The sequence below is a fragment of the Nisaea nitritireducens genome (assembly GCF_014904795.1).
GTDB classification, from domain to species: domain Bacteria; phylum Pseudomonadota; class Alphaproteobacteria; order Thalassobaculales; family Thalassobaculaceae; genus Nisaea; species Nisaea nitritireducens.
On record NZ_JACZFS010000017.1, the window covers coordinates 1 to 57,671 of the forward strand.

The following is a 57,671-nucleotide window of genomic DNA, read 5'->3' on the forward strand; positions in this document are numbered from 1 at the left end:
GGTCGGCGACGACAGCACCAACAGCCGGACCATCACCCTCGGCGGTGCAGGCACCAGCATCACCGCCAATTCGGCCACAGACGCCGTCACCTTCAATGCCGGCGGTCTTACCCTGACCGGTACGCTGACCGGCGAAGGCACCGTGAACGACACGCTGCAGCTCGCAACGGGCGCCAACATCTCGGGCGGTACCATATCCGCGGTCGAGAACCTGACACTCGGCTCCGGCGCCTCCGTCACCATGACCCTGTCGCAGCTGAACGGCTTCAGCGGCACGGTCACCGCCGCCGGCAGCGAGACCGTGACGCTTTCGGGCAACGGCAATTTCAGCACCCAGAGTGCCATCGAGAGCTATGTCGTCGGCGACGACACCACCAACGCCCGCACCGTTACCATCACAAATGCCGGCCACAGCGTCAGCGCTACCTCCACAACCGATGCCGTCACCTTCGACGGCGGCGCCCTGACCCTGACCGGAACCATCACTGGCGAGGGCACGGTCAACGACACACTCCTGATCGGCAACGGCGCAAACATCTCCGGCGGCACCATCTCCGCAGTCGAAAACCTCACCCTGTCGGGCTCTGGCGCCTCCGTCACCATGACGGCAGCCCAGCTGAATGGCTTCAGCGGCACCGTCACCGCCGCCGGCAGCAACACCGTCACCCTGACCAGCACCGGGAACGTCTCCAGCGCCAGCCTCGACGCTATCGAGACCGTCGCCACCGCAGCCGACGCAGGCGCCCAGACCATCACCCTCACCAGCGCCCAGGCCTCTGGCAAGACGCTCACCGCCGGAGATGCGGCGAGCGATCACTTTGTCATCACCGGCTCGGCCGGGAACCAGACAATCACCGGCAGCGCGGGCGGCGACACGATCGACGGCGGCGCCGGGGACGATTCCCTGTACGGTATCGACGGCTCAGACTTGATTTCGGGCGGTGATGGAGCGGATCTTCTGGTTGGCGGCGCCGGTGCGGACACTCTTGTGGGTGGCGCGGGTGCTGATACGTTCTCGGGCTCAGCGGGCGAGCTGAACGGCGACACGATCTCGGATTTCGCGGTCGGCGACAGTATCGTTGTCACCGGCGCGGATCTGTCGGCTCTGAACAGCACAGCCGCCAGTGCCACAATCGCAACCGGGTCCGGTAACCTCGCCCTGACGGGGATCAGTGGCACGAGCGGGACATTCAACGCGGTTTTTGCCGGCGGCAATACGACGATCACATTGGTCGCCCCCGTTGTTCCGTCCACGTCGACACCCACCAATCCGATTGTCGTGACGCCAACAGCCCCGTCAACGACAGGGGGAACGGGCACAACGACGTCCAACAAGATTACCAACACCGGTACGGCATCCGGCAGTGCCGCGTTGGTTGAGAACTCAGGCAACAACGGGAACGTTGTCACTGCAACACTGCCGGGCGGAACGTCGATTGCTTCAGAGGGTCCCAGTACGGCGCAGTCCGGAACAGACGCGGTAACGTCATTGGTGGCTGCGGTTGAATCACGCAGTTCAGCCTCCAACACCCAGTTAGTTGGCGGGGCTCAGGCCTTCCTGAAAAATTTGGCATCTACAACCACTTTGGACGTTCGAACTATCGTCCCTACCTCGACGAGCACATTGCTGAGTGAACCCATCAAGATCTCGGGCACAACCGGGACTGGCGGCTCAACTCAATCGGAAGCGTTCGTGATCGACATTCGGACCTTGCCTGCCGGCTCGACGATTCAGCTCGATAATATTGAGTTCGCCTCGATCCTTGGCTCAGTGACGGTCAACGGTGGCGCAGGGTCAAACTATGCCGTGGGCGATGAGGCAAGCCAGTTCATCTCCCTTGGTGAAGGCCCAGACACGCTATTCGGCGGTGGCGGTGACGATACGATTGGCTCCGCCGGTGGGGACGACGATCTCTATGGCGATGACGGCAACGACTATGTCTTTGGCGGGACGGGCAACGATACGGTCAACGGTGGCGCTGGCGATGATCGCCTCGCGGGCAACGAGGGCGATGACATGCTGTTCGGAGAGAGTGGTCGAGACTACGCAAGCTTCGATCTCGACTACTCCGAAGACGCTGCAGGTATCTCGCGGAACGACGGGACGATAGCCGTCGAGGGAACCGACACGATCAACGGTGTGGAGATCCTGGTCTTCACCGATCGTAAGACCGTCATCACCACAGATACGACTTCGGATGCTGCGAGCTTCAACGAGGCCCGATATCTGGCTCAAAATGCCGATGTTGCCGAAGCTGTTGCCGCTGGAACGTTCAGCTCAGGATTGCAGCACTATCAGCTTGCAGGACAGTCGGAGGGTCGTGCGGGTGCGAGCAGTTACACGGTCGATGAAGCGTTCTATCTAGCGCAGAATGCTGATGTAGCAGCAGCGGTTACAAGCGGAGGCTTCACCTCCGGTATGCAACACTTCCTGCAATTCGGACAGTCTGAAGGCCGAGACGGCAACGCATTCTTCGACAGTACTTACTATCTGGCTCAAAACACGGATGTGGCCGAGGCTGTGAACTCTGGAAGCATCCAGTCCGCGTACGAGCATTATATTTCGAACGGAGCAACCGAGGGCCGGGCTGCGTCAAAGTTCTTTGACACCACAAAGTACCTCGAGGCCAATGCGGATGTGGCGGAGGCTGGTGTGAATGCGCTTGAACATTATCTGACCCTTGGCCTCTACGAAGGTCGTACGGGGTTCTTGGTCGATGACTTCAGCCTGTGAGGATTGGGATCAGGTTGTAGCGCTACCTGCCCGAAGTTCGTCGGGGAACAGTCAGCCGACAGGAAATCGGCCCGTTCACGCTCTGGCAACCCGAGCTTGCAACATTTGACTGGCGCGTAGCGGTACTGGCCGCTCCGAGCGGTCTGATGTTGCTGCGATGGCACTTGGGCATCGGCCGGGTCGACAGTTTCAGGCCCGCGGACATGGCTGGGACGCCGACCTCAGGGCCCTACGCGCCGGCAGAAACCCATCCTTAGCTCAGCAACAGACAGGCGTTGTGTCCGAGGCCTGTTCGATCACCCGCCGGAGCAAGGCTCGGATCCGTCCGACCGCGCTGCCGAGAAGTCGCTTCTTCATGCCGTTGCCCTCCTGTTGTTTTCCGCGCTGTCGCGGGCGCGCTGACGGCGGACCGCAACCAGCTCCGCCATGATGGAAAGCGCGATCTCCTCCGGCTCGATGGCGTTGATATCGAGTCCCGCCGGAGCCTTGAGCGCTTCCAATCGTGCCTCCGGCAGTCCGCGCTCCGCCAAGTGTGTGCGCATTACGTTCGCCTTGCGACGGCTGCCGACGAAGGAAACGAAACCGGCACCGCTGTCGAGCGCCCCCGCGAGTGCTTCGCGGTCGCGCTTGCCCTGCGTCGCGACAACGACGAAGTCGCGCGCTGCCAGATCCAGCGCTTCGAACTCGAACCCCTCGTGTCGCACCACATCGACGGTGAATCCGGCGAGATCTTCCGCCAGCGCCGATGCCGTCACCCGGTAGCCGAGGGTAACGGCGAGCCGCGCGAGCACGGTCGCGACCGAAGAGCCGCCGCAGATCACCAGCCGCGGCGCCTGTCGCATCGGTTCGATGAAGATGTCGACGGTACCGCCGCTCGGACAGCCGCTCTTGTGCAGCTCGACACCGTCGCGGTCGAGCCGCTCGACCACTTCGTCGCCGGGCTTCACCCGGATCAGGCGGGGCTCCCCCGCGTCGAGCACCGCTTCCGCGGAGCGGCGCACGGCGCCCTGCACGCAGCCGCCGCCGAGAAATCCCTTGATCGTCCCGTCCGCGAGCACCACCGCCTTCGCGCCGGCCTTTGCGCTGGTTGCATTCTCGGTCCGCACCACGGTCGCGACGCAGAACTCCGCCTCCGCCTCCATCAGGGCCGCGATCGTGGTGAAAACGTCATCGTGCTGCCGTTCCATTCCTCCGTCTCCCTATAAGGCCGCCAGCTCGGGCTCGAGCGCCGCCAGCGCCTGCAGGCTGTTCGCAGCGGAAAAATGATCGATATGGGGCAGCGCCGCCGCCATGCCCCGCGCCACAGGTTCGTAGTCCTTCCAGCCGAGCAGCGGATTGAGCCAGACGATACGACGCGCCCGGGTCCGGAGCCGCTTGAGCTCCCGTGCCAGATGTTCCGGCGCTTCGGTGTCGTAGCCGTCGCTCAGGATCACCACGACCGTCCGGCTGTCGATCGCCTGCTTGGCGTAGCGCGTGTTGAAATCCTCGAGCGCGCCGGCGATCCGGGTTCCCCCGCCGAAGCCCTCTATCATCAGAGAGAGCTTCGCCAGCGCCCGGAACGGGTCCTTGTCGGTGAGCGCATCCGTCACGCGAACGAGACGGGTATGGAAAAGGTAGGCGTCTGCCCGCATCCAGCGGCAGAGCAGGCCCCGTACGAAAAGCAGGAAATACCGGCTGTAGAGCTTCATCGAGCCGGAGACGTCGAGCAGCACCACGATGCGCACGGGACGGTCCGGCCGCGTCCGCTTCAGCAGATCCACCGGCTCGCCTCCATGGGCGATGTTGCGCCGGATGGTGCGCCGGAGGTCGAGGCTGCGCCCCCGTGCAGAGGGCTTGCGGCGGCGGCTAAGACGGTACCGCATCGCGCGCGCTAAACTCTCCGCCACCCGTTCCGCCTCGGCGATATCCTCTTTCGCCGAGATCTCGCGCAGATCGGTCTTGAACAGGCTGTCGCGCCGGTCGGCGGCAATCCGGTGCGGCGCGGAGGGAGCTTCCGCATCCTCCTCGCCGTCGCTGGCGTTTGTCGCCTGCGCCGCCCCGCCGATCGGACGCCCTGCCCGATCTTCCGGCGGCAGCACCTTGTCCCAGAGCGCCGGGCGTGCCCGCTTCGGCGTGCTGGTATTCTCCCCCCGCAGGATATTCGCGCGCCTCACACCCTCGCCGAACCAATAGGCCCGGAACAGCGTGTCGAACCGGTCCCAGTCCTCCCGGTTGCCGCAAAGCGCGACCTTGAGCGCCGCCTGTACGCCGTCCGGTGTCGGCCTGTCGAGGCGCCTGACGATGTCGAGCGACAGGGCCGTCTCAGACGGACCGAGAGTGAAGCCGTTCAGCCGGAGATGGGCGATGAAGCCCCGCATCCGCTCCCGCGGTCCCGGGGGCTCCGGGGGCTCCGGCAGGACGCCGTTCTCGCCGGGCTCCGCCATCGTCACGCGACCTTTCCCATCAGGCGCTGGGTAACTTCCGGTGCGATCGCGCGCTGGTCCGCCTCTGTCTTCAGCAAGCAGATGAGGCTCGCCTGCAGCAGATCGAGATTGTCCTCAAGCTTCTCCACCTTGAGACCGACAAGCGCCATCGCCCAGTCCAGCGTCTCGGCAATGCCTGGCACCTTCTCCAGCTCCTCGCGGCGGAGTTGCTGCACGAAGCCGACGATCCGCCGTGCGAGTTCGTCGTCGATCTCCGGCATCCGCGCGGCAAGGATCGCCCGCTCCTTCTCCGCGTCCGGATAATCGACCCAGGAATAGAGGCAGCGCCGGCGGAGCGCGTCAGAGAGCGCGCGGGTCCCGTTCGATGTCAGGACCACATGCGGGATCGAGACCGCTTCGATGGTACCGAGTTCCGGAATCGTCACCTGATAGTCGGCCAGCAGTTCCAGCAGAAAGGCCTCGAACTCCTCGTCCGCGCGGTCGATCTCGTCGATCAGCAGGACCGGCGGCTCGAGCTGGCTGATCGCTTCCAGCAGCGGTCGCCGCAGGAGGTATTCCTCGGAGAAAATATGGTTCTCCAAGGTCTCTGCAGAGTCCGCCCCTTCGGTTGCCTCCCGTGCCCGGATGGACAACAGCTGACGCTGATAATTCCACTCGTAGAGCGTCGCGTTCGCATCCAGCCCTTCGTAGCACTGCAACCGGATCAGCCGGGTGCCGAGCAGCTTCGCCAGCGCCCGCGCGATGTCGGTCTTGCCGACGCCCGCCTCGCCCTCTAGCAGCAGCGGGCGGTGGATCTCCGTCGCCAGCGTCAGCGCCATCGCGAGGCTTTCCTCCGCGATGTAACCGGCTTTTGCGAGTTTTGCCTGTAGCTCTTTGTAATCTCTCATGGATTGAAAACCCGGACCGGACGACGCATGGGTTGCCGCCCGGCCCGGAGGTGGGTTTCTAGGCCGTGATGCCGAGCCGCTCGGCCGTCTTCCACACCCGCCAGTGATCATGCGGCATTTGCGTGTGGGTTAGACCGAGATGGGCGAAGGCATCGTTGACGGCGTTGGAGAAAGCCGAGACGCCGCCGACATTCGGCGACTCCCCGACACCCTTCGCACCGATCGGGTGGTGCGGCGACGGCGTGACGGTGAAATCGGTCTCCCAGACCGGCGTTTCCACCGCCGTCGGCAGGAAGAAGTCCATCAGGCTCGCGCCCTTCACGTTCCCCATTTCGTCGTAGGAGATCTCCTGGCCCATGGCGATGGCAAGGGCTTCCGTCAGTCCACCATGCACCTGTCCCTCGATGATCATCGGGTTGATCCGGGTACCGCAATCGTCCAGCGCGTAGAAACGGCGGATGTCGGTCACACCGGTATCGACGTCGATGTCGACGACGCAGACATAGGCCCCGAAGGGATAGGTCATGTTCGGCGGATCGTAGTAGCTGACGGCCTCCAGACCCGGCTCCAGACCCGGCGGGACGTTGTTGTAGGCGGCGAAAGCGACTTCGGCCATGGTCTTGAAACGTTCCGGCGCGCCCTTGACCACGAACCGGTCGACGTCGAACTCGACATCGTCGTCATGCACCTCGAGCAGCCAGGCGGCGATCATCTGCGCCTTGGCCTTGATCTTCCGACCCGCCATCGCCGTCGCGGCACCGGCGACCGGCGTCGAGCGGGAACCGTAGGTCCCGAGGCCATAAGGCGCGGTGTCCGTATCGCCTTCCTCGACCGTGATCTGGTCCGCAGGGATGCCGATCTCGGAGGCCAGGATCTGGGCGAAGGTCGTAGCATGACCCTGCCCCTGGCTTATGGTCCCGAGCCGGGCAATCGCGCTGCCGGTCGGATGCACCCGGATCTCGCAGCTGTCGAACATCCCGAGCCCGAGAATGTCGCAGTTCTTGATCGGGCCGGCCCCGACGATCTCGGTGAAGAACCCGACGCCGACCCCCATCAGGGAGCGGGTCTCGCCGCGCGCGAAGGCCTCGCGGTTGGCTTTCTGCTCGTCCCGGAGCGCCTTGTACTTGACCGTCTCCAGCGCCTTTTCCATCGCGGTATGGTAGTCGCCGCTGTCGTACTCCCAGCCGAGCGCCGAGGTGTATGGGAACTGCTCTTTCTTGATGAAGTTCTTTATCCTGAGCTCCGCCGGATCCATCTCCAGCTTGCGGGCGAGCACATCCATCATCCGCTCGATGAAATAGGATGCCTCCGTCACCCGGAAGGAACACCTGTACGCGACGCCGCCCGGCGCCTTGTTGGTATAAACGCCGTCGACCGATACGTGGGCGACGGGGATATCGTATGAGCCGGTGCAGATGTTGAAGAAACCGGCCGGGAACTTGGTCGGGTCCGCGCAGGCGTCGAAGCCGCCATGGTCGGCGAGCACGTGGCACTTGAGCCCGGTGATCCGCCCATCCCTGGTCGCTGAGATTTCCCCCGTCATGTGGTAGTCGCGGGCAAAGGCCGTCGATTGCAGGTTCTCGATCCGGTCCTCGATCCACTTCACCGGGACGCCGAGCACGATCGAGGCGACGACGGAGCAGATATAGCCGGGATAGACGCCGACCTTGTTGCCGAAGCCGCCGCCGATATCCGGCGAGATCACGCGGATCTTGTGCTCCGGAATTGTGGAGATCAGCGAGGCCACGGTACGCACCGCATGCGGCGCCTGGAAGGTACCCCAGAGGGTGAGATGGCCGTTTACCTTGTCCATGCTAGCGACGCAGCCAGCGGTCTCCAGCGGGCAAGGATGGACACGCTGGTAGGTGATCTTCTCCTTGGCCACGATTTCGGCATCGGCCAGTGCCCTTTCGGTGCCGTCCTGATCGCCGACTTCCCAGGTGAAGATATGGTTGTGGTGACGGCGGGGCCCATGCGCCCCTTCGGTCTTGCCTTCGAGATCCTCGCGCAGGACCGGCGCATCCGGGTCCATCGCCTTGAACGGATCGACCAGGACCGGCAGTTCCTCGTACTCGACTTCGACCAGCTCGGCCGCGTCAGATGCCGCATAACGGTCGTCGGCGACGACGAAGGCCACTTCCTGGCCCTGGAACAGGACCTTGCCGTCGGCGAGCACCATCTGCACGTCACCGGCGAGCGTCGGCATCCATGCGAGATTGACCGGCTTCAGGTCATCCGCGGTGAGCACCGCCTTGACCCCCGGCACGGCCAGCGCCGCTTCCTTGTTCACCGATTTGATACGGGCATGGGCATATGGCGAGCGGACGAAATCGCCGAACAGCATGCCCGGCAACTTGATGTCGTCGACATAGTTGCCCTTGCCTTGCACGAAGCGGGCATCCTCGACCCTGCGGCGGGCGGTGCCCATGCCTTTCAGGTTCTGTTTGCGTTCCTCGACACTGGCGACTTCGGCGTTCATTGGGCAGCCTCCCTGGTCGCGTTCAACTCGTCCGCCGCGGCCCGGATGGCCTTGACGATGTTCTGATACCCCGTGCAACGGCAGAGATTTCCGGAGATCCCGTAGCGAATCTCCTCCTCGCTCGGGTTCGGGTTTTCCTGCAGCAGCCTGTAGGCCCTCGTGATCATGCCCGGGGTGCAGAAACCGCATTGCAGGCCGTGATGCTCGCGGAAGGCTTCCTGCAGCGCGTGCAGGGTGCCGTCGGCATTCGCAATACCCTCGATCGTGGTCACCTCCGCGCCGTTCGACTGGGCGACGAAGACGGTGCAGGATTTCACCGACTTGCCATTCAGATCGACGGTGCAGGCGCCGCAATGGCTGGTCTCGCAGCCGATATGCGGGCCGGTAAGGCTTAGCTGCTCGCGCAGGAAATGGATCAGCAGGGTGCGCGGCTCGGCGAGGCCTTCGACCTCGGCGCCGTTGACGTTCATTTTGACATGCATCTTTGACATCAGTCGGCTCTCCCTCAACCGGCGTTCTTCTGGGCGCGGGCGATAGCCCGGCGCACCATGATACCGGCGACATGGGTCCGGAAATCGGCCGGCCCTCGTCCGTCGCTCGTGGGTTCAGTGATCTCCTCGGCGAGGCGCACCGCCGTGTCGACTGCGTCCGCCCCTAGATCAGTTCCAACGAGCGCGCCTGCCGCCGCTTCCGCATAGAGCGGCGTCGACGCTACATTGGTGAGCGCGATCGATGCCGAGGTACAGCGCCCGCTTTCCACGGTCAGGATAACGGCGGCCGCGGCAGTCGCGTAGTCACCGATCTTGCGCTTCTGTTTCTCGTAGGCGGCGCCGTGCCCGGCGGCCGGGGTCGGGATCCGGATCTGAGTCAGAACCTCGTTTTCCTCGAGTTCGGTGAAGTAGGCGGCTTCGTAATAGTCCCGGGCGGCGATGTCCCGGCTGCCGTTCGGGCCAACCGCGCGGAACCGCGCGCCGAGCGCCTGCATGATCGCCGGCATGTCGTTGCCGGGATCGCCGTTCGCGACATTGCCCCCGATCGTGCCGCAATAGCGCACCTGGGGATCGGCGATCAGCGCCGCCGCTTCCGGGATGATCGGACATTTGCGGGCGAGCAGGTCGGAGATCAACACCTCGTGCTGGGTTGTCAGCGCGCCGATGACGAGCTCGCCGCCGTCTTCCGAGATGCCATGCAGACTATCGATGGCCTGCAGATCGACGATGTGCGACGGCACCGCCATGCGCAATTTCATCATCGGTATCAGACTGTGACCGCCCGCGAGCAGGCGCGCCTCGTCACCATGCTCGTTCAGCAAGGCGATGGCACCGTCGACGGATTCCGGGCGATGATATTCGAATGATCCTGGGATCATTGTGGCTACCCTCCCTCAAGGACTGCGGCTCTAATGGCCTCGTTGCCGGTTTGCCGGCACTTGAGGGACAGGATGAATACACGGCGGCGGATGCACAGATGGCTATGCGCCCCGGGCGCCTCACTTGCACGAATGGCGAAATAGCTGCACGAACTGCAGCGGCCACTGACGGCGGGGTTACAGTCCCAGCGCCTTGCGCACGTCGCCCATATGGGACCGGCTGACCGGTATCGCCTCGCGGCTCTGCCCGGCGACCAGCACGAAGGCCTTGTCCTTCTGCCGCTCGAAACCCGCCGCATGCTCCATATTGAGCAGGAAGCTCCGGTGCGTGCGCAGGAAGGCGGTGCCTTTCAGCACCCCTTCCAGCTTGGATAGTGACCACGGGCAGAAGACATGCGCCGCGCCGTCATAGATCTCGGTGTAGTGACCGTCGGCCCTGATGGACCGGATGTTGTCCGGAGTCAGGAAGTAGGTCGTGTTGTTGCGTTCATAAGGAATACGGATCCGGCCGAGCGGTCCGGTCGGCATCGGGCGGGCCTGTTGCGCCGCGACCTCGTCGGATGCAGACACGCCGGCAAGAGCGGAAGCGTCTTCTCTCGTCTCGTCCGCTTCCGGCGCCGTCGTGCCGCGGACCGGGAGAGGGCCGTCCATCGGAAGCGCGGAAAGCAGGAACAAACCGCAGACGACAAAGGCGGCGACCGCGACCACCAAGGCCAGATAGGTATCGGGCAGCATCGGGCCCTCCACCAGTATGGTGGTCGCGGTACGGCTGAAGGCGGTAGATGCCATGGCCGAATAGTGCATGCTGGATATCGTGACCCCCAGCACCAGCGCTCCGAGACTGAGCTGCATCAGGGTGCGCTTCTTGTAAGCGAGCGCCAGGGCACAGGTCGAGGACAGGACCGCAATCATGGTCGGCAGCACGAAGCCGAACGGGCTATAGCTGACGATGCAGCTCCCCGTCAGGGCCTCCATGCCCACATAATGCATCGCCACGATGCCGCATCCGATGAGAGTTCCCGCCGCAACGGTCTTGGAAAGAGAACGGGTGCCCAGATGCATCAAGGCAAGGCCTGCGCCCGTGATCAGGATCGCGATCAGGACGGAGCCGAGCGTGTATAGCAGGTCGTAGGCTACCGGGACCGGCAGGCGCAGGGCCAGCATGCCGACGAAATGCATCGACCAGATCCCGCCGCCGATCGCCATCGCCGCTTTCGCAAGCTGTGCCTTGCGGGTCGCACTGTCTACATGGCGCAATCCGATCAGCAGCCGCAGCCCGGTAAAGGACGCCATCGCCGCGACCGCCACCGACGCCACAACCAGAAGCGGATCATATGAGACGATCATTTCGCCACCACCCGCAAGTTCCTCCCTAAATCGAGCCGGTTTGCCGACTTCTTCGTTCCCTTATTCAGTGTAACAAACATCGACTCGTTTAAGGAAGGCAAGCGGCACTCACCAGCCCTGGCCGAGGGGATTGCGGACATGAATCTGTGGGCGCATCGATCGTAGCTGGTGTGAATGCGGGTGAGATGATGGATGGCCTTGGTTTGGCTGAGACCACCCCCGGACCGCTCACCCTGGTAACCGAGTTTGTCGGTTTCCTCGCTGCCTATCGGGATGGCGGCATCATGCTTGGGATTGCCGGGGCGGCCCTGACGCTTTGGCAACCCGAGTTTGCAACATTTGACTGGCGCATAGCGGCACTGGCTGCGCTCAGCGGTCTGATGTTGCTGCGATGGCACTGAGGCATCGGCCGGGTACTGCCGATCTGCGCAGGACTCGCTTGGCTGATGGTCGACGGCCCTTAACACACCAGACTTAACCGGACCCGGGTGCTCACGCGCCCGGGTTCATGCCAACACAGAGCCAGCAACAGAACGAATTAGATCAGTCATGCTCCATAAACATCATCAATTACCCTTCTATCCCATGATTCACCGGCCGCCTTTCGCCGAAACGGTCCCAGAAGCCTTCATATAAACTGCCTAAACAGTCCTCAATCGATGCATCATCAAGCGCTGTAAGTTGGGCCTGCAACGTTATTTCTGACATGAAGCATGGGCCGGACCAGTTGTGATCGCCGAGAGGAAAGCGAAATCCTTCTGACGGCGCCATACCGAACTCGATGGAAATTGGCAGGGGCGTGTTGAAGTGCTCAACCATAGCTCGGGCCGTAATCGTCAACGTTCGACGGGTCTGGTGCTCCAACGCACCAATTGGTACGTAGGGCCAGCCTGGACCTCGACCAGCCTCTTCACGAAGAAGGTATGCTTCAACTGCCCAAACCTCGCCAGTTTCAAAGAGCTGCGTGGCGGACGAAACCTCGAAAGGGGCGTCACCGTTTCCACCGGCACGCTTGATCAGAACAACCCCATTTCGATTACGGCATAGGTTGAACCCGCCGTCGAAAGTTGTGAAATGCCTAGCATAGTCATGTAAATCCGCTGCGGCGATTCTTGGTACTTCATGAGGCGGCATCAGGCGCAAATATATTAACGGTCCTGACGGGCTCATGAGATTAGAACCGTCACGACGCAGCTGGCCAAGTACCTCGTCAGGTTCCCACCAACGCGCCGAGTCTGTCGTGCTGTCGGCGCAATCAAATGGGCCCAACGCTTCAGCTGCGGCAGCTGCAGCCGGTTCCTCTACATATGGCCGCAGTGCCTCAACAAGAAGTGACGTGAACTTCTTCGCCTCTGCCTTGATCTCAGTGCTTACGGCGCCATCCGGCAAGTTGTATGAAAGAATCCCTGTCTTGTGCCGAAGATCGAAGGCCAACTCTTCGTGGCGACCAAATTCGAGGTTAAGGACCATCAACACGGACGCGTCGCCGAGTGTTCCTTGAGCATACCCAAGTTCGATCGCCACGTTCGGGTTTGTTAATTTTTTGGTCCGGCCGTCGACGCTGACAAGCTCAATTACGGGAGTCACATCGCAGATTACGACAGCAACTTCTCTGATCTTTGCGTATATGGTGTCTGCTAGCCCCGGCGAGCCTTTCACGCCCTTGCGATCCTGATCCAATTCAATTTCATCGCGCGCAGCCGGCTCGAGTTGAGACGTTTCATTTCGCTCGTCATTGAGCCTTTCGATTGCTGCCAACAAGCAGTCACGCACGAAATAGCGCCCTGTTTTGCCAGACCTATCTGACTGCCAAGACCAGAATACCTTCATGCCCGCATCCATAAACGAATCATTGATGGTCTGTATCCACGCAAACGCTTCACAGCACGAGGCTACAATCTAGAGCACTATTGCAATATTAGCGTGCACTAGTCTTGGCAATTTTGTCCGGCGCCAAACAGGTTGGAAAAAATTAAGTGGGAGAAGAATTTGGTGGAGCCGAGGAGGATCGAACTCCCGACCTTCGCATTGCGAACGCGACGCTCTCCCAGCTGAGCTACGGCCCCACCTGAGCCGGGAGATCGTGTCTCCCGGCGCGATGCAGACAGATAATCGAAGCAACTATGCGATGCAAGGGCAAAGCGCCTCTTATCCAGGGCTTTGCATATCGCTCTACCCGTCCCATATAAGCAGGGTTAAAATGAGCAGCGCCAAGCGCTTGCCGAGCGCGCGACCGGACGGTACGGTCCGTTGCGTCGAACATCCCTGAAGGACGGAAACTCGCACATGCTGTCGTTGCTGAATCTCGTTAGTACAGTCATCCAGCTCTATATTTACGCGCTTTTCATCTTCATCATCCTGGGATGGCTTGTGCAGTTCAATGTGATCAATTCGCAGAATCGCTTCGTCTATCTGGTGATGGATTTCCTCTATCGCGTGACCGAGCCGCTGCTGCGCCCGATCCGGAATGTGCTGCCGAACCTCGGCGGCCTCGATATCTCGCCGATTGTCCTGGTCCTGGGCCTGAGTTTTCTCCGCAGCCTGATGTGGGAATATCTCGGCTAAAACGCCGCACCGAATGACCTCCCTGCCCTTTGAGACAGTCCCGGAAGGCTTGCGCCTGCGGGTCCGCCTGACGCCCAATGCATCGCGTGATGCCATCGGCGGTGTCGCGATGGATGCGGAACAGGTCGCATGGCTGACAGCCACGGTCACCTCCGTTCCGGAGAATGGCCGCGCCAACAAGGCCCTGATCAAGATGCTGGCGAAAAGCTGGAAGTTTCCAAAAAGCAGCATTGATATCCGGTCCGGCACGACGCAGCGGCGCAAAACCCTGCTGATCGCAGGGAACGGGGTGGCTCTGGCGGCACAACTGGAACACTGGCTCACGCAACACGCACCCGGGTAATAGAAAGCACGGGCAATAAAGGGAAACACCCCATGGGCAAAGCCGCACTGATCGACGGAAAGGCCTTCGCGGCCGGGCTGCGGGACCGCATCGGCACCGCCATCACGGAACTGAAAGCCAGGCATGGCGCTGTTCCCGGCCTTGCCGTCGTGCTGGTCGGCGAAGACCCGGCGAGCCAGGTCTACGTCCGCAACAAGGGCAAGCAGACAATCGAGAGCGGCATGGCCTCGTTCGAGCACAAACTCGACGCCTCGACCAGTCAGGATACTCTACTGAAACTGATCGCCGATCTGAATGCCGACCCGGCGGTCGACGGTATTCTGGTGCAGCTTCCCCTGCCCGATCATATCGACGCCCAGGCCGTACTCGACACTATCACGCCGGAAAAAGACGTCGACGGCTTCCATGTCGTCAATGCCGGCCGTCTGGCGACCGGCGGCGATGCATTAGTCCCCTGCACCCCGCTCGGCTGCCTGCTGTTGCTGCGCGATCAGTTGGGCGACCTGACCGGCAAGCATGCCGTCATCGTCGGCCGCTCCAACATCGTCGGCAAACCGATGGCTGCCCTGCTGCTGCGCGAAAGCTGCACGGTGACTGTCACCCACTCCCGGACCAAGGATCTGCCAGCGGAATGCCGCCGGGCCGATATCCTAGTCGCCGCCGTCGGACGACCGGAAATGGTCAAGGGAGACTGGGTGAAGCCGGGAGCGACCGTGATCGACGTCGGGATCAACAGGATCGACGCACCTGAGAAAGGCGAAGGCAAGACCCGGCTGGTCGGCGATGTCGATTTCGCCGGCGCCTCCGAAGTCGCAGGCGCCATTACTCCGGTGCCGGGAGGCGTCGGCCCGATGACCATCGCCTGCCTGCTGCGAAACACGGTCGAAGCCGCCTGCCGCCGCCGCGGCTGGGATATGCCGGACCTATAACCGAAAAAAAAAACATTCGAAATCACAACCTTTGATATACAAATCCTTATCTTAATGCCTCCTGAGGAGCTGGGGATTGGACCAAGAACGGACAAGGCAGACTGCAAGAGCTTTGGCGGTTTCCGGCTTTGTCTCGACCGTGCTCGCCGCATGCGGCATCGCACAGCACAACGCCGATACTTTCACTGCGGCCGGCGTTCTCTCAGGAAGCCGGATTGACCGGACAGAGTGCCCCGACGACATGTCACATGTCTGGGTAGAGGTCGATAACCGCGGTGAGTGTCTACGCTACTTCAGTGCCGGGCTGGATGAAGCTAATCCTGTCGTCCACGTCTGGTTCCATGGAGACCGAATGGGACAGAGCGAGGAAGGAGAGGCCTGGATTTCCAAGTCCTATGAAGAACATGCCAACAGAGAAACTCTTCAGGGATTTGCCGACCGCGCTCTCTCGGATTACGGCTTGCCGTATATACGCTTTTCCCGGCCAGGAGTTTATGGCTCCTCTGGCGAGCACAAGACTCGGCGCCGTCCTCGTGAATCGGCAATCATCAATGCCGCCCTCGATCAGCTCAAGGAGCGATATCAGGTCGGTCGATTTTCCCTTACGGGACAGTCGGGGGGCGGCCACGTTGTCGCAGCCCTCCTGCCGAAGCGGACAGACATTGATTGTGCGGTGATGACATCCGGCGTTCTCTCAGTCCGGGAACGCGCCCGCGCCCACGGGTGGAAAACGGATATTACGGGTTACTGGGACTATTGGGACCCGATGGACCATATCGACCTGATCGTTAGAGATCCCAAACGCCGCATTTTTATCGTCGGTGACCCATTGGATAGAAACACCCCTCTAGAGACGCAGCTTTCGTACCTTGACGCCGTCTCTAAGGCAGATCATTCAATTACCTTCCTACGCGCCAAGGGCAAGGGCCGGTCGCACCATTCTTTGAACTTAGTCGGCTTTCAGGTGGCCAAATGGTGCCTCGATGGCCTATCAGCGACGGAAATGCAATCACGCTTGCCGTACCCGGCTTCAAAAGGCTGAAAAGGCCGGTTGCGGGAACGGATCTATCTTTTTGTCAGCAGCAACACCCTATTTGGGAACGTTAGACGTCCCGGCAGCGTAGCGGATCACGCCCTTCGCCTCGGCCAGCGGGACAGGCTTACCTTTCCGCAGTGCCACCAGCACCCCCTCGGCCTCCAGCACCACGGCGACCCGCTCAATTTGCCGCAACAGCGCCCGCCAGGCCGGTTTCGACCCACCTGGATCGCCGCCCGCCGCCGCGCCAATCTGGTTCGGGGAGAGCCGACCGTCTCCCCCGGCAGAGCCGAGCATCTCCCGAATCAGTTTTTTCAGGCTTTCGTCATCCATCTTTGCTTCCCGACCGGCTACACTTATATGGCCTGTGATGACCTGAAACCGGCTACCCGTCCACCTCAAGAGTCGGGCGCCGCGGAGAACAACTGCTTTGGGGAGCGGTATGACTGGAAGCCTGGACGCACTCTTCGCCGCCGTCGTGGCCTTTGTCGGCGGGCATTTCCTGCTCGGCTGGCCGAGCATCCGCGCGGCCCTGATCGAACAGATCGGCACCAACCGGTTCCGCGGCCTGTTCTCCCTCGCCGCCGGCGTTGCCATGGTCTGGATGGTTCTCGCCTACGGCGATGCGCCCTATGTCACGGTCTGGGAGCCGCCGCACTGGACCCGCTGGATCCCGAATGTCGTGATGCCGCTCGCCGCAATCCTGCTGGTCAGCGGCTACAATCCGTTCAGCCCGACAGCCATGATGGCAGAAGAGGATTTCGACGATCCCCATCTGGTGCGCGGCATCCTGACGGTGACCCGCCACCCGGTCATGATGGCCATCGGCCTCTGGGCGCTGGCGCACCTGACCGTGCGCAGCGATGCCGCCTCAATGCTGCTGTTCGGAGGCATGGCTGTGCTGGCTTTCGGCGGCATGGTGAAGATCGATGCCAAAAAGCGGGCCGAGTTCGGCGCCAAATGGGCCCCGTTCGAGCTCTCCACCTCCGTCCTGCCCTTCCGCGCCATCCTTGAAGGCCGGACAAAGCTCGACTGGAAAGGCATCGGCTGGCTCCGCCTCGGTGCCGGGCTGGCGCTGTGGGCCGTGCTGCACGGCGCCCACCCCTATGTTTTCGGAGTCAGCGCAGTGCCGATGTGACGATGGCCTCCAGCCAGATCAGCCGACCTCGTAGCGGCCCCGCGTCAACAGGATCAGCAGGACGAACATCACCGGCACCGCACACAGCGCCGGGATAATGATCCCCGGATAGCCAAACAAGACTGCGGACAATATCCAGAGCAGCCCGCAATTCACGAGAAAAAATGTGAAAGCCGACTCGCCGCCGGTTTGCAGGTCACGAAGGCACCATCCGATGATCGGGATCGCGTGGAGCAATTTCAGCACAGGAATTACCTCTGGATTTGTTTTGGCAAAGGGTCTGAACGCGCATCAAAGCCAACACGACAGCAGGTGACGCACTTGATCCCACTTGGTCGGTGTCGCAACAGCCGGTCCCGCCGGTCGCACCGCTTTTTGGCAAAAATTGTGCAGCGCAACAATGTGCGATTTTGACGCAGATCAGGTTTAGGGTTATGCGCGCCCTGGCTAAGCGCTCCTGGACAGGGCAACCGCGATCCCGGCCCCCAGACGCGCATTCGCACGAACCAGCTCAATATTGGCCGTGAGACTCGCGCCGCCGGTCGCCGTACGGATCTGCGCCAGAAGGTAAGGCGTCACCTGTTTGCCTGAGGCGCCGGTGCGTTTCACCTCAAACAAGGCGTCATCGATGATCCGCTCCATCGTCGCGCGATCCAGTGCATGTTCCTCCGGCACCGGGTTGGCGATCAGCATGCCGGTATCGAGGCCCAGATCCCGTCCGGCACGCCAAGCGGCGGCAATCTCTTCGGGGCTGTCGAGGCGCAGCGGCACACGCAACCCGCTGGCGCGGCAGAAGAAGGCCGGGAATTCGTCTGTGCCATAGCCGATCACCGGCACGCCTTTCGTTTCCAGGACCTCCAGTGTCTTCGGCAGATCGAGGATGGATTTCGCCCCCGCCGAGATCACCATCACCGGTGTTCGGGCCAGCTCATCCAGATCGGCGGAGATGTCGAAATCCAATTCGGCGCCGCGGTGCACACCACCAATCCCGCCGGTCGCGAAGACCTCGATGCCGGCTTTCGCGGCCAGGATCATGGTGGCGGCAACCGTGGTCCCGCCAGTCCAGCCCTTCGAAAGCGCAACGCCGAGATCGCGGCGAGAGAGCTTCACCGCATCTTCCATGGCGCAGAGCCGGACGAGATCCGGCGCCGAAAGCCCGATGCGAGGCGTTCCATCCAGCACCGCGATGGTCGCAGGCACCGCTCCCGCGTCGCGGATTTCAGCCTCGATCTCCCGGCCAATATGGAGATTCTCAGGCTGCGGCAGGCCGTGAGTGAGAATGGTGCTTTCGAGTGCGACAACGGGACGGCCGTCGGACAAGGCCGTTTCAACCTCTTCAGAGAAGATCAGTCCGGTCACACTCTCTCCCTTCGTCATCCCGGACCCGATCCGGGATCCACGGATCATAGAGCGACGAACGCTATCCGTGGATCCCGATTTTCATCGGGATGACGACAGGGGGCAAGATGCCCCCAGGAGAGTGCTTACCCCTGCAGCATCTTGTTCAGGCGCAAACGCAGCGCGTTCAGCTTGATGAAGCCGGCGGCATCCTTGTGATCGTAGGTGCCGGAGCCTTCCTCGAAGGTCACGATATCCTCGGAATAGAGGCTGCGATCCGCCTTCCGGCCGGTGCAGGTGACGTTGCCCTTGTAGAGCTTCATCCGCACGGTCCCTGTGACGTTGCGCTGGCTGTGATCAATCGCGGCCTGCATCATCTCGCGCTCCGGCGAGAACCAGAAGCCGTTATAGATCAGCTCCGCATAGCGCGGCATCATCTCGTCCTTCAGGTGCGCCATGCCGCGGTCCAGCGTCAGGCTTTCCATCGCCCGGTGGGCATGGTGCATGATGGTGCCGCCCGGGGTCTCGTAGACACCACGGTTCTTCATGCCGACGAACCGGTTCTCCACGAGATCAAGCCTGCCGATGCCGTTGGCCCCGCCATATTCGTTGAGCGCGGTCAGCAGGGTCGCAGGCGACATCCGCTCACCGTTGATCGCAACCGGGTCACCATGCTCGAAATCGATCTCAATGTCGGTCGCCTTGTCCGGCGCATTTTCCGGCGAGACGGTGCGCTGGAAGACGTACTCTTCCGGAGCGTCCCACGGATTCTCCAGCACCTTGCCCTCGGAGGAGGAGTGCAGCAGGTTCGCATCGACGGAGAATGGCGCCTCGCCGCGCTTGTCCTTGGCGATCGGAATCTGGTGCTTCTCGGCGAACTCGATCAGCCTGGTGCGGGATGTGAGATCCCATTCCCGCCACGGGGCGATGATCTTGATGTCCGGCTCCAGCGCGTAATAGCTGAGCTCGAAACGGACCTGGTCGTTGCCTTTGCCAGTCGCGCCGTGGGAGACGGTATCGGCGCCGACTTCCTGGGCGATTTCGATCTGACGCTTGGAGATCAACGGCCGGGCGATCGAGGTGCCCAGCAGATAGGTGCCTTCATAGAGAGCGTTGGCGCGGAACATCGGGAAAACATAGTCGCGCACGAATTCCTCGCGCAGATCCTCGACGTAGATTTCCTTGATGCCCATCATCCGGGCCTTCTCGCGCGCCGGCTCGACATCCTCGCCCTGCCCGAGATCGGCAGTAAAGGTCACCACCTCGCAATTATAGGTGTCCTGCAGCCAGCGCAGAATGACGGAGGTATCGAGGCCGCCGGAATAGGCCAGCACAACTTTTTTGACGCTCTCGGACATGGGTTCGCCTTGACGGTAGAGGGCCCGGCGGGGCCCGTGAAACAAAAGCGGGGCGCGGCAAAGAGGCCGCTGCACCACCAACGGCGCGGGAGTATAGGCAAACTGTCATGATCGGCAAGGAAAAGGCCGCCCGACAAGCGCGGCATTGTGACCTGAAACGCGGAAATTTTGCCCTATATCAGGGAATGAGCCATGCTGTGAGCAAAGGGAGCTGATTTATGAGCACGGAACGAGAAACTGCCCTCCTCGCCGGAGGTTGCTTTTGGGGCATGCAGGATCTGATCCGCAGGCTTCCGGGGATCATCGGGACCCGCGTCGGCTATACCGGCGGCACGGTCCCCAACCCGACCTACGAGGACCTGAAGACCGGCAAGAGCGGCCATGCGGAATCCATCCAGATCCAGTTCGATCCGGCAGAGACGAGCTATCGGGCGATCCTGGAGCTGTTCTTCCAGATCCACGATCCGACCACGGCAGACCGCCAGGGCAACGACCGCGGCCCGCAATACCGCTCCGCGATATTCTATCTCAGCGAAGACCAGAAGAAGGTCGCCGAAGACACCATCGCCGATGTCGAGGCATCCGGTCTCTGGCCCGGCAAGGTGGTGACCGAGGTTACGCACGCAGGCGATTTCTGGGAGGCCGAGCCGGCACACCAGGATTACCTGCTGCGCATCCCGCACGGCTACACCTGCCACTTCCCGCGCCCGAACTGGGTCCTGCCAAAGCGGTCAGCGAGCATGGCGGCGGGGGAATAATTAGATCGACGCTTCCGCTCTCTTCTAAGAACACCCCACAACAGAAAGACCGCTCCTCGGAGCGGTCTTTTTCGTTAGCGTTTCCCGACCGTCTTCCCAGGCCATTTTTTCGGAGCGCTGACGCACTTTTCGATCACACGCGCACAGTCTCATGACAACTTCATCATTCTTCATCGAAATACGTCATAAGCCTTGACCTTTTTTTTATATTGCATCGCACCATAAAAGATCAGAAGCGCTTGATTTTATAGCTTTTTAATTAAATGGCGGAGACCAACTAAAATGCTGCGTCTACGAGTTGGAGGGCGGATTACCGCCGGGTTCTTCATTGTCTTACTCGCTCTGTTTGCAGTCGGGGGACTGGCATTCTGGTCGTCCCAACAGCTGTTCGGAATGACGGAAAAATTACACAGAAACTCCCTCGCCGTGACCAATGCCGCACTCGCAGCGAACGGCCATATCCTCGACATGCGGCGGAACATGTCTGCGATCCTGGAAATTCGCCGGGACGCTGATCGGCTGGCGGCACTTTCCGAAGAAGTCAGTGCACGTGCAGCGGATGTCGAAAATGCTTTTGCCATCGTCGAAGACCGCTTTGTCGGCGACAAGACGCTGGTCGAAGCAGCCCACTCGGCATTTACCGACTGGGGACCGGTGCGGGATGAGGTTATCGCCCTTGTCGGCCAGAAAAAGCGTCTCGCGGCCGATGCGCTGACGAAGGAAAAGGGCCTGCCACTTATCCAGGAGATCGACGATGATATGCATCAGTTGATCCGCATCACCAATGAGCAGGCCGACGCGTACATGGCGAACGCGACCACGGTCTTCGAGAACGTCGTGATCTGGATCGGCGCCGCAACAGGCGGAGCGTTTCTGCTCAGCCTGATTGCCGCCGCTCTCGCCATGCGCAGCGTCACCCGCCCCCTGCTCAAGCTCACCGATGCCATGCGCGGCCTCGCCGACGGCGACAATGATGTGGAGATTCCCGGGACAACTTCCGCCGATGAGATCGGTGAGATGGCGCAGACCGTCGAGGTCTTCAAGACCAACGCCATCGAGAATGCCCGTCTCCGCGAGGAGCAGCGCGCAATGGAACGGCAGGCGGAAGAGAACCAGAAGCTAACCATGCGCAGGCTTGCGGACGAAATCGACAGCCTGATCTCCTCGGTCGCCGAAAAGGTCGCGCACTCCGCCGATGCCTTGCGCAACCAGGCGGGTGAGCTGACCCGGAGCGCGGGAGCCGCAAAATCCGTCTCGCATGACGCCACCGGTAACGCGCACCAGATGCATACCGACATCGAAACCGTCTCGAATGCCGTCTCCGAGCTGTCGAATTCCTTCAGGGAAGTCAGCGATCAGGTTGCCCAGTGCGCGGAAATGTCCGTCTCCGCTGTTCAAACCGCAGATCAGACCGCCGGCACGGTCCAAAATCTGAATAAAGCTGTCGACCAGATTGGCGAGATCATCACGCTGATCCAGGAGATCGCCGAACAGACCAACCTTCTCGCGCTCAATGCGACAATTGAGGCCGCACGCGCCGGCGATGCAGGAAAGGGCTTTGCCGTCGTCGCGAGCGAAGTGAAGAACCTGGCCACCCAGACGGCAAAGGCCACCGTGGATATCTCCGAGCAGATCACGCAGGTTCAGACAGTGACGCGGTCTGCCTCGGACTCCATGACCCAGATCCGCGACACGATCTCCGAGATCAGCGAACGCGTGGCCGTCCTCTCTACCGCAGCTGAAAAGCAATCGACCACGACGGCCGATATCAGCCATACGGTGCGGAGCAGCGTCGAGCGGACCGATGCCGTCCGGCAAGGCCTGGACACCGTGGGCTCGGCCATCGACCAGGCGGAGGCGATCTCCGGAGGCGTGTCGGAGCAGGCCGATGCCTTCGCCGCCGACGCTTCCGGGCTACGTCAGGCCGTTTCCGGTTTCCTGGAGAAACTGCGGATGGCCTGACACCCTCGCCCAGCAAGTAAATCGAGAATCAAAAAAGGCCGCTCCGAAGAGCGGCCTTTTCCGTAACTGTTGATCCCGGTTTAGCGGGAATAGAATTCGACCACCAGGTTCGGTTCCATGTGAACCGGGTACGGGACGTCTTCCAGCTTCGGGATCCGGGTGAAGGTGCCGCGCTTCTTGTCGAGGTCGACATCCATGTAGTCCGGAATGTCGCGCTCATTCGACTGAGCAGCTTCGATCACCATCGGCATCTCGCGGGACTTTTCCTTGAGCTCGATGACATCACCTTCCTTGACCATGTAGGACGGGATGTTGACGCGCTTGCCATTTACCTTGACGTGGTTGTGGCTGACGGCCTGACGCGCGGCGAACACGGTCGGCACGAATTTCATGCGGTAGACAACGGCGTCCAGGCGGCACTCCAGAATACCGACGAGGTTTTCGCCGGTATCACCGCGGCGCCGGACCGCTTCTGCAAAATACTTGCGGAACTGCTTCTCGCCGATATTGCCGTAGTAGCCTTTCAGCTTCTGCTTCGCCATGAGCTGAATGCCGAAATCGGACGGCTTGCGGCGGCGCTGGCCGTGCTGGCCAGGAGCATATTCACGATCGTTGAACGGGGACTTCGCACGGCCCCAGAGATTGACGCCAAGGCGCCGGTCAATTTTATGCTTCGAGTTAAGGCGCTTGCCCATAACCCATCTCCTTTAGTTTTCTTCACTTTGTCCCGATAGTGCCCCGGACCTTTGAGAGCCTTGGGCCGGGGACCGACGGCTTATCCGCCTGCCCCACGTTCTCGGGAATTGAGGCGCGCACTATACGTATCGCCGCCTTCAAGTCAAGCATCGGAGCGGCGGACGCAACGAAGCAGTGCACTGCAGCACGGAACCGGATAGAACGCAGCTCGTTATAGCCTTGATCGAGCAACGCAGCCAAAGAAGGATATCAGCCCATGGAGTGGATTCTGGACCCGGCAATCTGGGCAAGCCTCGCCACCCTGACGGCGCTCGAAATCATTCTCGGCATCGACAACATCATCTTCGTCTCGATCGTCGCCGAGACTTTGCCTGAATCCCAACGGCCGATGGCGCGGCGGATCGGTCTCGGGTTGGCGCTGATCCTGCGACTGGTGATGCTCTCGGCACTGGCATGGATCGTCGGCCTGACGGCTCCTCTGGCGGAAATCCAGGGCTTCACGCTCTCCTGGCGCGATCTCATCCTGCTGCTCGGTGGCCTGTTCCTGCTCTACAAGGGCACACACGAGATTCACAATTCAGTCGAGGGAGACAATGGCGGTACGAAGGCAAAGGTCGGCGCCGGGCTCGCGGGCGTGATCGGGCAGATCATCGTGCTCGACCTCGTCTTCTCCATCGATTCTGTGATTACGGCGGTCGGCATGGTCGAGGATCTGGGTGTCATGATCGCCGCCGTCGTCATTGCCATGGCGGTGATGATTGTTGCAGCCGGTCCGATCGCCAGCTTTATCGAGAAGCATCCGACGACAAAAATGCTGGCACTCAGCTTCCTGATGCTGGTCGGTGTGGCGCTGGTCGCCGACGGGCTGCACTTCCACATTCCGCGCGGCTATATCTACTTCGCGGTGTTCTTCTCGGCATCAGTGGAAGTGCTCAACCTGGTGGCCCGGGCACAACGGAAGAAGGCGGAAGGCTGAGCTCTGGGCGAGCTATCACTGCGAGGGTAGCGGTCAGCCCTTTTTCCGCACCTTGTTCTTCAGCAGCGTGCTGACCACGCCATGCATCGTCCGCACGTCCTGATCCGTCATTTGAGCGCGATTGAAGATGTTGCGGATGTTGCGGCGGATGGTTGGCGCGAGTGTCTCAGGATAGAGAAAGCCGCCCTCGTGCAGCTCGTCTTCCAGACGGTTCAGGAAGTATTCCTTGTCCTCAACACTGGCAGGCTCGCTCTGACCGCTCAAGGTGAGGTCCGGAGTCTCGTCACCGGCCTGATACCATTCGTAGCCAAGCAGAAGGACCGCCTGCGCAAGATTGAGCGAGGAGAATCCCGGGTTCAGCGGCACATGCACGAGGGCATCGGCCAGAGCCACCTCGTCATTCTCCAGCCCTGACCGCTCCGGCCCGAACAGGATGCCGCCCCGATAGCCGCTGCCAATATGACGTTTCATTTCTGCGGCAGCAGCGCGCGGCGTAAAGGCGTGCTTGACCTGATCCCGGCTCCTGGCAGTGGTTGCCAGCACCAGCTTGAGATCGGCAATAGCGTCTTTCGTGGTCTCGAAGACCCTGGCGTTTTCCAGTACCGCAACGGCGCCGGCCGCCATTGCTTGCGCCGCCGGGTTTGGCCAACCGTCACGCGGCGCAACCAGTCGCATCTCTTCCAGCCCGCAATTCAGCATGGCCCGCGCGGCGGCACCGATATTCTCACCCAATTGCGGTCGCACAAGAATGACAACCGGCGCATCCGCATCACCGCGGGCGCCCGCCTTGCTCTTATCTGTTCCAGCCATGGCTCAGGCGTCGACCTTCGCGGCGGTTCCGGATTTGAGCAGCCGGTAGTTCAGGCTGTCGGAAAGCGCCATGATTGACGCGTCGATGATATTGGCTGAGACGCCGACCGTTCGCCACGTGGTGCCGTCCGGCGCGGCGCTTTCGATCATCACCCGGGTTACCGCGTCCGTACCGTCGCTGTTCGGCGGCGGCGGAAGGATACGCACCTTGTAGTCCATCAACTTCACGTCATCGATGTTCCGGTAAGCGGTGCTCAGAGCCTTGCGAATGGCAAGATCGAGCGCGTTGACCGGACCGTTACCGACCGCAACTTCGTGCAAGCGCTGACCGGCAACCTCAACGGTGGCCGTCGCCTCGGACTCGATCACCATCTGCCCCTTCGCATTGAAACGGCGCTCGTCCATGACCCGAAAGCGCTCGATAGAGAAGTAATCCGGCACGGACTCGATGGTCCGACGGGCCAGAAGCTCGAAACTCGCTTCGGCAGTATCATAGGAATAGCCGAGGAACTCCTTCTCCTTCACATCCTCAACGAGACGCTGGATCTTCGGGTTTTTCGGATCGATCTCGACGCCGATCTCGGCAAAGCGGGCAAGGATGTTCGAGCGCCCCGCCTGATCGGAGACCAGAATATGACGCTGGTTGCCGACAAGCTCCGGATCGATATGCTCGTAAGTTCTCGGATCTTTCTGCACGGCCGAAACATGCAGACCGCCTTTATGGGCGAAAGCAGCTTCGCCGACAAAGGCCGCATGCGGGTTCGGTGAACGGTTCAGACGGTCATCCAGCATGCGCGACAGCTTCTTCAGCTGCTTCATGCCCTTCGCATCCACACCGGTCTCATAGCCCATCTTGAGGCCGAGAATTGCCGTCAGAGTGACGATGTTCGCATTACCACAGCGCTCGCCCAGACCATTGATCGTGCCCTGTACCTGTCGTGCTCCGGCGCGCACAGCGGCGAGCGTATTAGCCACGGCATTCTCGGTGTCATTATGCGTATGGATCCCGATATGACTGCCAGGCACCACCTTGATGACCTCCGTGACAATGGCCTCCACCTCATGCGGCAGCGCTCCGCCATTGGTGTCGCAAAGCACGACCCAACGGGCGCCGGACTCATGCGCCGCCTTCACACAGGACAGTGCGTATTCCGGGTTGGCCTTGTAACCGTCGAAGAAATGCTCGCAGTCGAACATCGGCTCGAAGCCGCGCTTGATTGCCAGCTCCATGCTGTCACGGATCATCTGGACGTTTTCGTCCCGTTCGATCTCAAGGGCGACATCGACATGAAAATCCCATGTCTTGCCGACCAGACACGCCGCGCCCGCTTTCGAGCCGAGCACGCCGGCAAGCCCCGGGTCATTGTCCGCGCTGCGCCCCGGACGCCGCGTCATGCCGAACGCGACGAGAGTTGCCCGCTCCAGCTTTGGCGGCTCGGCGAAAAACCGGTCATCCGTCGGGTTCGCACCCGGCCAGCCGCCTTCGACGTAATCTATCCCAATCTCGTCCAGAGCACGCGCAATCGCAATCTTGTCCGCCGGCGTGAAATCGACGCCGCGGGTTTGTTGTCCGTCTCTGAGTGTCGTGTCGAATAGATAGATGCGGTTGTCCGTCATAAGCTCGATCCTGTTACGCGTGACGGTGTTTTAGCATTGCCGCTATGGCTGGCACAAAGGCATAAGCCCCGCACGACAGAAGAACCGCCACAACAGGGGACGGCCCTGGCTCATCATCGGTGAACTCTTTTCAGAAAATATCTGTAATTTAGAGATATTTAATGAGCTTATTAACTTAAAATTATCCAATTTGACACTAAGTATACCGATCAGTTCAGACCTCCCGCAGACCAGTGAGCGCACCATTGCGAGACGATCAATTTATCTACGCTTCCATTGCTCCCGTTGCCCCCAAACTGCAGAAATTACTGCCTGACACGCGAAGCTACACCTTGCGGAACTACGCGATCTCCGCCGTCCAAAACGCAGATCTCGACAGCAATCATTTCATCCACCCTCAGCATCGCTGTCTGGTGGACTGGTTCAGATCGAAATACCGCGATGATGTCGACGGGGTTATCTACAGCCGGTTCGACCCGCTCGACGTCAAGCCGGCCCTCGGAACGATTGTCCTGCTGGAGCCGACGGACGATTATGCGGATTACCGTTACAGGCTTTACGGCTCACAGATTGTCGACACCTATGGCGTCGATCTCACAGGGCGCACAAGCGGGGAGCTGAATACGGAATCGACCCGTAATGTGCGGCCGCAATATCAGACGGCCGCGCGTAACAACATCACGGTCTATACCGAGCACGACCTCGAACGGACACACGAGTTGGACAAGATCTCCCGCTGGGACCGCTGGTCTCGCCTGATTCTTCCTCTCATCGACGAAGATGCGAAGGTGAAGCGGCTTCTCGTCAGCATGGTGGCCACCGAAATACCCTTCAACAGCGTCTGAGGCCGGGCTTCGACCTTACACCTAGCCGCGTCGCCAAGCCGTCCCGCCCGCACCGTCCTCAAGCACGATACCGGCTTCGGCAAGTTGATCGCGCACTCGATCCGCTTCGGCGAAATCCTTCGCTTTTCGGGCTTCTATCCGGCGTGCGACCAGATCCTCGATTTCTTCATCGCTGAGGCCTTCCGCCGCCGCGTCCGGCGTCCAGCGGAACCAGGCATCCGGATCGCTTCCGAACAGCCCCATCAATTCGCCCGACGCTTTCAGCAGGGCCTGAGCCCGCGCCTTCTTCCGCCGGGTCGGAGCCTTGTTGGCCTCCGTCGCGATAGCGTGCAGCCGGGAAATGGCGAGCGGCGTGTTGAGATCGTCCGCCAGCGCCTCGACCAGCTGCGGATCGGGCTTGGCATCGGGAAGCACATCCACCTCCACATTGCGCAGCACCAGATAGAAGCGGTCGAGCGCGGCTTTCGCTTCCTTCAGGCCGTCCTTGGAAAAGTCGAGCGGCGCACGGTAATGGGTGGACAGCAGGTGATAGCGGATCACCTCGCCCTGCCAGTCCTTCAGCAGATCGTGGACGGTGTAGAAGTTGCCAACGGACTTGGCCATCTTCTCGCCCTCGACCGTGACGAAGCCGTTATGCACCCAATAGCGGGCCATCCGGTCGGTATCGTGCGCGCAGCAGCTCTGGGCGATCTCGTTCTCATGGTGCGGGAAGATCAGATCCAATCCGCCGGCATGAATATCGAACTCCTCGCCAAGATAGCGCGCGCTCATCGCCGAGCATTCGATATGCCAGCCCGGCCGGCCGTAGCCCCAGGGGCTTTCCCAGCCCGGAGTTTCATCGTCCGACGGCTTCCAGAGGATGAAATCGGCCGGGTCCTTCTTGTACGGCGCCACCTCGACCCGGGCACCGGCAATCAGCTCGTCCCTATTTCGCCGGGAGAGCCCGCCATATTTTTCCATGGACGGTACGCTGAAGAGAACGTGACCGTCCGCGGCGTAGGCATGACCCTTGTCGATCAAGGTTCCGATCATTTCGATCATGCCGGCAATATTCTCTGTCGCACGCGGCTCAACCGACGGCGGAAGAGCCTCGAGCGCCGCCATGTCCGCCCGGTAGACCTCAGCCGTCCCGTCCGTCAGCTCGCGAATACTGATGCCGGACTCCTTGGCCCGCGCATTGATTTTGTCGTCGATGTCCGTGATGTTCCGAACATAGAGCACATGCTCGTCGCCATAAGCGAGGCGCAGCAGGCGGAACAACATGTCGAAAGCGACCACCGGCCGCGCGTTGCCGATATGAGCATAGTCATAGACGGTCGGCCCGCATGCATAGAGCCGGACATTCGACGGATCGATCGGCTCGAAGGTTTCTTTCTGACGCGTCAGCGTATTATGCAACTTGATGGTGATGGCGGACATCGCGCGGGCTTCCGTTTCGCGTGGAATAGTGACTATTGGGAGGGAACCGGACAAAACCGGTCCGGGCGCCTAGGCGCGACAGAGATCGCCGGCAAGAAAAGCCGGTACATTGATCACGTCATGCAGCTTGCGCGAAAACATCGAGAGTTCCTCAGGCACGAGAGCCTTGCAGCCGCGCGAGCACTTTCTCGCGCGGGATCAAAGGTAACAGTTCACCCATGTCCGGTCCACGGCTTTGCCCGGTCACGGCCTCGCGCAGCGGCATGAAGAGCTGCTTGCCCTTGCGGCCGGTCTCCGCCTTGACGGCATCAGCCCAAGCCTTCCAGGTACCCTGATCCCAGGGGGCTTCCGGGAGCAGTTCGGCAGCAGCGGAGGCGTATTCTGCATCTTCGATCAGAGGATCGATCTCGCCCGTGCAAACATCCCACCAGAGTTTCGCGTCCGGCAGCAATTCGAGATTGCCGCGCACCGCGAGCCAGAAAGGCTCTCCGCCGGTAATGCCCATCCCTGCCAACCTCTCGCCAACAGCGGAGAATTCCATCTCGTGCAGGATCTTCGCATTCAGACCATGCAGCTCCGCCGGATCGAAACGCGGCGTGGCGCGGGAGAATTTTGAGATGTCGAAATCGGCAACGAGCTGGTCGAGGGATACCCGCGGCTCAACCGGATCCGAAGTACCGATTTTGGCCAGCAGCGTGTTGACCGCCATGGCTTCCAGGCCATCTTCCCGAAGCTGCTTCAGGCCGAGAGAGCCGAGACGCTTGGAAAGTCCCTGCCCGTCTGCGTCCGTCAGCAGCGACAGATGCCCCATCTGCGGCGGCTCGGCGTCGAGTGCCTTGAAGAGCTGGATCTGCGCCGCTGAATTGGTCAGATGATCCTCACCGCGCAGGATATGCGTGATCCCGAGTTCAATATCGTCGACCACCGACGCCAGCGTGTAGATCGGCCGGCCGTCGGCGCGCAACAGTACCGGATCGCTGAGGCTCGCCATGTGATAATGGGATTCGCCCCGTACCAGATCGCTCCAGCGCTCTTCCTCATGGATCAGCTTGAAGCGCCAGTGCGGCCGGATGCCGGCCGCTTCCTTCGCGGCCCTCTCCGCATCGCTCAACTTCAGAGCCGACCGGTCATAAACCGGCGGGCGGCCAGCAGATAGTTGCGCCTTGCGCTTCAGGCCGAGCTCGTCCTGAGTTTCATAGCAGGGATAGAGCCGACCGGAGGCTTTCAGACGTTCTACGGCCGCGTCATACCGGTCCAGCCGGTCCGACTGACGTGCGAACTGGTCCCAGGTAAGCCCGAGCCATTTCAGGTCTTCCTCGATCCCGAGCGCAAACTCTTCGGTCGAGCGCTCGTCGTCGGTGTCGTCCATACGCAACAGGTAAGTACCGCCGGCCTTTCGGGCGTACAGCCAATTGACCAGAGCGGTCCGGGTGTTGCCGACATGCAGCCGGCCTGTCGGGCTTGGCGCGAACCGGACGATCATATTGTTTGAAGAAGTCATTCTGCGGCCTTGGCTGCGGGCGACGCGACATAGGCGCCGAGAAATGCATTTGTAAGCGGATAGCGGCGGTCGCGCCCGAAGGCTTTCAGCGTGACCTTGACGCCCGGCGGTGCCTGGCGGCGCTTGTATTCAGCACGATCCAACAAGCGCCAGACCTTGAGTACAGTCTCCGCGTCATAGCCTTTGGCCGCGATATCAGCGATCGGCGTCTCATTCTCGATCAGCTCTTCCAGGATGGCGTCCAGCACCGGATAAGGCGGAAGGGAATCCTCATCCTTCTGGTCCGGCCGGAGTTCGGCCGACGGCGGTTTGGTGATGATCCGCTCCGGCATGACCGCCCCGTCGGGGCCGAGGACACCGGCTGGCTTGTTCTCATTGCGCCAACGGCACAGCGCGAAGACGGACATCTTGTAGACATCCTTCAGCACATTGTAGCCGCCGCACATATCGCCATAGAGCGTCGCGTATCCGACGGACATCTCGGACTTGTTGCCGGTTGAAAGCACCATGTAACCGAACTTGTTGGACAGGGCCATCAGAGCCATACCGCGCGAGCGGGACTGGATGTTCTCTTCGGTGATATCGCTGTTGGTGCCTTCGAAGAACGGCGCCAACATCTCTTCGAACGCGTCCATGGCAGGACCGATATTGATCTCGTCCAGACGCACACCGAGCAACCGCGAGGCTTCGGCGGCATCTTCCAGGCTTTCCCGGCTGGTATAGGGCGACGGCATCATCACGCAATGCACCCGGTCGGGGCCAAGAGCATCGACGGCAACGGCAGCACTCAGGGCGGAATCGATCCCCCCCGACATACCGATCAGCACACCCTTGAAGTAATTCTTGTTCACATAGTCGCGGACACCGCAGACCAGCGCCTGATACAGCGCTGCATCGCCGCTCTCGATCTCGACGGTTTCGGCCGGCGCACAGACCCAGCCTTCCGACCCATTACTCCAATGCGTGATAACGACTTTTTCCTGCCATGCCGGCAACTGTGCCGCGAGGGTCCGGTCGGCATTGAGCACGAAGGACGCACCATCGAACACCAACTCGTCCTGGCCGCCGAGCTGGTTCAGATAGACCAGCGGTAAACCACTCTCGACCACGCGGGCGATACCGAGCTGCTGGCGCTGATCCGTTTTGCCCGTCTCGAATGGAGAGCCGTTCGGAACCAGCAGGATTTCCCCGCCGGTCTCGGCAATGCATTCGACCACGTCCGGAGTCCAGATATCCTCGCAGATCGGAATGCCGATGCGCACGCCCTTGAAGGCGATCGGGCCCGGCATGTCACCGGCAGCGAACACCCGCTTCTCATCGAACACGCCATAGTTCGGCAAGTCGGCCTTGTAGCGTTCGCCAGTGACCTTGCCGTCCTCGATCAGCACCATCGCATTGTAGACCCGGCCATCGTCGCCGCGCCACGGCGTGCCCAGCAGCACGGCCGGTCCGCCATCGGCGGTCTCCTGCGCGAAGCCATCGACGGCGATGCGGATGCTGTCGACGAACATCGGCTTCAGGATCAGGTCTTCCGGCGGATAGCCGCAGATATAAAGCTCGCTGGTCAGAACCAGGTCCGCGCCATGCTCTGCCGCCTCGGCCCGCGCCTTGCGCAACCGTTCGAGATTGCCCTGGAAGTCCCCGACAGTCGGGTTCAACTGGGCCAACGCAATCGTAAGTGTATCGGTCATGGCGCCTCTCTTAGCGCGGCGCGGGCAAGCTCACAAAGCGAAAACAAACACTCCGGCGTTCAAGCCTCCCGGCATTGCCGGGCTTTGATGTCTTTCAACACCGGCATGAAATCGTAGGTCGGGTAGAATTCGGTATCGAATGCACCCCAAGCGCTTTTCTCTATCGCGAGGTTAACCTCGCGCAGCCGATGGCCCGGCACCCGCAGGATAGCGACCTGTCCGATCCCCATCATCACGTACCAGTTGACCACTTCTATGCCTTCCGGCGGAAACAGTTTCCAGAACTCTGCATTCTCAAGCTTCTCATTGATTTCACTGAGATTTTTGTCTTTCTGATGTTTCAGAAACACCGTCAGTAGAATCTCGCCTTCTCCCGCGCCCATAATGTCCTCCCTCGACATTCCATTGATGCGTGTCGAGAACTGAAGCATTCGCCTTGCCGATTGGCAACAGGCGGTCCGGAACAGCTACAGTGCCCGGAACCGCTCCAGTGCGCTTCAGTGCATGGAAGAAAAATCAAACGGGGGAAAACACGATGCCAGCCGGATACATTATCGCGCAGATCAACGTTTCTGACGCCGCTGCATTCGAGGAATATCGCGCCCAGGTCCCAGCAACGATCAAACAGTATGGGGGCGAATACATCATTCGCGGCGGCAAACAGGAAGATCTTGAAGGATCTCCCAACCCTCGAACCGTGGTGGTTCGCTTCGACAGCTTCGAGCAGGCCAAAAAATGGTACCACTCCGACGAGTATGAAAAGCCTAAGGCCCTGCGCCAGGCGGCCTCCACAGGCAATGCCGTTCTTGTAGAAGGAGTTTAGGAAAAACGAATGGCGCGCCGCTGCGAACGACCAATGCGGCGGCACGCCTTGATGCAATTTTGTGCGCCGCAACACGATAACCGCCTAATTTTTTGGCAGGTCAGTACAATCCGCTGACTCTGCCACCCGCCTCACCCGCGCCCCTTCCCACGGGCTTCAGCCAGTTATCGTCAATTCTCACCACCAACGCTCAGTTGGCACATGAGTTGCGACGTATGACCCACCCTCCTAGCGACTTCAGATCGCGACATCATGCTTAGACACGTCACAAAACGACTTTTCGTTTCCATTCCCGTTCTGTTCGGGGTGCTCTTCATCGGCTTCATGCTGATGCAGGTCGTGCCCACGGACCCTGCAACCGTTCTCGCCGGCCCCACGGCGAGCGCCGCCGACATTGAGGCCATTCGTGAGTCGATGGGATTGAACGAGCCGGTCATCGTTCAGTTCGGCATCTATCTCGGCCGCGTCCTGCAAGGCGATCTCGGCCGCTCGATGATCTCCAACAGCGCGGTCATAGACGAGCTCGCCAACACCGTTGGCCCGACGATTGAACTGATGGCCGCAAGCCTGATATGGGCCATCCCGCTCGGCATTCTATTCGGCACGCTCGCCGCCGTGCGGCGCGGCAAGATCTCCGATCGCATCATCATGGCCGCATCCGTCGCCGGAGTTTCAATGCCGATCTTCTGGTTCGGCCTGATGCTGATCCAGTATGTCGGCTTCAAATGGCAATTGCTGCCGTTTCAGGGGCGTGCCGGCCCTCTCTGGACGCTTGAAGGCATCCGCCACATCATTCTGCCTGCGATCACCCTTGGTGGCGTCTTTATCGGCCCCGTGGCCCGAATGACGCGAACCTCATTGCTTGAGGTTCTTAACAGCGATTTCGTCCGCACCGCCCGCGCCAAGGGCGTGTCGGAACGGGTGATCGTCCTGAAGCACGCCTTGCGCAACTCGCTGATCCCTGTGGTGACACTGGTCGGCCTGCAAATCGGCTTTCTGCTCGGCGGCGCCGTGGTGACCGAAACCATGTTCGCTTGGCCGGGTGTCGGCCGCCTCGCCGTCGGCGCCATCGTTTCCGCCGATTACGCCTTGAGCCAGGGCGCCATTCTCGTCCTGGCCGTATCGTTTATCGCGGTGAACATCATCGTGGACCTGCTTTACGCCGTGCTCGATCCACGCCTGAGGACGTCATGAACGCCACCCACATAAGCATATCCGGTCCTGCAGACGAACTTACCGCGTCGGGGATGTCCCCCCGCCGGAGCACGCTACAGAAGCTGAGGCGTGACAAGGGCGCCGTCATATCCGCCACCCTGCTCGCGATCATCATTCTCGCGGCGCTGCTGGCTCCGGTTCTGTCTCCGCATGATCCATACGATAACAATCTGCGGAACATGCTGAAGCCACCGGTCTGGGCTCCTGGCGCGGTTTCGGATCACCTGCTCGGCACGGACGGGCTGGGCCGGGATATTCTGAGCCGCCTGCTCTACGGCACGCGGACGACGCTGACCATGGGCATGATCGCTGTTCTGGCCGGCGGCATCATCGGCGCCTTCCTCGGACTTCTCGCGGCCTACTACAAGTGGCTTGAAGGTCCGATCATGCGGATCGTCGACATCCTGCTGTCCTTTCCTTCCATCCTGTTCGGCCTCGCCATCGCGGCGGTTTTGGGCTCGGGCATCTTCTCCATCACAATTGCTCTGACTGTCTCCGCCGTACCTACCATTGCACGGATCACCAGAGGAGCCGCCATCGTCCAGATGCAGATGGAATACATCACCGCGAGCCGTGCCATCGGCATGAGCGATGCCCGGATCATCTGGTTCCATCTGCTGCCGAACAGTGCCTCGACAATCTTCGTCTATCTGACACTCCAGCTTGGCCAGACCATCCTGCTTGGCGCCGCGCTCAGCTTCATCGGCCTTGGGGCTCAACCGCCAACCGCCGAACTCGGCACGATGGCGTCAGAGGGCCGGAATTTCCTTTTCTTCGCTCCGCATGTTTCGACCATTCCCAGCCTGGCGATTCTGGTCATCGTGCTCTGCTTCAACGTGTTGGGGGACGCGCTCAGGGACGTGCTCGACCCCCGGCTGCGTCAGTAGGAACGCGCCCGGGTCCAGCCCCGGGCCGAAACCGGATGCCGCCCGGCACTCCGGAACAATAAAAGGAGGCTTCACTATGGAACTTCGCAAGTTGTTGCTTCGCGCCGGGGCCATAGCCCTGACCGCGAGTCTGCCTTTCGCGGCGTCTGCCGTCGCCGAAACATCTGTCAGCGTCATGCGGACCATCGACACGGACCGGTACGATCCCCACACATCGACATCTCGGGCAACCGCCGAAGTCATGTTCATGATGGGAGATACGCTTGTCGCGCTCGCTCCCGACATGAAGGGCATTCGCCCGCTTCTGGCTGAATCCTGGACCGTTTCCAAGGACGGCAAGCTCTACACATTCAAGCTGCGCGAAGACGTCACGTTCTGCAGCGGCAAGAAACTGACCGCAGCCGACGTCAAGGCGACCATCGACCGCTGGCTCGCGCTGGATAAAGGCGTGGTCAAGAACCGCGCCGGCGACGTGAAAGAAATCCGGGCCGTTGGCGATTATGTCGTCGAGTACGAGCTGGAGCAGCCCTATTCCGAACTGCTGTATCAAATGACGCAGCACTTTCACACGATCCTGAATGTCGACCAGGTGAACGAACTCGGCGACGATTTCGGTGTGAAAGGCTTCGACGGCACCGGCCCTTACTGCTTCGAAAGCTGGGAGCCGCGTAACCAGCTCGTCATGACCAAGCACGACGCCTACAAGTGGGGACCGGATTTCTACAAAAACACGGGTCCGGCAACAATCGACAAAGTCCTCTGGAAGATTGTTCCGGAAGACAATAACCGGGTTGCCGGCATCCAGACCAATCAAGGCGACGTGACCCAGTATCTGCCTTATTGGTCGGTCGATCAGCTGCAGGCAAACCCGCAGATCTCGGTGACGTCTCCGCCGTACTATTTCTGGACCTACTATGTCGGCTTCAAGATCACCCGCGACATCGTGGACAACATCGAAGTCCGCAAGGCGCTTAACCTCGCGGTCGACCAGAAAGCCATGGCAGAAGGACCGTTCTTCGGCAAAGCCGCTCCGGCCTATGCCTATACCCACTCCGGCACGCTCGATTATGCGTCCGACCTGATCGACGAAAGCCTGTTCGGCTACGATCCGGAAAAGGCCGCTGCAATCCTCGACGCCGATGGCTGGAAAATGGGTGACGACGGCTTCCGGGTAAAAGACGGCAAGAAACTCGAACTGGTCGCCTACAGCTTCTCCAATATCTGGCGCCAGGTGATGGAAGCCCTGCAGGGCGATCTCCGCAAAATCGGTGTCGACCTCAAGGTCGAGGTGTTCGACGCCACGGTCATCTGGGGCAAGCTGAAGACCCAGGACTTCGATCTCTACACCATGAGCTATCCGTATGTTTCAGCGGGCGATGCCCTGAACCTGTACTTCCCGTCCGCCAACATGCCGACTCCGAACCGGATGAACTGGGACAATGCCCAGACGGATCAGTGGCTGAAGGAAGGTCGTGGCGCTCTGACCGACGCCGACCGTGCCGCGGCCTATGGCAAGGTTCAGAAGCAGGTGCATGATGCCGTGGTCTGGATCCCGATCGTGCACGAGCCGATGTTCGTCGCCGCCGGACCGCGCCTGAAGCCGGTTGAGGCTCATGGCATCTACGGTGCCGGTCTCTACAAGGGGCTCAGCCTCGAACTGAAGTAAGTTCTGTTCGCAGATTTTGATAGGGTGGGGCGAAGTTCATCGCTCCACCTTTTTTTGTCCAAGATCGTTCAGATTGAGCCGACGCAGGGAAAAACAAATGAAACTGCTGGGGCAGCCGAACTCTATCAACGTTCGCAAAGTGCTCTGGACCTGCGCAGAACTGGGTTACTCCCCCGAGATGGAACATTGGGGAACTAAAGCGCAGCCCACGGATCACCCCGATTTCCTTGCGGTAACACCGAAAGGTCTCGTTCCGGTATTGATCGACGGCGATCTCACCCTCACCGAGTCCAACACGATTTGCCGTTACCTCGTCGGTCATGCCGGTCGCTCAGAACTCCTCTCTCCGAAGCCGAGGGAGCGCGCTCAAATCGAAGCCTGGATGGATTGGCAAGCGACGGAATTAAACAATTCTTGGCGGACCGCATTCATGGCGATCGTCCGCAAGGATCCATCCTATGCCAAACCAGACGCTGTGCGGGTCAGCTCGCAAACCTGGAATAAGCTGATGGCCCTGCTCGACGACCAATTGGGACGGACCGGCGCATTCGTATGCGGCCACACATTCACGCTTGCGGATATAGTACTGGGCCTCTCAACCAATCGCTGGGAGCTGACGCCAATGGAAAAACCAAGTCTACCCAGCGTCACCGCATGGATGGAGCGAATGTCGGACAGGCCGGGCTTTCAGGCTCACTGCAGAAACGACGTTCCCTGATACAGCCGGCACCGACGATCAAGTTTCGTTGGGAGAGCAGATATCCAAAGGCGGCGGAATCTGAATGTCGCCTTTAAGGCACGCAAATAAATCACTCCAGAGACCAGACGATGCCTTCAGTGTGAAAGTGATCCTCCGCCAGTCATTGGTCGAGGTTGCTGAAGAAATCACGTGAGGCCCTCTCGTCAGACGCGGCAGTCTCGGCTGAACTCATACCATCCGGACGCGCCGGCACCGATGCTTTCGCCTCTGTTGGTGCCTTCTCTGGCCCTGCATGGCTTGCGCGCCCTTCTCGGCGCAGGAACGATGCCGCCACCGCACTCTGCGATTGCTCGCCGGACTGGGTCATCGACGCTTCGTCGAGCAGTTTTCGCTGTTTCGCTTCGTTGCCAAGCTCCTGAAGGTTGATGAACAGCTCAAACAATTCCGACAGCTCTTCAGTATTGGAAATAGAACGCCGCGCATTCCGGGCCATCGCGCTGAAAGAGGCCGGCTTGAGCTGATATCTCATCAACATCCCGCGTGTTCTCTGCTGAAGATCAAGCAGTCGCGCAAGCAACTTGTCGTCGCTGAGCTCAGATAGCGCAGGAATAGCCGAGGACGCATTCGAGCTCATTCATCATTTCCAGAAATTACAGCGGTAGAGTTAAACGGATACGCCATGCACCGTCCTGCAAGAACCGGACAGTGTAGATCAAGATCGGCATGCTCAACAGTAGAGGCAGCAGCGCCTAATCCGCCACATCCATCACAGCACGCGGGGAGCCGCGCAGGCCGAGCCAGTCCAGCGTCCCCCTGCCCCACCGGTCAATGCTCTCGCTGAACATCTCAAAGCCCTTGATATGGGCTTCCTTGGGCTGGGCGCCTGGAAGCTCCATGCGGTGTGCGGCGCCTGCCGTCCAGCGCTGGATCATCTCAAGCGTAATCTCCGGATGGAACTGGATGCCGAGCTTGTTGTCGCCATAGAGGTAGGCCTGGTTCGGAAAACGGGTTCCTGTGGCCAGCAGGCTGGCTCCGTCAGGCACATCGAAGCCTTCCTTGTGCCATTGGTAGAAATGCTCGGAATGCTCAAAATACGGGCGACCCTGCTCGGTCGGATGAATCTTCGTGTAGCCGACCTCGACATTGCCCTCGTCATGCAGATAGACCTGCGCACCAAGCGCCCGGGCCAGCAGCTGGCCGCCGAGGCAGATGCCGAAGAACGGTGTATCGGACGCCAGCACCGTGTCCATGAACCTGAGTTCGGCTGCGATCCCGTCCAGATGATCGTCATTGGCGCTCATCGGGCCGCCAAACACGACCACGCCCGCATGATCGTCGAGTGTTTCCGGAAGTTCGTGCCCGATCATCGGGCAGCGCCGATCCAACGTGTATCCACGTTCCTCAAGGAGTACCCCGACATGCCCCGCGACGGAGGTTTTCTGGTGTACGACGATCAGAACCTTGGAAGTCACGGCAACCCTATCTGGTTTTGTCCAACAGGAACTCGCGCCCGACCTTGACGCGCTCTTCGCTACCGTAGCGCACGATATCCGCCGTGGCATAGGTCTCGCTCCACTTCTCAGGGAGATAGGAGCCCGTGCCGATCACGTCAATCGGGGCGTCCGCAAGTGCCATTACCCGGCACTTCTCCGGGGAAAAGCCACTGGAGGCGACGATCTTCACCGCCTTGAATCCGTCCCGGTCGAGCCGCTCGCGCATATGCCAGATCGCGGCCGCCGAAACACCCGTACCGATCAGGTAGCGCAGCTCGTTGTCCGTGCGGTATCCCCGGATCGCCTGCGGGGCCGTCCGGTCGAGCACCTGATAGGACATACCGATATCCATGCCTTCGACATAGCGCCCGCCGTGCGTGTCGAGCCGCACGGCCACCTTGCCGGCAGCGGCCAGTTCCGGGAAGCGCCGGCAGACCGCCAGCGCGTCGGTGAATTCCTGCCCGAAATAATCCACCAGAACCGTCAGGTTCTCTTCCGGGTGGGTCTCGTTGAACATCTCCGCAGCGCGCACGGTCGAGCCTGCATAGCCGATCAGGGCATGCGGCATGGTGCCGTAGCCCCGGTCCTTGGCGAAGAAATGCGCCGTCTCGTCGGAAGCGTTCCCGATAAATCCAACCGCACCCAGCTTGCGCTGTGCCTTGGCGGAGCCGACGCTGGCACCATAGGCCATCATTTCCGCCATTTCCGTTCCGGCGCAGTGCCGGGCGTCCATGGCGAGAAAGGCCGTCTTCGGCATCTCCGCGCACATCACATAGGAATTATAGGCGGCAACGCAGCAGGCCCCGAGCTTCTGCAGGAACTGGGTTTCCAGATCGATCAGGTGATAGAGCGAGCCGGAGACATACATGATCGGCTCGCCCGCACCGACCCAAGAGCCTTCCTTCTGCTTCAGATCGACCTTGAGCTCGACGCCGCGCGCCTTGGCCATGCGTTCAAGCCATTGCATGGCAAGCCGTGGCGCCGATGTCACCGGGCGCCGCATGAATACGGCATAGGTGACATCAACATCGCCAAACTTCGCGACCACCTCCTTCGTACGGAGGAAATACTTGTCGACGAAGCGCGGCAGATCCGATTCCGCCGGATGGCTCACCGTCCGGGGTGTTTCGTCCGGTGTTAGCGACGCAATACCTTCAGAGCCGTCCATGAGCCCCAATCCTACTCAGCGGTCTATCAGGAAGCCGCAGCCATGCTGGCAGTGCCGCCGTTCACACGGCTCTGCTTCATCATATCCGCAATCAGGAAAGCAAGCTCCAACGATTGGGAAGCGTTCAGACGCGGGTCGCAATGCGTATGATACCGGTCCGCCAACGCATCGTCGGTGATCGCCTGGGCGCCGCCGATACATTCGGTGACGTCCTGCCCGGTCAACTCGAAATGCACGCCGCCGGCATGGGTGCCTTCTGCCTGGTGCACTTCGAAGAATTCCTTCACCTCGCCCAGGATCCGGTCGAACGGCCGGGTCTTGTAGCCGCTGGAGGCCTTGATCGTGTTGCCGTGCATCGGATCGCAGGACCAGACAACGTTCTTGCCCTCACGCTGCACGGCACGGATGAAGCGCGGCAGATGCTTGTCCACCTCGCCCGCGCCGACGCGCACGATCATGGTCAGACGACCCGGCTCGTTCTGCGGGTTCAGAACATCGATCAGCCGCAGCATGTCGTCGGTCTCGAGACTTGGACCGCACTTCATGCCGATCGGGTTGGAAATACCCCGAAGATATTCGACATGCGCGCCGTCAAGCTGCCGGGTCCGGTCACCAACCCAGAGCATGTGTGCGGCTGTGTTGTACCAGCCGCCATGTTCGGTGATGGTATCCTTGCGGGTCAACGCCTGCTCATAGCCGAGCAACAGAGCCTCATGGCTTGTGTAGAACTCGGTCTCGCGGAGCTGCTGGTTGTTCTCGGCCGTGATGCCGCAGGCCCGCATGAATTCAAGCGCTTCATCAATACGAGAGACCACACTCTCGAACCGCTCACCCTGCGGCGAATTCTCGACGAAACTGAGAGTCCAGCGATGGATCTGCTCCAGGTTGGCGAAACCGCCCTGAGCGAACGCCCGTAGCAGGTTCAACGTCGACGCCGACTGGTTGTAGACCTTCAGCAGACGATCCGGATCCGGTGTCCGCGATGCTTCTTCGAATTCGATCGCGTTGACCATGTCGCCGCGATAGCTCGGCAGCTCGACACCATCGATCGTCTCCACGTCGGACGAGCGCGGCTTGGCGAACTGACCGGCGAGCCGGCCGACCTTCACGACCGGCATGCCTGCGCCAAAAGTCAGCACCACCGCCATCTGCAACAGCACACGGAAGGTGTCGCGAATGTTGTTCGGGGAGAATTCGGCAAAGCTCTCGGCACAGTCCCCGCCCTGCAGCAGGAACGCCTCACCCTTTACCACCCGGCCGAGGGAGGCTTTCAGACGCTGCGCTTCCCCTGCAAAAACCAGGGTAGGATAACCGCTCAGTTCTTTCTCAACAGCCGCGACTCGCGCCGCGTCCGGATAGGACGGAACTTGCCTGATCGGTTTGCCGCGCCAGCTATCGGGGCTCCAGGTGCCGGCCATCGCTTTTCTCCCAGTAATCGAATCGACCGCTTTTCGCTGTTTTCAGCGAGTGCGGACGAGTTTTGTAACAGTGGAGTTCCGGGAATACCAGCATCTCTGACACGCACCGGAACCGCTTATTTCAAACAGTGAACCTCGTTGGACGCCATGCACTCAACCCGCTATCGTGGAATGGTAAACAAAAATAACAATCCTCCGGCAGGGCTTCACAAATGCGTATCTCGATCCTGATTGTGGTCTTCCTGGCAGCCACCAGCGGCCACACTGCCGCCGAGACGCTTCTGGAACGCGGTGCGTATCTCGTCAACGGCATCGTGGCCTGCGGCAACTGCCACACGGCACAGACGCCGAACGGCCCAGCCCCGGGGTTGGAGTTTGCCGGCACGATCATCGCTGACACACCGGAATTCACAGCATTCGCCTCGAACATCACGCAGGACAAGGAAACCGGGATCGGAAACTGGACCAAAGCCGAGCTGATTCGGGCGATCCGCGACGGCATCCGCCCGGACGGCAGCCTGATCGGGCCACCCATGCCGTTCGGCATGTACCGTCATCTTTCCGACCGGGACGTCGAGGCCGTCGCGACTTACGTGATGCAGGTTCCGGCAGTCTCGAACGCAGTTCCAAAATCCGAATACCGTATTCCTCTGCCCCCCGCCTACGGACCTCCGGTCGGCTCCGTTCCCGAACCGCGCCCGGAAAACATTCTCGACTACGGCGCCTATCTCGCCGGACCCGCCGGCCACTGCCTCGAATGCCACACGCCAATGGTCAAAGGCCGGTTTGACTACGAGAAGCAGACCGGCGCAGGCGGGTTGAAATTCGAGGGTCCGTGGGGAATTTCGGTATCCAGCAACATCACACCGCACGCGGACGGGAATGTGGCGGACTATAGCGACTCTGAGCTCGCAACCGTGATCCGCACCGGCATGCGCCCGGACGGCACCCATATCTTCCCGCCGATGGGTATCTCTTACTACGCCTCGATCAACGACCGGGACATGGCCGCACTGGTCGCCTTCATCCGCACGCTCCCGCCAAAGGAAAGCGCGCAGTAGAAGGGCGAGCGATCAAACGCCCTCGGAGAAACTGACCGCTTATTCCGCCGCCTGCCGCTCCTCCGGATCCGGGCGCTTGGTGCGCATGGTCACGAACTCTTCCGCAGCCGTCGGGTGAATACCGATGGTGGCGTCGAACTCCGCTTTCGTCGCGCCGGCCTTGATGGCAATACCGAGGCCCTGAATGATTTCCGGCGCATCGAGGCCGACCATGTGGGCACCGACCACCCGGTCGGACGCACGGTCGACAATCAGCTTCTGCATGCCGCGCTCCGGATTGTCCGTCAGGGTGTATTTCATCGGCCGGAACCCGGCGACATAGACGTCGATCTCTCCGTACTGATCCCGCGCCTCGGCTTCCGTCAGGCCCACCGTGCCAATCGGCGGCTGGCTGAAGACGGCACTCGGTACGTCCCGGTGATCGGCCTGCATCGGACGATTGTTGAAGACCGTCTCGGCAAAGGAATGCCCTTCGGCGATGGCAACCGGCGTCAGGTTGATCCGGTCCGTCACGTCGCCGACGGCGTAGATGCTGGGCACGGAGGTCTGGGACCATTCGTTCACCACTACAGCGCCACCCTCGGTCAGCTCCACACCGGCTTCGGCGAGGCCGAGGCCCTTGGTGTTCGGATGGCGTCCGGTCGCGTACATTACTTCGTCGACTTCGAGTGTCGAGCCGTCATTCAGATGCACCTTGTAGACATCGCCGACCTTCTCGATCCGGTCAGGCAGCGTGCCCGGGTGCAGATGCATACCCTTCTTGGACATTTCCTCGGTCAGCGTATCGCGCACATCCTCATCGAACCCGCGCATCACCTTATCGGCGCGGTAAATCAAATGGGTCTCGGAGCCGAAGCTGTTGAAAATACCGGCAAACTCGACGGCGATGAAGCCGGAGCCGACAATAACGATCCGGTCCGGGCGCTTCGGCAGTTCCAAAGCTTCGTTCGAGGTAATAGCGTGCTCCATGCCCGGCACATCCGGCACGCTCGGCCAGCCGCCGACCGCGATCAGGATTCGTTCAGCCGTGTAATGCTTGTCGCCCACCGCAACCGTGTGCGCGTCAACCACCGTGCCGCGCCCGTGAATGCGTGTGGCCCCGGCATTTTCCAGCAGGCTGACATAGATGCCGTGCAGCCGGTCCAGTTCCTTTTCCTTGGCGGCAATCATGGCCGGCCAGTCATGGCTGACATTGTCCGCGGACCAGCCGTAACCGGCACCGTCCTGCATGTCGTGACCGAAATGGGAGCCATAAACGAAGAGCTTCTTGGGTACGCAGCCGCGCAGCACGCAGGTACCGCCTTCGCGCTCTTCCTCGATAACCGCGACCTTCGCACCAAAACCGGCAGCCAACCTGCTTGCCCGAACACCGCCGGAGCCGGCACCAATTGTAATCAGGTCAAAATCATAGTCGGACACGGGCGCGCTCCAAGGGTCGGGTCGGATTTCAGGACTGGTTGATGACTGGCTCACAAATAGGAACGCAATTGATGCCTGTCCACCACAAGACAGTCAACGAAGCGGGGCCTAATCCACTCGAAAACGCTGCCTATGACTCTCCCGGCGGCAGGACCATTCACCGTGTTTCCGGAAAGCCCGCCAGTTGAATTGGCGGCATAGCCGCGCACCATCTTCAGAAACAGAAAAGGCGGCACGACGGCCGCCTTTCCTTCTAAAAATGTGCGGGTCAGCCGTTCAGGCCACCCATCAGCAGGTATTTGATCTCGAGGTAATCATCGAGGCCGTATTTCGATCCTTCGCGGCCGAGACCGGATTCCTTTACGCCGCCGAACGGGGCGACTTCGGAGGACAGGATGCCTTCATTGATCGCGACCATGCCGTATTCCAGCGCTTCCGCCACCCGCCAGACCCGGCCAAGATCGCGGGCATAGAAGTAGGAGGCGAGGCCGAACTCGGTATCGTTGGCCAGCTCGATCACCTCTTCTTCCGTCTTGAAGCGGAAGAGCGGCGCCACCGGGCCAAAGGTTTCCTCGCGGAAGATCGCCATGTCGCGGGTCGCCTCGGTCAGCACGGTCGGCTCATAGAACAGCGCGCCGATATTGCTACGGGTGCCACCGGCGGCAACTTTCGCGCCTTTGGCAACCGCGTCCTGGACATGTTCCTCGACCTTGTCGACAGCCGCCGCCTCGATCAACGGGCCCACCGTGACACCGTCACCGAAACCGTTACCCATCTTCATCGCCTTGGCCGCCGCCGCGAACTTCTTGGCGAACTCATCATAGATGCCGTCCTGCACGAAGATCCGGTTCGCGCAGACGCAGGTCTGACCGGCATTGCGGTATTTGCAGATGATCGCGCCTTTCACGGCTTCATCGATATCCGCATCGTCGAAGATGATCAGCGGGGCGTTGCCGCCAAGCTCCATGGAGACCTTCTTCACCGTCGAGGCAGACTGTGCAATCAGCGTCTTGCCGACCTCGGTCGAGCCGGTGAAGGTGATCTTGCGGACCAACTTGCTGTGGGTCAGCTCATTCCCGATAGCGGATGAGCTGGCACCGCAGACCACGTTGAACACGCCTTTCGGGATACCCGCGCGTTCCGCCAGAACGGCCAGTGCGATTGCCGAGAACGGCGTCATCTTGGCCGGCTTGGAGACGAAAGTGCAGCCCGCTGCCAGTGCAGGAGCCGCCTTGCGGGTGATCATCGCGTTCGGGAAGTTCCACGGTGTGATTGAGCCAACAACACCAACCGGCTGTTTCAGAACAACGATACGCTTGCCGTCGGCGGTATTCGGAATGATGTCGCCGTAGATCCTTTTCGCTTCCTCGGCATAGAACTCGACATAGGAGGCACCGTAGGCGATCTCGCCCATGGCTTCGGCGAGCGGCTTGCCCTGCTCTGCCGTCATGATGATGCCGAGATCGCGCTGGTTTTCCATCATCAGGTCGAACCATTTGCGCAGAATGGCGGAGCGTTCCTTCGCCGTCTTTGCCCGCCATTCCGGCCAGGCCGCATTCGCCGCCTCGATCGCGCGGCGAGTCTCGTCCGCGCCCATATCCGGGATCGTGCCAACCACATCGCCCGTCGCCGGGTCCGTCACATCGACCCTGCCGCCGCCATCGGCATCAACCCAGGCGCCGTCGATATAGCCCTGCTCGCAGAACAGGGACGGGTCGGAAAGTTTGCTTCTGATATCCATTAGGGGGCTCCTTCCCTCTTTCACCCGGCAGCGTCGGCCGTTTCCGGCCGGACGGAGCCGGACCATAAACCCCGGCATCTTCAAACAAGCGCCAGGAAATTCTCTTCCATTAAGGCCTGACAGGATATGCTGTCAGGCTACGCAATCACGTTCGTGAGGCGCCGCACCCACCGGGGCAAGGCCGAGGCTTCCCAGTCGCCCAAGTTCCGGCACTGTGCGGGTAATGCCCGCAAGGCGCAGCATGTGCCAGGCCAGTACCTGATTGCTGCACAGGAACGGTTTGCCGGTTGCCTTCTCCGCTTCCTGAATTACCGACGCTGCGCGCAGATTGGTGCATGAGGCGAAGACCGCCTCGACATCCATGTCGCCAGCCACTTTTTCGGCAGCAGACAGAATTGAGCGCGGTGCAATCCGGGCAACCAGGTTTTCTTCCTCCCGGCCGAATACCACGGCCTGAACAAAAGGCGTGCCGCTTTCGGACAGTTCAGCCTCCAGCGCGTCCGTCACCGAACGGATATAGGGACTGACAAGACCCAGCCGTGTCACACCGAGGGCCGCCGCAGCCGCTTTCAAGGCGGACAACGGATTGGTCACCGGTACGCCCGGATGCTCCGACTGCACAAGCTCCCTCACCCGCGCCTCGCCAAGCACCGTCGAGGCCGAGGTACAGCCATAGCCGATGACGGAAAGCGGAGGTTCCTTCAGCAACAGGGATGCAGCGGACGGAATGTGATCTTCCATCTGGCGCAAGGTGTCTGTCGTCACAGTCGGAGAACTGGGGATACGCGTATGGTAGAAGGCAATCGACGGGTCCGCTGTGAAGATACGGAAATCCTGCTCGATGGTCTCGTCCGTCTGCAGGACGATCAGCCCGAGCCGGTGCGGCCACGGCATGAGGGGATCGATTTCATGCTCCTGCATGCCACTCTCTGCATCTTGCGCCGTCAAAGCATCCTCCTATCAATCGCGCCACCATGGCGCTTCAGGGCCGCTGCGATCAACCGCGTCCCCGGCAAGACTGAAATCTTAATGAACGACCGGCAGTTCCTGCGAGGCGCGCCGGGTGAGAAGTTCCGCGCCATCTTGCCCGATCACGATGTTCTCCTCATGCACCATCATCTTGCCTGGCGCAAATTCAAGCCCCGGCTCGAGGGTCAGGACCATGCCCGGCTCCAGCACCGTCCGGTCGGTCGCCGTGATCGACGGCCATTCGGTCAGTTGCATGCCAAGACCATGCCCGAGCCGGCCAACATCGCCGACCTGCGCGCCTCCTGCCTCCAGCACATCTGCCATGGCCCGGAAGAGATCGGCACAGGTTGCACCGGGCCGGGCCGCTGCCAGCGCCGCATCTGTCGCGGCATAAGCTGTCGTATAAGCGGAACGCACGGCAGCGGACGGGGTTCCAATGGCGAAATTCCGGTCGAAATCGCAGAAATAACCGTCATGCATCGTGCCGGTATCGAGGATCAGCACGTCTCCGTCGGTCATCTTCCGGTCCGAAGGAGGAGAAATAATGTCGCCATACCCACCCAGCCCGGCGCCTCCGACCAGATAGGACACGTCATCCGCTCCGGCCGTCATGCAGGCTATCTTGAAGTCGCGGAAAACCTTCCGCTCGCTCATCCCCACACTGAGCCAGGACTGCCAATCCTCAAACACGCCGGACACCATCTGACAAGCCGTTCGAATCTTGTCGATTTCGGCCTCGGACTTGATCATGCGGAGGCGCCGGTGAATGCCCGCATCGTCCCTGAAAGTCGCGTCCGGCAAGGACGCCCGGAGCGCCGCATAGTCGGCCAGAGGCAATCGAAGATGGGATTCGGGGCCGGACGGAACGCCGATGACCGGTTTGTCACCGCCAAGTTCCGTGATCGTATCGGCCAGCAGCGATAACCCCTCATCCTCGGGGCATGGGGAGGGCCAGGTCCGGATATCGTCGATCCAGGTCCGCTCCATTGCGGCCGCACCGATACTCGGAATGACGGCAACAGGCTTGCCGGAGCGAGGAACAAGCAGAAACCAGGGCCGCGTCGGGCTTTGCCAGAACTGGGTCAGGAAGCCGCTGAAGTAGCGCACTTCTGGCTCGGTCGTCAGCAGCAGAAGGTCGAGCCCGTCTGCTGCCATCAGCGCCTGTGCCTGTGCGACCCGCGCCTCGAATTCAGAGACGAGGAAGCCGCGCACCGCGCTCATGCTGCCAGGTCGCCGACAATCGATTTGTAAATTTCAGGATCCGTCGCGCCCTCACTGCCGATCAACAGAACCCGGCTGTCCGGGCCGAGCCCGAGCTGTTCCTTCAGCGCCGGGTTGGCAGCCACAGCCAACAGGCCAACCAGCCCTGCAACGCCGGATTCACCGCCCGTGATCTTCACGCCCGCCTCGCCCGAGGCCAGCAACCGCATGGCCGGGCCAACGCCTTCTTCACCGACCGTGATGTAATCGGTGCATCCGGCAGAAAGGATCGGCCAGGCAACCAGGGACATTTCCCCGCAGGAAAGACCGGCCATCAGAGTTTCCTCATGGATCGGCACGATGGCTGGCTTGTCCTGGCGTGCGCTCTCGATCGCGCAGGCGGCAAGGTCCGGCTCGACGACGATGGAGCGCGGTGCCTTGTCCCCATATCCCTGCCAGAGCCGCGCGACCATCGCGGCGGCGAAACCGCCGACACCGGCCTGCACGAATATGTGGGTCGGCGCTTCTGCGGCCTGCCCCAGCACTTCGCTCGCCATCACCGTGTAGCCCGCCATGACGTCGCGCGGGATGTCGAGATAGCCCGGATAGGAGGCGTCGGAGACCACGAACCAGCCATTCGTCTGAGCCTCATTCTCGCAATATTTCAGCGACAGGTCGTAGTCACCCTCGATCCGCCGGACCTCGGCACCGAAGGCTTCCATCGCCTGCTTCCGGCCCTCGCTAACCTCGGCATGAATGAAGATCACGCAAGTGCAGCCCGCCATCTCGGCACCCCAGGCGACGGAGCGGCCGTGATTGCCGTCAGTCGCACAGGTCACGGTCAGATCTTTCAACGCACTGGCAAATTTACCGGCGCGGATATCGGCCAGCGCCGCATCGCCGTGACCGTTCTCGGCCAGCCACTTGCGGGCCAGCAGCATGACGGCGTAGGCGCCACCAAGGGCCTTGAAGCTGCCGAGACCGAAGCGTGGTCCTTCATCCTTATAGAGAACCGCGCCGATACCGAGATGATCGGCGAGCTTTTCGAGCGAATAGAGTGGTGTCGGCGCGTATCCCGGCCAAGATGAAATCTCCGCGATAGCAGCTTCCGCCATCCCCGTCGGGAACTCAGCCTCCAGTGCGCGCGGATAGGTGCCACCGACGGTGCCATGCGCCGCGTGCTGGCGAAGCAGTTCCGGCGCCATCAGTTCCCGTTCCATCGTCATCCCGTCCGCTCCTCGTGCAAATTACTCCGACCGCGTTACTCCACGGTCACGCTCTTTGCAAGGTTGCGGGGCTGGTCGACGTCGGTGCCTTTTTCCGTCGCGGTGAAATAGGACAGCAGCTGGACTGGCACGGTATAGAGGATCGGCGCTACCATCGGGTCGCATTCCGGCATCTCGAAAGACCAGGTGGCGAGCTCGCCGAGCCGCTCGATCCCGGTCTTGTCCGACAGCAGGATCACCTTGCCGCCGCGCGCCCGAACCTCCATCGCATTGCTGGCGACTTTTTCGAACCAAGGGTCCATCGGCGCCACCATGATGACCGGCAGGCCCTCTTCAAGCAGTGCGATGGGGCCGTGCTTCAACTCACCGGCGGCATAGCCTTCCGCATGGATGTAGCTCAGCTCCTTCAGCTTCAAAGCGCCTTCCAGAGCGACCGGATAGGACAGGCCACGGCCGAGATAGAGCACATCGCGGGCCTTGGACAGCTCGTGACTGACCGGATGCCAGCGCTCCATATCCTTCAGAACCTCGCCGATCTGCGCCGGGAGATGGACAAGACTGTCGAGCACCCCGTTCAGCATCGCGTCGGACGCCGTGCCGCGCTTCCGGGCAAAATCCACGGCCATGGTCAGCAGGGCGACGAGCTGGGTGGTGAAGGCCTTGGTCGAGGCGACGCAGATTTCCGGGCCTGCGAGAGTTCCCAGCACCACGTCGGATTCCCGCGCGATGGTACTTTCCGGCTGGTTCACCAGCGAGAGAATGTGCTGTCCGGCCTCACGGGCGTGGCGCAACGCCATCAGCGTATCCAGGCTTTCGCCGGACTGGGAGATGAACAGTGCCGCCCCGCCGTCCGGAAACACCGGGTTGCGGTAGCGGAACTCAGAGGAGATATCGATCTCGACCGGCACCCGGGCCAATGTCTCGAACCAGTATTTCGCCACCATCCCCGCATAGAAGCTGGTCCCGGCGGCAACGATGGTGAGCTTCGGCAAAGTGGCTGGATCGAACGGCAGGTCCGGAAGTTTGATGGACCGGTCCGTGGCGCTGTAATATTGAAACAGCGTGTAGCCCATGACTTCCGGCTGCTCGTGGATTTCCTTCTCCATGAAGTGCCGGTAATTGCCTTTGCCGATCAGTGCGCCGGTCGCCTCGGTCAGGCTGATCTTGCGCTCAACCGGAGCCCCGGACTCGTCATGTATCTCGGCGCCCGCACGGCGGATGATCGCCCAGTCCCCGTCTTCCAGATAAGCTATCTTCCGGGTGAAGGGCGCCAGCGCCAGAGCGTCGGAGCCGATGAACATTTCGCCATCGCCATACCCGATGGCCAGCGGCGACGCCCGGCGGGCGCAGAGCAGCAGGTCTTCCTCGCCGTCGATCATCAGCACCAGCGCATAGGCGCCGGTCACCCTGAGAGCGATCTCCTTCATCGCCTCTTCCGGGCTCTTTCCGGCGGTCAGCAGCTTTTCGAAATAGAGTGCGACGATCTCGGTATCGGTCTCGCTCTCCGGCGTGATGCCTTCGGCCGCGAGTTCCGCCGCCAGTTCCTGGTAATTCTCGATGATGCCGTTATGGACAATAGTCACCCGGCCGGCCCGGTGCGGGTGGGCATTGCGCTCCGTCGGCGCGCCGTGGGTTGCCCAGCGGGTATGGCCGATGCCGATAGCGCCACCAAGCGGCTGTTCGGTGACGGACTTCTCAAGATTGAAGAGCTTGCCTTCGGCCCGCCGGCGCTCGGCCGGACCTCCGTCCAGCGTCGACACTCCGGCGGAATCGTAGCCGCGATATTCCAGCCGCTTCAGCGCGTCGACAATGGGTTCGGCAACAGGCCGGTTCGCGATCATTCCGATGATGCCGCACATCCGTCGGGCGTCCTTTCAGTCAGATTTACTTTTTCTCGGATTTGCGGCCATTGCCGGCTTTATTGGCAGCCTTCCGGGCTGCCCGGACCTCACGGAAGCGCTTCGCGGCACCCTCGCCGACCGTCCGCTCGCCACGCACGACCACGATATCGTCCGGATTTACATCGTCGCCGATAATGCTGCCGGCCCCGACAAGCGCGCCGTCCCCGATACTGACGGGCGCCACCAGCGAGGAATTAGAGCCAATGAAGGCACCGGCGCCGATCTCGGTTCGGTGCTTCTCGTAGCCGTCGTAATTGCAGGTGATTGTCCCGGCGCCGATATTCGCTCCGGCGCCGACACTGGCATCTCCGATATAGCTCAGGTGATTGGCCTTGGCCCCGTCGCCGAAGGTGGCGTTCTTCACCTCGACGAAATTGCCGATATGCGCCCCGGCTCCGAGATCGGCGCCCGGCCGCAACCGCGCATAGGGACCGACCCGCGCACCATCCGCGACCCTGGCTCCTTCGAGGTGGGAAAAGCTCTTGATCTCGACGCCTTCGCCAATAGTCACGCCCGGCCCGAACACGCAATGCGGCTGCACTACGCTGTCCCGGCCGATCTTGGTGTCGTAGCTGAGAAACACTGTCTCCGGCGCAACGAGAGTGACGCCCGCCTCCATCAGACGAAGCCGCAGCCGCTCCTGCATGCGCGCCTCGGCGGCGGCGAGCCCGGCTCGAGAATCAACGCCCATGGTCTCTACCGGATCGACCCAGACGACAGCGCCCCGGCGGCCTTCTTCCAGGGCGAATTCCAGCAGGTCGAAGAGATAGAACTCGCCCTGCGCATTATGCGGCTCCAACTTGCCGAGCCAGTCGGCGAGCCGGGCCCCGTCGACGGCCAGCGCGCCGCCGTTGCAGAGCCTGATCGACTGCTCATCTTCCGTCAGATCCGGCGCCTCAATGATCCTCAGCAGGTTCCCCGCATCATCCTGCACCAGCCGCGCATACCGCCCCGGATTGTCGCTTTCGAAGCCAAGCACGACAAAGGCCGCGCCGTCCGGTCCATCCGTTGCAGCGACCATCCGCGCGAGCGTGTCCTCGCTCAGCATTGGGGTATCGCCGAACAGCACCAGCACCGTGCCGGTACACCCCTCCAGCTCGCCGAGAGCTGCCCGCACCGCGTCCCCCGTCCCGCGAGGCGGATGCTGGATTGCCGTCGGGATCGGCGCGATGCTTTCCGCCACCGCCTCCTGGCCCGGCGCCAGCACCACAACCCGGCGTTCCGGCGAAAGCGTTTCCGAAGCAGCCAGCACGTGATGCAGCATCGGCCGTCCGGCAACCCGGTGCAGGACCTTCGGCAGGTCCGATTTCATCCTTGTTCCCTTGCCCGCGGCAAGAATGACAACAGCGACGGGAGCGTTCATGAACAGCTAGTTTCCAAGAGGATCCAACACGGTATACGACTGGGCAAAAGTGCCACAGGGCCTTGCGCCGGGACAGTCACGTTTTCTTACTCTTCACAACAACTTGCTGTCAGGCTCCGGCGCGACCGCGTATCTGGTATATAGAGCCGCCAAATTCGACACAATAACGGCATCCCACCCGTGCTATAGGCAGCATTCCAGTCAACAGAACGGCCCCGGCGAGTCTCACAATGCGCACCCTTTCCCACATCGTTTTCGATCTGGACGGCACCCTGATCGATTCCGTGCCCGACCTGCATGCCGCGGGCAACATGCTGCTGGAAGAGATGAGCCTCGCCCCGATCGACCTCGCAACCGCACGCAGCTTCGTCGGCGACGGCGCCCGGGTCTATATCAAGCGCTCCCTCGACGCCCGTGGCCAGACACCGGACGACGCAACCCTGACGGCGGCGACAGAACGCTTCATCGCTTTCTATGAGGAGCATGCAAGCGACCGGACTGTCCCCTACCCGGACGTGCCGGAGACGCTGGCCGCGCTGAAAGACGCGGGCTTCCGTCTCGGCATCTGCACCAACAAGCCGGAGCGGGCGACCCACAAGGTGCTGGCCCTGCTCGGCCTCGATCACCTGTTCGACGCCATTGTCGGCGGCGACACCCTGCCCGTGCGCAAACCGGACCCGGCCCACCCCGCCGCCGTGCTGGAACGTCTGGGCGCCGCGCCGGAGACGGCCTGCATGGTCGGCGATAACGAGCATGACGCCCATTCTGCCAAGGGCGCCGGTATGCCCTTCATCCTGATGCGCTACGGCTATGCCCGCACCCCACTGGAGGAAATCCCCGCCGCCGCCCGGCTCGACCATTTCCGCGATTTGCCGAAAACCATCGCATCGCTCGCTTGACAGCACAAAGCGCGCCCCTTAAGAGAGCGGTCCGTCAAGCGACGGGCGCGTAGCTCAGCGGGAGAGCACTGCCTTCACACGGCAGGGGTCACAGGTTCAATCCCTGTCGCGCCCACCATTCTCAAAGTCCGGATTATCGTCCCGCACCCTAGCGATATCGCTTCGGCAATCCCTCAGCAGGTCCCCACTCAGCTGTAGTCCAGCCGCTCACTGTGGCGAATGAACGGGCTGTGAGACGGTGCGGAGGCTTTGATCCGGCCATCCTCGCCCCAATCCGACATGGTGTTGAACGGCATTTCCGCTTCGTTCTCGATGTTTTGCAGGCGCCTTACATAATCGTCCTGCGCCTTTTGCAGCCGCTCTTCGTGATCCTCTGGCCGCGCATTGAAAGCCCCTGACGTCACGCCATAGGTCACCTGCGGCTCAAGCGCGGAAAAGCCGACATAGGTGAGCGAGAAATTGATCGGCCAGAGCTGCAGGCCGATCTCACCGCACCGGCCATCGAAGGCATAAGCGTCCCGGCTTGGCGCCACGGTCAACGAAAGCATCGCCTTTTTCCCGAAGAACCGTCCGTTCTCTATCTTTCGCTGACTGGAATAGACGTCGCCGTACACAAACACACGGTCGAACCATCCCTTCAGGATGGCCGGCGGCATGTGCCACCACATCGGATATTGCAGGATCACCAGATCCGACTGGTCCAGCAGATCGAGTTCATGACGCACTTCCGGCGGGAGGGTTTTATTGTCAGATGCATGGCGCTGTTCGGCCTGGGCATCGAAACGCCCGGCATCGGAAACGTCCTGATAATGCGCCGCTCGCTCGCACGGATCGAAGCCCATCGCATAGAGATCGGTCGTGGTGACCTGCCATCCCCTTTCCTGCAGAGTGTCCCGCGCCAGTGCCGCCATATGCGCGTTGAAGGATTTCGGCTCGGGATGCGCGAGTACGATATGTGCTTTCATTTTCAGACCCTTACTTCAATTGATCCCGACGAACGGGGAGCATCGTTCACAATCGTCCAAGACCGAAATCCCGTCATTGATCGAGGCGGTAGAGCCGCCCGGGGTGATACTGGTCCGGATACCGGCCCGGAGCCGAGGCCGTTTTCATAGTGCGGCAATCGGGGGCCGCTCTCCCTTCGGATTACTGACCGATCGCAAGAACAGTCCGGCCAAATTCGCGATTCCCGCGCGGATTTTCCGGTTCATACTTCCCTTCAAACAAGAAACGCGCGCCGGTCGGCTCAAGTCTTCCGGCGAAATTGTGGGAGGACTACCGATGCTGGATGCGGAGGATATCGCGTTCTATCGCGAGAACGGCTACCTGATGGTCGAGAATGCGGTGAGTCCCGAACAGCTCGCCAGGCTGCGGGAAATCACCTACGGGCTGATCGAGAAATCCCGCGCCGTCAGCGAAAGTGACGATGTATTCGACCTCGACGAGGGGCACTCGGCGGCACAGCCGCGCCTCACCCGTATCAAGCTGCCGCACAAGCAGGATTCCTACTATTGGAACGTGCTGAAAGACTCCCGCATGACAGAGGTTCTAACCGCCCTGCTCGGCCCCGACACTATGATCCAGACCAGCAAGCTCAACACCAAGGCGCCGGGCGGCGGCGCGGCTGTCGAATGGCATCAGGACTGGGCCTTCTATCCGCACTCGAACGACGACATGCTGGCCTTCGGGCTGATGCTGGAGGATGTCAACGAGGCGAACGGGCCGCTGCAGGTGATCCCGGGCACGCATAAAGGCCCGGTGCTCTCCCACCATTCCGCCGAGAGCGGAGTGTTCTGCGGGGCTGTTGATCCAGAGGACCCGCTGTTCGACCACGAGAAAGCCGTGACGCTCACCGGCAAGGCGGGGTCGATGACCGTGCATCACGTCCGCACGTTGCACGGCTCGGCGCCGAACCTTTCCGATCGCAACCGGCTGATCCTGTTCTACGAATGCCGAGCCGCCGATGCCTGGCCGCTGGTCGGCTCGGCCAGCTACGGGAAGCTTGCATCCGGCGGCGGGCAGGTACTCTGGGACCATTTCGCGGACAGCGTGATCACCGGCAGCATCACCGCCGAGCCGCGCGCCGCAGCGGTGCCGATGCGGCTTCCGCTGCCGCCCGCCCCGGACGCGGGATCGATCTTCAAGACCCAGAAATCCGGCGGCGCCCGCAGCGCGTTCACCGCCCGCGAGAAAGTTGGAGCGTGAGAGCAGAATGAAAGAAGCATTCGAACGCGACGGTTTCGTCTGCCCGATCACCGTGATGCCGGTGGAGGACGCGGCGCACTATCGCAAACAACTGGAAAAGGCCGAGGCCCAGCATGGCGCCGACAAGACCTTCCGAAAGATCCTCAGGCGCTATCCGAACCTCGCCCTGCCCTTCGTCGACGAGATTACAAGGCGCCCGGAAATCACCGACGTCATCGCGGAGATCCTGGGCCCGGACCTGCTGGTGCTCGACGCGCCCTTCTTCATCAAGGACGCGAATACCAGGAGCTTCGTCTCCTGGCATCAGGACCTGCATTACTGGGGCCTGGAGACCGAGGAAGAGGTCACCGCCTGGGTTGCCTTGTCGCCGGCGACGAAGGAAAGCGGCTGCATGCGGTTCGTGGCCGGCTCGCAGGACCGGCAGGTCGATCACAGCGACACGTTCGCCGAGGACAATCTGCTGACGCGCGGTCAGGAAGTCGCGGTGAAGGTGGACGAACGGGACGCAACCGAGGCGGAGCTGATGCCCGGCCAGATGTCGATCCATCACGGCCGCGTCTTCCACGCCTCCCATCCGAACAGGACCGACGACCGCCGCATCGGCCTCGCCATCCGCTACATCCCGGCCCATGCCCGGCAGACCGAAGGCGGCAACATGGCCGCGATGCTGGTGCGGGGCGAGGACCGGCACGAAAACTTCCGGCCCTGCCGCCCACCGGCGGGCCTGATGACCGCGCCGGATCTGGCGCACTGGACCGAAATCGCGGGCGCGCGCAACGCGGTGATGCTGGACGGCAAGCAGGGCTGAGCCGCAAAACCGGTGGCTTAACGCCTTCCGTTATCGACGCGGCGTCTCTCAGTTTTCCTCAAGATGCGCCGAGATCCGCGCCTGCACGTCCTGCGGCTGGGCATTGACCGCCTCTGCAAGCCGGTTCAGCTCACGGCGCAGGCCGTGCACCTGATCGAGCAGCGGCAGAACGACATCAAGGGCTTCATCGTCCAGTGCCAGATCGGTACGGAATTCAACAATCAGCCGCAGACGGGCCACGTCGATTTCCTGGAACACATATCCGTCGCTGCCGCGCACCGGCGCAAGCCAGCCGCGCTCGATCCAGACATGCAACGTCTCGCGCCGAAGCTCGGAAAACAGGCCGAGGATTTCTGCTTCTTCCCGCATGACTCAGCCCTCCTTTTCCGTGCGCGGATCGTAGGAATGGGTCTTCGCCCACTCCTCAAGGAAACTCTTCAGCTCCGCGTCCGGCTCTTTCGGCAATTGCACCCGCAGCGTCACCACCTGATCGCCTGCCGAACGACCGCCCGAGGCAGGCACGCCCTTGCCGCGCAGCCGCAGGGTATCCCCGCTGTTGGAGCCTGCCGGAACACTCATGGTCACGGCGCCCGTCACGGTCGGCACCCGGACCTTGGCGCCGAGAACCGCTTCATGCAGGCCGATGGGAAGGTCGGTATGGATATTGTTGCCATGGCGGCGAAAGCCGGGATGCGCCGCGACGTGAACCTCGACATAGGCATCACCGGCCGGACCACCGCCATGTCCCGGCATGCCCTGACCGCGCAGCCTGAGAATCTGGCCCTCGTGCAATCCGGCCGGAATAGAAAGATCCAGCACCTTGCCGTTCGGCATGGTGACACGCTTTTTCGCGCCGTTGATCGCTTCGAGAAAAGGCACTTCTATCGAATAGCGGACATCGCCGCCGCGCATCCGGAATTCGGCGCCATCCGCACCCCGAGCGCCCGCCTGGCCTCCACCCCGCGCATGGGCGCGGAACAGATCCGAGAAGACATCGCTGATATCCTCATACCCCGCGCTCGACTGGTAGGGATGCTCCCCGCCTGCCCCGGCATAGTCGCGGTAATAATGCTGCCGGGTCTCGTTCCCTTCAGCATCGATGGCGCCGGCATCGTACTGCTTCCGCTTTTCCGGATCGGACAGCAGGTTGTTGGCGGCCTGAAGCTTCTTGAAGGTCTCCTCCGCGGCCTTGTCGCCGGGGTTGAGGTCCGGATGGTACTTCTTCGCCAGCTTCCGGTAGGCCTTCTTGATGTCATCGCTGGACGCATCCTTGGAGACGCCCAGCACC

The 57,671-nt window shown here is 61.4% G+C and carries 53 protein-coding genes and 2 tRNA genes (1 of these 55 running past the window's edge); 21 read left to right on the forward strand and 34 right to left on the reverse strand.

Features of this window, described 5'->3' with window-relative positions; all coding sequences use genetic code 11:
- Positions 1–2,734: beta strand repeat-containing protein (locus IG629_RS22855; protein ID WP_264299818.1), on the forward strand; the 2,734-nt coding region annotated here is incomplete at its 5' end.
- A gap of 353 nt (positions 2,735–3,087) precedes the next feature.
- Here IG629_RS22855 and IG629_RS06225 read toward each other — a convergent pair.
- The 7 genes from IG629_RS06225 to IG629_RS06255 all read right to left on the reverse strand — a co-directional run bounded on the left by IG629_RS06225 (position 3,088) and on the right by IG629_RS06255 (position 11,239).
- On the reverse strand, positions 3,088–3,921 hold the full coding sequence (locus IG629_RS06225) for an XdhC family protein (protein ID WP_226886504.1): 834 nt from the start codon (positions 3,919–3,921) through the stop codon (positions 3,088–3,090).
- 12 nt (positions 3,922–3,933) lie between these two features.
- Complete coding sequence (locus tag IG629_RS06230; RefSeq protein WP_193171320.1) at positions 3,934–5,157, reverse strand: vWA domain-containing protein; 1,224 nt, start codon at positions 5,155–5,157, stop codon at positions 3,934–3,936.
- A 2-nt stretch (positions 5,158–5,159) separates the two neighbouring features.
- Positions 5,160–6,044, reverse strand: coding sequence for an AAA family ATPase (locus IG629_RS06235; protein ID WP_193171112.1), 885 nt, complete (start codon positions 6,042–6,044; stop codon positions 5,160–5,162).
- 58 nt (positions 6,045–6,102) lie between these two features.
- Positions 6,103–8,523 carry an aerobic carbon-monoxide dehydrogenase large subunit gene (locus IG629_RS06240; RefSeq protein WP_193171113.1) on the reverse strand — a complete coding sequence of 807 codons (2,421 nt, stop codon included), beginning with the start codon at positions 8,521–8,523 and terminating at the stop codon, positions 6,103–6,105.
- The gene (locus IG629_RS06245; RefSeq protein ID WP_193171114.1) at positions 8,520–9,014 is read right to left on the reverse strand and encodes a (2Fe-2S)-binding protein; all 495 of its coding nucleotides are present in this window, start codon (positions 9,012–9,014) and stop codon (positions 8,520–8,522) included. Before IG629_RS06245 ends, IG629_RS06240 begins: the two co-directional genes overlap by 4 nt.
- Positions 9,015–9,028: 14 nt before the next feature.
- Positions 9,029–9,892, reverse strand: coding sequence for an FAD binding domain-containing protein (locus IG629_RS06250; RefSeq protein ID WP_193171115.1), 864 nt, complete (start codon positions 9,890–9,892; stop codon positions 9,029–9,031).
- Positions 9,893–10,069: 177 nt separating this feature from the next.
- Entirely contained in the window at positions 10,070–11,239 is a 1,170-nt protein-coding gene (locus tag IG629_RS06255; RefSeq protein WP_193171116.1) for an MHYT domain-containing protein, read from the reverse strand.
- A gap of 146 nt (positions 11,240–11,385) precedes the next feature.
- Here IG629_RS06255 and IG629_RS22590 point away from each other — a divergent pair, with 146 nt between their 5' ends.
- Complete coding sequence (locus IG629_RS22590; protein WP_226886505.1) at positions 11,386–11,640, forward strand: hypothetical protein; 255 nt, start codon at positions 11,386–11,388, stop codon at positions 11,638–11,640.
- Positions 11,641–11,809: 169 nt separating this feature from the next.
- Here IG629_RS22590 and IG629_RS06265 read toward each other — a convergent pair whose 3' ends face one another.
- Together IG629_RS06265 and IG629_RS06270 are read right to left on the reverse strand one after the other, a co-directional pair.
- Positions 11,810–13,069: a hypothetical protein gene (locus IG629_RS06265; RefSeq protein WP_193171117.1), complete on the reverse strand. Its 1,260-nt coding sequence runs from the start codon at positions 13,067–13,069 to the stop codon at positions 11,810–11,812.
- A 160-nt stretch (positions 13,070–13,229) separates the two neighbouring features.
- Positions 13,230–13,305 (reverse strand) — tRNA-Ala (locus IG629_RS06270).
- Between the two features lie 220 nt (positions 13,306–13,525).
- Here IG629_RS06270 and IG629_RS06275 point away from each other — a divergent pair.
- The 4 genes from IG629_RS06275 (at position 13,526) to IG629_RS06290 (ending at position 16,118) form a co-directional block, all read left to right on the forward strand.
- The gene (locus tag IG629_RS06275) at positions 13,526–13,804 is read left to right on the forward strand and encodes a YggT family protein (RefSeq protein ID WP_193171118.1); all 279 of its coding nucleotides are present in this window, start codon (positions 13,526–13,528) and stop codon (positions 13,802–13,804) included.
- A 13-nt stretch (positions 13,805–13,817) separates the two neighbouring features.
- The gene (locus IG629_RS06280; RefSeq protein WP_193171119.1) at positions 13,818–14,147 is read left to right on the forward strand and encodes a DUF167 domain-containing protein; all 330 of its coding nucleotides are present in this window, start codon (positions 13,818–13,820) and stop codon (positions 14,145–14,147) included.
- A 32-nt stretch (positions 14,148–14,179) separates the two neighbouring features.
- Positions 14,180–15,076 (forward strand): bifunctional methylenetetrahydrofolate dehydrogenase/methenyltetrahydrofolate cyclohydrolase FolD, encoded by an 897-nt coding sequence (gene folD / locus IG629_RS06285; RefSeq protein ID WP_193171120.1) that lies wholly within the window; start codon positions 14,180–14,182, stop codon positions 15,074–15,076.
- Positions 15,077–15,152: 76 nt separating this feature from the next.
- The gene (locus tag IG629_RS06290; RefSeq protein WP_193171121.1) at positions 15,153–16,118 is read left to right on the forward strand and encodes an alpha/beta hydrolase; all 966 of its coding nucleotides are present in this window, start codon (positions 15,153–15,155) and stop codon (positions 16,116–16,118) included.
- A 48-nt stretch (positions 16,119–16,166) separates the two neighbouring features.
- Here IG629_RS06290 and IG629_RS06295 read toward each other — a convergent pair whose 3' ends face one another.
- The gene (locus IG629_RS06295) at positions 16,167–16,445 is read right to left on the reverse strand and encodes a DUF3253 domain-containing protein (RefSeq protein ID WP_193171122.1); all 279 of its coding nucleotides are present in this window, start codon (positions 16,443–16,445) and stop codon (positions 16,167–16,169) included.
- 109 nt (positions 16,446–16,554) lie between these two features.
- On the opposite strand from IG629_RS06295, the gene IG629_RS06300 reads away from it, so the two are divergent.
- A complete protein-coding gene (locus tag IG629_RS06300; protein ID WP_193171123.1) occupies positions 16,555–17,250 on the forward strand; it encodes an NnrU family protein in 696 nt (231 codons plus the stop codon).
- Positions 17,251–17,268: 18 nt separating this feature from the next.
- Here the strand turns inward: IG629_RS06300 and IG629_RS06305 are convergent, their stop codons facing one another.
- The 3 genes from IG629_RS06305 to IG629_RS06315 form a co-directional block, all read right to left on the reverse strand.
- A complete protein-coding gene (locus IG629_RS06305) occupies positions 17,269–17,496 on the reverse strand; it encodes a hypothetical protein (RefSeq protein WP_193171124.1) in 228 nt (75 codons plus the stop codon).
- A gap of 201 nt (positions 17,497–17,697) precedes the next feature.
- Positions 17,698–18,609, reverse strand: coding sequence for a pseudouridine-5'-phosphate glycosidase (locus tag IG629_RS06310; RefSeq protein ID WP_319025024.1), 912 nt, complete (start codon positions 18,607–18,609; stop codon positions 17,698–17,700).
- Between the two features lie 125 nt (positions 18,610–18,734).
- Positions 18,735–19,946: an argininosuccinate synthase gene (locus IG629_RS06315; protein ID WP_193171126.1), complete on the reverse strand. Its 1,212-nt coding sequence runs from the start codon at positions 19,944–19,946 to the stop codon at positions 18,735–18,737.
- A gap of 218 nt (positions 19,947–20,164) precedes the next feature.
- On the opposite strand from IG629_RS06315, the gene msrA reads away from it, so the two are divergent.
- Together msrA and IG629_RS06325 are read left to right on the forward strand one after the other, a co-directional pair.
- Positions 20,165–20,704 (forward strand): peptide-methionine (S)-S-oxide reductase MsrA, encoded by a 540-nt coding sequence (gene msrA / locus IG629_RS06320; protein WP_193171127.1) that lies wholly within the window; start codon positions 20,165–20,167, stop codon positions 20,702–20,704.
- Between the two features lie 282 nt (positions 20,705–20,986).
- Positions 20,987–22,666, forward strand: coding sequence for a methyl-accepting chemotaxis protein (locus IG629_RS06325; protein WP_193171128.1), 1,680 nt, complete (start codon positions 20,987–20,989; stop codon positions 22,664–22,666).
- Between the two features lie 80 nt (positions 22,667–22,746).
- Here IG629_RS06325 and rpsD read toward each other — a convergent pair whose 3' ends face one another.
- The gene (rpsD, locus tag IG629_RS06330) at positions 22,747–23,361 is read right to left on the reverse strand and encodes a 30S ribosomal protein S4 (protein ID WP_193171129.1); all 615 of its coding nucleotides are present in this window, start codon (positions 23,359–23,361) and stop codon (positions 22,747–22,749) included.
- Positions 23,362–23,618: 257 nt separating this feature from the next.
- Here rpsD and IG629_RS06335 point away from each other — a divergent pair, with 257 nt between their 5' ends.
- The gene (locus IG629_RS06335; protein WP_193171130.1) at positions 23,619–24,338 is read left to right on the forward strand and encodes a TerC family protein; all 720 of its coding nucleotides are present in this window, start codon (positions 23,619–23,621) and stop codon (positions 24,336–24,338) included.
- A gap of 33 nt (positions 24,339–24,371) precedes the next feature.
- On the opposite strand, the gene IG629_RS06340 is transcribed toward IG629_RS06335, so the two are convergent.
- Both IG629_RS06340 and cimA read right to left on the reverse strand, forming a co-directional pair.
- A complete protein-coding gene (locus tag IG629_RS06340; protein WP_193171131.1) occupies positions 24,372–25,148 on the reverse strand; it encodes an RNA methyltransferase in 777 nt (258 codons plus the stop codon).
- Between the two features lie 3 nt (positions 25,149–25,151).
- Positions 25,152–26,765 carry a citramalate synthase gene (cimA, locus tag IG629_RS06345; RefSeq protein WP_193171132.1) on the reverse strand — a complete coding sequence of 538 codons (1,614 nt, stop codon included), beginning with the start codon at positions 26,763–26,765 and terminating at the stop codon, positions 25,152–25,154.
- 245 nt (positions 26,766–27,010) lie between these two features.
- Between cimA and IG629_RS06350 the strand changes: the two genes are divergently transcribed.
- Positions 27,011–27,610: a PAS domain-containing protein gene (locus IG629_RS06350; protein ID WP_193171133.1), complete on the forward strand. Its 600-nt coding sequence runs from the start codon at positions 27,011–27,013 to the stop codon at positions 27,608–27,610.
- Between the two features lie 21 nt (positions 27,611–27,631).
- On the opposite strand, the gene cysS is transcribed toward IG629_RS06350, so the two are convergent.
- From cysS to IG629_RS06370, 4 genes are all read right to left on the reverse strand, one after another.
- Positions 27,632–29,020: a cysteine--tRNA ligase gene (cysS, locus tag IG629_RS06355; RefSeq protein WP_193171321.1), complete on the reverse strand. Its 1,389-nt coding sequence runs from the start codon at positions 29,018–29,020 to the stop codon at positions 27,632–27,634.
- A gap of 160 nt (positions 29,021–29,180) precedes the next feature.
- Entirely contained in the window at positions 29,181–30,530 is a 1,350-nt protein-coding gene (gene gltX, locus IG629_RS06360; RefSeq protein ID WP_193171134.1) for a glutamate--tRNA ligase, read from the reverse strand.
- Complete coding sequence (locus tag IG629_RS06365; RefSeq protein WP_193171135.1) at positions 30,527–32,221, reverse strand: NAD+ synthase; 1,695 nt, start codon at positions 32,219–32,221, stop codon at positions 30,527–30,529. Before IG629_RS06365 ends, gltX begins: the two co-directional genes overlap by 4 nt.
- 59 nt (positions 32,222–32,280) lie before the next feature.
- On the reverse strand, positions 32,281–32,604 hold the full coding sequence (locus IG629_RS06370) for a hypothetical protein (RefSeq protein ID WP_193171136.1): 324 nt from the start codon (positions 32,602–32,604) through the stop codon (positions 32,281–32,283).
- A 107-nt stretch (positions 32,605–32,711) separates the two neighbouring features.
- On the opposite strand from IG629_RS06370, the gene IG629_RS06375 reads away from it, so the two are divergent.
- The 5 genes from IG629_RS06375 to IG629_RS06395 all read left to right on the forward strand — a co-directional run bounded on the left by IG629_RS06375 (position 32,712) and on the right by IG629_RS06395 (position 37,530).
- Positions 32,712–33,044, forward strand: a complete 333-nt coding sequence (locus IG629_RS06375; protein WP_319025025.1) for a DUF1330 domain-containing protein — start codon at positions 32,712–32,714, stop codon at positions 33,042–33,044.
- 252 nt (positions 33,045–33,296) lie between these two features.
- A complete protein-coding gene (locus IG629_RS06380) occupies positions 33,297–34,238 on the forward strand; it encodes an ABC transporter permease (RefSeq protein WP_193171137.1) in 942 nt (313 codons plus the stop codon).
- A gap of 53 nt (positions 34,239–34,291) precedes the next feature.
- Positions 34,292–35,146, forward strand: a complete 855-nt coding sequence (locus tag IG629_RS06385; RefSeq protein ID WP_226886507.1) for an ABC transporter permease — start codon at positions 34,292–34,294, stop codon at positions 35,144–35,146.
- A 76-nt stretch (positions 35,147–35,222) separates the two neighbouring features.
- Positions 35,223–36,812, forward strand: coding sequence for an ABC transporter substrate-binding protein (locus tag IG629_RS06390; protein ID WP_193171139.1), 1,590 nt, complete (start codon positions 35,223–35,225; stop codon positions 36,810–36,812).
- A 97-nt stretch (positions 36,813–36,909) separates the two neighbouring features.
- On the forward strand, positions 36,910–37,530 hold the full coding sequence (locus IG629_RS06395) for a glutathione S-transferase family protein (protein ID WP_193171140.1): 621 nt from the start codon (positions 36,910–36,912) through the stop codon (positions 37,528–37,530).
- Between the two features lie 142 nt (positions 37,531–37,672).
- On the opposite strand, the gene IG629_RS06400 is transcribed toward IG629_RS06395, so the two are convergent.
- The 4 genes from IG629_RS06400 to IG629_RS06415 form a co-directional block, all read right to left on the reverse strand.
- A complete protein-coding gene (locus IG629_RS06400) occupies positions 37,673–38,146 on the reverse strand; it encodes a hypothetical protein (RefSeq protein ID WP_193171141.1) in 474 nt (157 codons plus the stop codon).
- A gap of 115 nt (positions 38,147–38,261) precedes the next feature.
- Positions 38,262–38,984, reverse strand: a complete 723-nt coding sequence (locus IG629_RS06405; protein ID WP_319025026.1) for a glutamine amidotransferase-related protein — start codon at positions 38,982–38,984, stop codon at positions 38,262–38,264.
- Positions 38,985–38,991: 7 nt separating this feature from the next.
- Positions 38,992–40,173, reverse strand: coding sequence for a nicotinate phosphoribosyltransferase (locus IG629_RS06410; protein WP_193171143.1), 1,182 nt, complete (start codon positions 40,171–40,173; stop codon positions 38,992–38,994).
- A gap of 26 nt (positions 40,174–40,199) precedes the next feature.
- Positions 40,200–41,591 carry a class II 3-deoxy-7-phosphoheptulonate synthase gene (locus IG629_RS06415; protein ID WP_193171144.1) on the reverse strand — a complete coding sequence of 464 codons (1,392 nt, stop codon included), beginning with the start codon at positions 41,589–41,591 and terminating at the stop codon, positions 40,200–40,202.
- Between the two features lie 212 nt (positions 41,592–41,803).
- Here IG629_RS06415 and IG629_RS06420 point away from each other — a divergent pair, with 212 nt between their 5' ends.
- On the forward strand, positions 41,804–42,652 hold the full coding sequence (locus IG629_RS06420; protein ID WP_193171145.1) for a c-type cytochrome: 849 nt from the start codon (positions 41,804–41,806) through the stop codon (positions 42,650–42,652).
- Positions 42,653–42,691: 39 nt separating this feature from the next.
- Here the strand turns inward: IG629_RS06420 and gor are convergent, their stop codons facing one another.
- The 7 genes from gor to glmU form a co-directional block, all read right to left on the reverse strand.
- A complete protein-coding gene (gene gor / locus IG629_RS06425; RefSeq protein WP_193171146.1) occupies positions 42,692–44,071 on the reverse strand; it encodes a glutathione-disulfide reductase in 1,380 nt (459 codons plus the stop codon).
- A gap of 268 nt (positions 44,072–44,339) precedes the next feature.
- Positions 44,340–45,812, reverse strand: coding sequence for an NAD-dependent succinate-semialdehyde dehydrogenase (locus IG629_RS06430; protein WP_193171147.1), 1,473 nt, complete (start codon positions 45,810–45,812; stop codon positions 44,340–44,342).
- 132 nt (positions 45,813–45,944) lie between these two features.
- Positions 45,945–46,760 (reverse strand): maleate cis-trans isomerase family protein, encoded by an 816-nt coding sequence (locus tag IG629_RS06435; RefSeq protein ID WP_226886508.1) that lies wholly within the window; start codon positions 46,758–46,760, stop codon positions 45,945–45,947.
- Positions 46,761–46,838: 78 nt separating this feature from the next.
- A complete protein-coding gene (locus IG629_RS06440; protein ID WP_193171148.1) occupies positions 46,839–48,002 on the reverse strand; it encodes a M24 family metallopeptidase in 1,164 nt (387 codons plus the stop codon).
- Positions 47,999–49,207, reverse strand: coding sequence for a diaminopropionate ammonia-lyase (locus IG629_RS06445; protein ID WP_226886509.1), 1,209 nt, complete (start codon positions 49,205–49,207; stop codon positions 47,999–48,001). The genes IG629_RS06440 and IG629_RS06445 overlap by 4 nt, the downstream gene beginning before the upstream one ends.
- 35 nt (positions 49,208–49,242) lie before the next feature.
- Positions 49,243–51,066 carry a glutamine--fructose-6-phosphate transaminase (isomerizing) gene (gene glmS / locus IG629_RS06450; RefSeq protein ID WP_193171149.1) on the reverse strand — a complete coding sequence of 608 codons (1,824 nt, stop codon included), beginning with the start codon at positions 51,064–51,066 and terminating at the stop codon, positions 49,243–49,245.
- A 25-nt stretch (positions 51,067–51,091) separates the two neighbouring features.
- Positions 51,092–52,471 carry a bifunctional UDP-N-acetylglucosamine diphosphorylase/glucosamine-1-phosphate N-acetyltransferase GlmU gene (gene glmU / locus IG629_RS06455; RefSeq protein WP_193171150.1) on the reverse strand — a complete coding sequence of 460 codons (1,380 nt, stop codon included), beginning with the start codon at positions 52,469–52,471 and terminating at the stop codon, positions 51,092–51,094.
- 230 nt (positions 52,472–52,701) lie between these two features.
- Between glmU and gph the strand changes: the two genes are divergently transcribed.
- Together gph and IG629_RS06465 are read left to right on the forward strand one after the other, a co-directional pair.
- The gene (gene gph / locus IG629_RS06460; protein WP_193171151.1) at positions 52,702–53,370 is read left to right on the forward strand and encodes a phosphoglycolate phosphatase; all 669 of its coding nucleotides are present in this window, start codon (positions 52,702–52,704) and stop codon (positions 53,368–53,370) included.
- Positions 53,371–53,413: 43 nt separating this feature from the next.
- A tRNA-Val gene (locus IG629_RS06465) sits at positions 53,414–53,488 on the forward strand.
- A 70-nt stretch (positions 53,489–53,558) separates the two neighbouring features.
- On the opposite strand, the gene IG629_RS06470 is transcribed toward IG629_RS06465, so the two are convergent.
- On the reverse strand, positions 53,559–54,335 hold the full coding sequence (locus IG629_RS06470) for an NAD(P)H-dependent oxidoreductase (protein ID WP_193171152.1): 777 nt from the start codon (positions 54,333–54,335) through the stop codon (positions 53,559–53,561).
- A 316-nt stretch (positions 54,336–54,651) separates the two neighbouring features.
- On the opposite strand from IG629_RS06470, the gene IG629_RS06475 reads away from it, so the two are divergent.
- Together IG629_RS06475 and IG629_RS06480 are read left to right on the forward strand one after the other, a co-directional pair.
- Positions 54,652–55,575, forward strand: coding sequence for a phytanoyl-CoA dioxygenase family protein (locus IG629_RS06475; RefSeq protein ID WP_193171153.1), 924 nt, complete (start codon positions 54,652–54,654; stop codon positions 55,573–55,575).
- Positions 55,576–55,582: 7 nt separating this feature from the next.
- The gene (locus tag IG629_RS06480) at positions 55,583–56,383 is read left to right on the forward strand and encodes a phytanoyl-CoA dioxygenase family protein (protein ID WP_193171154.1); all 801 of its coding nucleotides are present in this window, start codon (positions 55,583–55,585) and stop codon (positions 56,381–56,383) included.
- Between the two features lie 48 nt (positions 56,384–56,431).
- Here IG629_RS06480 and IG629_RS06485 read toward each other — a convergent pair whose 3' ends face one another.
- Positions 56,432–56,752 (reverse strand): chaperone modulator CbpM, encoded by a 321-nt coding sequence (locus IG629_RS06485; RefSeq protein ID WP_193171155.1) that lies wholly within the window; start codon positions 56,750–56,752, stop codon positions 56,432–56,434.
- Positions 56,753–56,755: 3 nt separating this feature from the next.
- Positions 56,756–57,671: the 3' portion of a DnaJ C-terminal domain-containing protein gene (locus tag IG629_RS06490; RefSeq protein ID WP_193171156.1), read on the reverse strand. The gene runs 20 nt beyond the window's last position; only the last 916 of its 936 coding nucleotides appear in the window; its start codon lies off the right edge, out of view; it ends in the stop codon at positions 56,756–56,758.

Coding starts and splice junctions, on each gene's coding strand:
- IG629_RS06475 (WP_193171153.1), top strand. CDS start 54,652: ATGCTGGATGCGGAGGATATCGCGTTCTATCGCGAGAACGGCTACCTG.
- IG629_RS06470 (WP_193171152.1), bottom strand. CDS start 54,335: ATGAAAGCACATATCGTACTCGCGCATCCCGAGCCGAAATCCTTCAAC.
- IG629_RS06300 (WP_193171123.1), top strand. CDS start 16,555: ATGACTGGAAGCCTGGACGCACTCTTCGCCGCCGTCGTGGCCTTTGTC.
- IG629_RS06485 (WP_193171155.1), bottom strand. CDS start 56,752: ATGCGGGAAGAAGCAGAAATCCTCGGCCTGTTTTCCGAGCTTCGGCGC.
- IG629_RS06395 (WP_193171140.1), top strand. CDS start 36,910: ATGAAACTGCTGGGGCAGCCGAACTCTATCAACGTTCGCAAAGTGCTC.
- folD (WP_193171120.1), top strand. CDS start 14,180: ATGGGCAAAGCCGCACTGATCGACGGAAAGGCCTTCGCGGCCGGGCTG.
- IG629_RS06295 (WP_193171122.1), bottom strand. CDS start 16,445: ATGGATGACGAAAGCCTGAAAAAACTGATTCGGGAGATGCTCGGCTCT.
- IG629_RS06400 (WP_193171141.1), bottom strand. CDS start 38,146: ATGAGCTCGAATGCGTCCTCGGCTATTCCTGCGCTATCTGAGCTCAGC.
- IG629_RS06335 (WP_193171130.1), top strand. CDS start 23,619: ATGGAGTGGATTCTGGACCCGGCAATCTGGGCAAGCCTCGCCACCCTG.
- IG629_RS06410 (WP_193171143.1), bottom strand. CDS start 40,173: ATGGACGGCTCTGAAGGTATTGCGTCGCTAACACCGGACGAAACACCC.
- IG629_RS06445 (WP_226886509.1), bottom strand. CDS start 49,207: ATGACGATGGAACGGGAACTGATGGCGCCGGAACTGCTTCGCCAGCAC.
- IG629_RS06415 (WP_193171144.1), bottom strand. CDS start 41,591: ATGGCCGGCACCTGGAGCCCCGATAGCTGGCGCGGCAAACCGATCAGG.
- IG629_RS06250 (WP_193171115.1), bottom strand. CDS start 9,892: ATGATCCCAGGATCATTCGAATATCATCGCCCGGAATCCGTCGACGGT.
- IG629_RS06280 (WP_193171119.1), top strand. CDS start 13,818: ATGACCTCCCTGCCCTTTGAGACAGTCCCGGAAGGCTTGCGCCTGCGG.
- IG629_RS06255 (WP_193171116.1), bottom strand. CDS start 11,239: ATGATCGTCTCATATGATCCGCTTCTGGTTGTGGCGTCGGTGGCGGTC.
- IG629_RS06245 (WP_193171114.1), bottom strand. CDS start 9,014: ATGTCAAAGATGCATGTCAAAATGAACGTCAACGGCGCCGAGGTCGAA.
- IG629_RS06325 (WP_193171128.1), top strand. CDS start 20,987: ATGCTGCGTCTACGAGTTGGAGGGCGGATTACCGCCGGGTTCTTCATT.
- IG629_RS06440 (WP_193171148.1), bottom strand. CDS start 48,002: ATGAGCGCGGTGCGCGGCTTCCTCGTCTCTGAATTCGAGGCGCGGGTC.
- IG629_RS06340 (WP_193171131.1), bottom strand. CDS start 25,148: ATGGCTGGAACAGATAAGAGCAAGGCGGGCGCCCGCGGTGATGCGGAT.
- IG629_RS06235 (WP_193171112.1), bottom strand. CDS start 6,044: ATGAGAGATTACAAAGAGCTACAGGCAAAACTCGCAAAAGCCGGTTAC.
- cimA (WP_193171132.1), bottom strand. CDS start 26,765: ATGACGGACAACCGCATCTATCTATTCGACACGACACTCAGAGACGGA.
- IG629_RS06390 (WP_193171139.1), top strand. CDS start 35,223: ATGGAACTTCGCAAGTTGTTGCTTCGCGCCGGGGCCATAGCCCTGACC.
- IG629_RS06230 (WP_193171320.1), bottom strand. CDS start 5,157: ATGGCGGAGCCCGGCGAGAACGGCGTCCTGCCGGAGCCCCCGGAGCCC.
- IG629_RS06380 (WP_193171137.1), top strand. CDS start 33,297: ATGCTTAGACACGTCACAAAACGACTTTTCGTTTCCATTCCCGTTCTG.
- IG629_RS06240 (WP_193171113.1), bottom strand. CDS start 8,523: ATGAACGCCGAAGTCGCCAGTGTCGAGGAACGCAAACAGAACCTGAAA.
- glmU (WP_193171150.1), bottom strand. CDS start 52,471: ATGAACGCTCCCGTCGCTGTTGTCATTCTTGCCGCGGGCAAGGGAACA.
- IG629_RS06370 (WP_193171136.1), bottom strand. CDS start 32,604: ATGGGCGCGGGAGAAGGCGAGATTCTACTGACGGTGTTTCTGAAACAT.
- IG629_RS06385 (WP_226886507.1), top strand. CDS start 34,292: ATGTCCCCCCGCCGGAGCACGCTACAGAAGCTGAGGCGTGACAAGGGC.
- IG629_RS06275 (WP_193171118.1), top strand. CDS start 13,526: ATGCTGTCGTTGCTGAATCTCGTTAGTACAGTCATCCAGCTCTATATT.
- IG629_RS06430 (WP_193171147.1), bottom strand. CDS start 45,812: ATGGATATCAGAAGCAAACTTTCCGACCCGTCCCTGTTCTGCGAGCAG.
- gltX (WP_193171134.1), bottom strand. CDS start 30,530: ATGACTTCTTCAAACAATATGATCGTCCGGTTCGCGCCAAGCCCGACA.
- IG629_RS06265 (WP_193171117.1), bottom strand. CDS start 13,069: ATGAAGGTATTCTGGTCTTGGCAGTCAGATAGGTCTGGCAAAACAGGG.
- IG629_RS06225 (WP_226886504.1), bottom strand. CDS start 3,921: ATGGAACGGCAGCACGATGACGTTTTCACCACGATCGCGGCCCTGATG.
- IG629_RS06365 (WP_193171135.1), bottom strand. CDS start 32,221: ATGACCGATACACTTACGATTGCGTTGGCCCAGTTGAACCCGACTGTC.
- IG629_RS06315 (WP_193171126.1), bottom strand. CDS start 19,946: ATGTCCGAGAGCGTCAAAAAAGTTGTGCTGGCCTATTCCGGCGGCCTC.
- rpsD (WP_193171129.1), bottom strand. CDS start 23,361: ATGGGCAAGCGCCTTAACTCGAAGCATAAAATTGACCGGCGCCTTGGC.
- glmS (WP_193171149.1), bottom strand. CDS start 51,066: ATGTGCGGCATCATCGGAATGATCGCGAACCGGCCTGTTGCCGAACCC.
- gph (WP_193171151.1), top strand. CDS start 52,702: ATGCGCACCCTTTCCCACATCGTTTTCGATCTGGACGGCACCCTGATC.
- IG629_RS06480 (WP_193171154.1), top strand. CDS start 55,583: ATGAAAGAAGCATTCGAACGCGACGGTTTCGTCTGCCCGATCACCGTG.
- msrA (WP_193171127.1), top strand. CDS start 20,165: ATGAGCACGGAACGAGAAACTGCCCTCCTCGCCGGAGGTTGCTTTTGG.
- IG629_RS06420 (WP_193171145.1), top strand. CDS start 41,804: ATGCGTATCTCGATCCTGATTGTGGTCTTCCTGGCAGCCACCAGCGGC.